This window comes from Streptomyces sp. NPDC014894, assembly GCF_043080985.1.
Lineage (GTDB): Bacteria > Actinomycetota > Actinomycetes > Streptomycetales > Streptomycetaceae > Streptomyces.
This window is the reverse complement of sequence record NZ_JBIBWD010000010.1, coordinates 170,769-226,825: the sequence shown is the minus strand read 5'-3', so window position 1 is coordinate 226,825 and position 56,057 is coordinate 170,769. Positions and strand designations below refer to the sequence as shown.

Here is a 56,057-nt window from a genome sequence, read left to right as displayed (position 1 = left end):
CGGCGGCGGACCGGCGGCGGACCGGGGGCGGCGGCCGGAGCGGCCCCCGTCGGCAGGCCGTGGACAAGTACCGTCGCGGGAGAGGGGGGTGGTACGGCATAGTGTGGGTTGCTGGTCGGAGCGCCCGGTCACCACGACCGGTCCCGCCGACCCTGCTGTCCCCCGTGGTGTAATCGGCAGCACAGTGGCTTTTGGTGCCATTTGTCCGGGTTCGAGTCCTGGCGGGGGAGCCTCTCGCCCCAGACGCCCGGCCTGCGCCGCACGGTCGCCGCCCCCCGGTCGCCGCCCCGGCCGCGGACCCTCGATCCCGGCCCCTCGATCACAGACCGGCGGCCGCGGCCCCGGTCACGGACCGGCGGTCCAGCCCGGATGCCCGGCCCGCCCTTTATTTCCCCCGGTAAACCCCCCGGTATCCTTCGGATGTCCACCACCCGAAGCCGAAGGGCATTCCCGTGAGCGCCAACCGCCCGGCAGCCGTCGTCGTTCTCGCAGCGGGTGAAGGCACCCGTATGAAGTCGAAGACCCCCAAGGTGCTGCACGACATCTGCGGGCGCTCGCTCGTCGGACATGTCGTCAGCGCCGCCCGCGAGCTGGAGCCCCGGCAGCTCGTCGTCGTCGTCGGCCACGCCAGCGAGCGGGTCGAGAGCCACCTCACCGAGGTGTACCCCGGCACCCGCACCGCCTTCCAGGCCGAGCAGAAGGGCACCGGGCACGCCGTCCGGACCGGCCTGGACCAGCTCGCGGAGGGCGTGGACGGCACCGTCGTCGTCGTCTGCGGAGACACCCCGCTGCTCTCCGGCGAGACCCTGACCGCCCTCGCCGCCACCCACGCCGCCGACGGCAACGCCGTCACCGTGCTGACCGCCGAGGTCCCCGACTCCACCGGCTACGGCCGGATCGTGCGCGACGGCGGCGGCGCGGTGACCGCGATCGTCGAGCACAAGGACGCCACCGCCGCCCAGCTCGCCATCCGGGAGATCAACTCCGGCGTCTTCGCCTTCGACGGACAGCTGCTCGCGGACGCCCTCGGCAAGGTGCGCACTGACAACAGCCAGGGCGAGGAGTACCTCACCGACGTCCTCGGCATACTGCGCGAGGCCGGACACCGGGTCGGCGCTTCCGTGGCGGGCGATCACCGTGAGATCCTGGGCATCAACAACCGCGTCCAGCTCGCGGAGGCCCGCGGGCTGCTCAATGAGCGGCTGCTGAAGCGGGCCATGCTCGCCGGGGTCACCATCGTCGACCCGGCGTCGGTCCTGATCGATGTCACCGTCACTTTCGAGCCGGATTCCATCGTCCACCCCGGCACCCAGCTCCTGGGCGCCACCCACCTCGGCGAAGGCGCCGAGGTCGGCCCCAACACCCGTCTGAGGAACACCACCGTGGGCAACGGCGCCCGGGTGGACAACTCCGTGGCCGAGTCCGCCGAGATCGGCGACGGCGCCCTGGTCGGCCCGTACGCCTATCTGCGCCCCGGCACCCGGCTCGGCAGCCGCGCCAAGGCGGGGACCTATGTCGAGATGAAGAACGCCTCGATCGGCGACGGCGCCAAGGTCCCCCATCTGTCGTACGTCGGCGACGCGACCATCGGCGACCACACCAACATCGGCGCGGCCAGCGTCTTCGTGAACTACGACGGAGAGGCCAAACACCACACGACGATCGGATCGCACTGCCGCACCGGCTCGGACAACATGTTTGTGGCGCCCGTCACGGTCGGGGACGGCGCGTACACCGCGGCCGGCTCCGTCATCACCAAGGACGTCCCGGCGGGTTCGCTCGCCGTGGCCCGGGGCCAGCAGCGGAATATCGAGGGCTGGGTCGCGAGGAAGCGGCCCGGCAGCGCCGCCGCGCAGGCCGCCGAGGCGGCATCGGAACGGGCCACCGGCGAGAACTGACCGGAAACAGGTATGCCGAACTCGGCGTACCGTGATACATGCACACAAATTCGGCTGGCGCGCGTTCCCCCCATCGGCGCGGCCAGAGAACACCCTCTGAGGAGACAGTGCTGTGACCGGGATCAAGACGACCGGCGAGAAGAAGCTGATGCTCTTCTCCGGCCGCGCCCACCCCGAGCTGGCCGAGGAAGTCGCACATCAACTGGGCGTCACCCTGGTGCCGACGAAGGCCTTCGACTTCGCGAACGGCGAGATCTACGTCCGCTTCCAGGAGTCCGCCCGCGGCGCCGACTGCTTCCTGATGCAGAGCCACACGGCCCCCATCAATAAGTGGATCATGGAACAGCTGATCATGATCGATGCGCTGAAGCGGGCCTCCGCCCGCAGCATCACCGTGATCGTGCCGTTCTACGGATACGCCCGCCAGGACAAGAAGCACCGCGGACGCGAGCCCATCTCCGCCCGTCTCGTCGCCGATCTGATGAAGACGGCCGGCGCGGACCGCATCCTCACCGTCGATCTGCACACCGACCAGATCCAGGGCTTCTTCGACGGCCCGGTCGACCACCTCTTCGCGCTGCCGATCCTCGCGGACTACGTCGCCGCCAAGGTCGACCCGACCAAGCTCACCGTCGTCTCCCCCGACGCCGGCCGGGTGCGCGTCGCCGACCGCTGGTGCGACCGCCTGGGCGCGCCGCTGGCCATCGTCCACAAGCGCCGGGACAAGGACGTCGCCAACCAGGTGACCGTCCACGAGGTCGTCGGCAATGTCGAGGGCCGGGTCTGCGTCCTGGTCGACGACATGATCGACACCGGCGGCACGATCTGCGCCGCCGCCGACGCCCTCTTCGCCAACGGCGCGGAGGACGTGATCGTCACGGCGACCCACGGTGTGCTCTCCGGCCCGGCCGCCGACCGGCTGAAGAACTCGAAGGTCAGCGAGTTCGTGCTGACCAACACCCTGCCGACCCCCAGCGAGCTGGAGCTCGACAAGATCACGGTGCTGTCGATGGCGCCGACGATCGCCCGCGCGGTGCGCGAGGTCTTCGAGGACGGCTCGGTGACCAGCCTCTTCGACGAGCAGTTCTGAGCGGAGCGCCCCTCGGGGCGTAGCGCGTGACGGAGGGCCGTACCCCGCCCGGGGCACGGCCCTCCCGTCCGTCGCGGGGCGGCCCCCTCGTACGGCTCCAAGCGGTCTCCCGGTCCGCCGCCGGGCGGCCTTTCGTACGCCTCCGGGTGATCTCCCGTACGCCTCCGGGTGATCGATTGGGTGCCCGGGGCGGGCCCCAGTAGACTGTCCGAGTTGCTCGGCGAGGGAGGTCGCACTTCAGGTGCGGCGGTCCGTTATCGACGCGCTCTTCGCAGCAGGCGTAGCAGGCCATTCGTGGCCGGGTGACCACCAGATCCGTCTGTTCTACGAGGAGTGCACATGTCCGAGGTAAAGCTTGCCGCAGAGGTCCGCAGCGATTTCGGCAAGGGCGCGTCCCGCCGGGTCCGCCGTGACAACAAGGTCCCCGGCGTTCTCTACGGCCACGGCGGCGCCCCGGTCCACGTGGTCCTCCCGGGCCACGAGCTGCTGCTCGCGCTCCGTACCCCCAACGTGCTGATCGCCCTGGACGTCGAGGGTCGCACCGAGCTGGCCATCCCGAAGGCCGTCCAGCGCAACCCGATCAAGGGCAGCCTGGTCCACGTCGACCTGCTCGTGGTCAAGCGCGGCGAGAAGGTCACCGTCGAGATCCCCGTCCACACCGAGGGCGAGCTGGCCCCGGGCAGCTACCTGCTCGAGCACGTGCTGAACACCCTGCCGGTCGAGGCCGAGGCCACCCACATCCCCGAGGCCGTCACGGTCTCCATCGCGGGCCTGGAGGCCGGCGCCTCCATCCTCGCGAAGGACATCCCGCTGCCCTCCGGCTCGACCCTGGCCATCGACGAGGACGCCGTCGTCCTCCAGGTCCTGGCCGCGCAGGCCGAGGAGCCGGCCGCCGAGTCCGAGGGCGCCGAGACCGCCGAGGCCTGATCCTCGCCCTCAGCCACAGCCTTTTCGGCCGCCGCCCGACACCGCACGGTGTCGGGCGGCGGTCGAATGTCCGGATGGAGACGCTCCGATGACGACGACCGACGCGAACGCCCCCTGGCTGATCGTGGGGCTCGGCAACCCCGGCCCCGGATACGCCGCCAACCGGCACAATGTCGGCTTCATGGTCGCCGATCTGCTCGCCGAGCGCGTCCGCGGCGCCTTCAAGCGCGCCCCGAAGGCCCAGGCCCAGGTGGTGGAGGCGCGGATCGGCCCGCCCGGACCCGGCAGCCGCCGGGTGGTGCTGGCGAAGCCCCTGTCGTACATGAACCTCTCCGGCGGTCCGGTCACCGCGCTGCGGGACTTCTACAAGATCCCCACCGCGAACATCGTGGCGGTCCACGACGAGCTGGACATCGACTACGGCGCGCTGCGGCTGAAGTTCGGCGGCGGGGACAACGGGCACAACGGACTGAAGTCGATGACCAAGTCGATGGGCCCCGACTACCACCGGGTGCGCTTCGGCATCGGCCGCCCGCCCGGCCGGATGCAGGTCGCGGACTTCGTCCTCAAGGACTTCTCCCCGACCGAGCGCAAAGAGCTGGACTACTTCGTGGACCGGGCCGCCGACGCGGTGGAGTCCCTGGTCACCGAGGGTCTGGAGCGGGCCCAGGGGGCGTACAACTCCTGACGGGTCGTGGCAAGTCGCCGCACCGGGTTGACCGGGCGCACTCCCATGCCCAAGGATCGCGCCCCATGAGTCGCATGCTCCTCTACAGCCGCCGCGCGGCCATGGGTCTGGTCGCGCTGCTGCTCCTGGTGGCGGGCGTCTGGTCGTCATGGGGCACGGCCCAGCACGTCATGCTCGCGAAGGGCCGGGAACACGGCACCATCACGGTCTCCGGATGCGGCGCGGAGACCTGCTCGGGGCGATTCGCCCCGGACAACGCGTCCGCCTCCCGGCCCGGGATGACGATCGACCGGTCGGTCGCCGTGAAGAAGGGCGCGAAGCTCTCCGTCGTGGTGAAGCCCGGCACCTCCGAGGTGGTCCGGCGCGGCCCCGGCGGGATCTTCCAGGCCTGGCTGCCGCTGGGCGGGGCGCTGCTGCTCGCGGCGCTGGTCATCGGCGGCGGGATCGGGCTGCCCAGGGTCGCGTGGACGAGCGCCGCGGTGGGCGGCGTACTCCTGGTGGGCACCTTCGTCACCCTCTGAGCCGCGGATACGGCCGCCGGACGCGCCGCTGCCCGGCGTCCGCGGAGGGACGCCGGGCAGCGGCGGTGGTGCGGAGAGCGGATCAGCCGGTGTTGCGGAGCCCGGCCGCCACGCCGTTCACCGTCAGCAGCAGCGCCCTCGCCAGCAGCGGGTCCGCGGACTCGCCCCGGGAGGCCGCCCCGCGCTGGCGGGCCAGCAGCGAGACCTGGAGATAGGAGATCGGGTCCAGATAGGCGTCACGGATCGCGAACGTCTGCTGGAGCGCCGGATTGGAGTCCAGCAGCGTCCGGCCGCCGGTGACCTTGAGGACCTCGGCGACGGTGAGCGCGTGCTCGGCCTCGATCCCGGCGAACACATGCTTCAGCTCGTCCGGCACGAGCGTGTCCACATAGTGCCGGGCGATCCGCAGATCCGTCTTCGCCAGCGTCATCTCGACATTGGCGATGAAGTTGCGGAAGAAGTGCCAGTGCTCGTGCATCTCGTCGAGGACCGTGTCGAGCCCGGCCTCCCGCAGCGCCTTGAGCCCCGAGCCGACCCCGTACCACCCCGGCACGATCTGCCGGGACTGGGTCCAGCCGAACACCCACGGGATGGCCCGCAGACCGTCCAGGCCCGCACCGCTGTCCGGGCGGCGCGAGGGGCGCGAGCCGAGGTGCAGATCGGCGAGCTGGTCCACCGGGGTGGAGGCGAAGAAGTACGCGGGCAGATCCGGGTCGTCGACCAGTCCGCGATACGCGGCGTGGGCCGCGTCCGAGACGGTGTCCATCGCCGCGTCCCAGCGGGAGAGCGCCTCCACCGACTGGCGGGGCGCGGTGTGCAGCGCCGACGCCTGGAGGGTGGCCGCGACCGTCAGCTCCAGATTCTCCCTGGCCAGGGAGGGGATCAGATACTTGTCGGAGATGACCTCGCCCTGCTCGGTCACCTTGATCTCGCCCTCCAGCGTGCCCCACGGCTGCGCCAGGATGGCATCGTGCGAGGGGCCGCCGCCGCGGCCGACGGTGCCGCCCCGGCCGTGGAAGAGCCGCAGCCGCACCCCGTGGCGGTGGGCCACGTCGCGCAGCCGGCGCTGCGCCCGGTGGATCTCCCACTGCGAGGTGGTGATGCCGCCGAACTTGGAGGAGTCCGAGTAGCCGAGCATGACCTCCTGGACGTCCCCGCGGAGCGAGACCAGCCGCCGGTACGAGGGGTCGGCGAGCATCCCGTCGAGGATGACGTCGGCCGCGCGCAGCTCGTCGGTGGTCTCCAGGAGCGGCACGATGCCGATCTTGGCCCAGCCCGCGTGGAGGTCGATCAGCCCGGCCTCGCGGGCGAGCACGGCCGCCGCGAAGACGTCGTCCGCGCCCTGGCACATCGAGATGATGTACGACTCGATGACCTCGGGCCCGAACCGCTCGAAGGCCTCCTTGACGGTGAGGAAGACCCCGAGGGTCTTCTCGCCGGCGGCGTCCAGCGGCGCGGGGGACGGGGCGAGCGGCCGGCGGGAGCGCAGCTCCTTGGCGAGGAGCTTCTGCCGGTACTCGCGCGGCATGTCGGAGTAGCGCCAGGACTCCTCGCCGAGCCGGTCGAAGAGCTGTCCCAGCGCGTGGTGGTGGGCGTCCGCGTGCTCGCGCACGTCCATGGTGGCGAGCTGGAGGCCGAAGGCGGCGAGGGTGCGGATGGTGCGGTCCATGCGTCCGTCGGCGAGAAGGCCGCCGCGGTGCTCGCGCAGGGAGGTCTGGATCAGGGTGAGGTCGGTGAGCAGCTCGGCGGTGCCGAGGTAGTCGCGGCCGGGCTCGTGCGGGGTGTTGCGGGCGAGCCGTTCGCGGGTGTTGACCAGCTTCTGCTGGATGCAGGTGGCCTTGAGCCGGTAGGGCTCCTCGGCGTTGAGCCGCTTGTAGCGGGGGCTGATCTCCGGGAGCCGTTCCAGATCGGTCTGGAGCGAGGTGAGCAGCTCTTCGGTGGCTCCGGTGTAGCGGATGGAGTTGGAGAGCTGTCCGCGCAGGGAGTCGATCTGTTCGAGGGCGTCGGTGATGCCGTGCTCGTGCTGGAGGATCAGCACCTCGCGGGTGACGGCGGGGGTGACGTTCGGATTGCCGTCGCGGTCGCCGCCGATCCAGGTGCCGAAGGTCAGCGGGCGGGTGCCGGCGGGCAGTTCGACGCCGACGCGCTCCAGTTCGGCGGCGAGGTCCTCCAGGACGTCGCCGACCGCGCCGGCGTGCAGCTCGTCCAGGTAGTAGATCGCGTTGCGCGCCTCGTCGGCCGGCTCGGGCCGGACCACGCGCAGCTCGTCGGTCTGCCAGATGAGGTCGATGTTCTCGGCGAGCCGCAGATCGCAGCGCCTGCGGTCGGCCGGGCTGCCCGGCTCGTCCAGCAGGGCGGCGATCCGGCGCAGCTTGTTGAGCACCGAGCGGCGGGCGGCCTCGGTGGGGTGGGCGGTGAAGACGGGCCGTACGTTGAGATTCCGCACGGTCTCGCGCAGATGCTCGGGGTCGGCGTCCTTGAGGCGGTCGGCGGTGCGGGCCAGCAGGCTGCCCTCGGCGGCCCGGCGCTCGCGCATCTCATGGCCTCGGTGCACCTGCTCGGTGACGTTGGCGAGGTGGAAGTAGGTGGAGAACGCGCGGACGAGCTTGGCGGCGGTCTCCAGGTCGGTGTCGCCCAGCAGCTGGGCCGCTGCCTCGCCGTCGCTGCGGGTCAGGGCGCGGACGCGCTCGACGAGGTCGAGCAGTTCGGGGCCTTCCTGGCGGACGATGGTCTCGCCCAGGAGATCGCCCAGTCGGCGGATGTCTGCCCGGAGTTCGGCGCTGGCCGTCGGGGTCTGGTCGGCACTGCTCACAGGTGCGGCTCCTTGCAGTGTTTGAGCACGTCTGGAGGGGTACTGGAGGCTGCGGACCGCGCTGTCCGACGAGACCCAGGATAGGGGCCCGGCTCTCCCACGTTATCCACAGGGCCCTTGCCGTGCGGCCGCACGCTGACATACTTACGTCGCCGTAGGTTACGCATGCGTAGCCTGGCGCGATCATCTCCTCTCTCACCCCCCAGGGGACCCCACTATGACAACAAGCCCCGAGCTGATGGACGACGTCCCGGAATCGAGTGTGGCCGAGCTGCCCTCGGCGACGCTCGGCGGGGACAGCAAGCGGTCGGTCGAGCAGATCGCCCTGCTGCTGTTCATCGCGGTGCCCTTTCTCGCCCTGCTCGCGGCGGTGCCGCTGGCCTGGGGCTGGGGGGTGAGCTGGCTCGACCTCGGCCTGCTGGTGGCGATGTACTACCTCGGCTGCCACGGCATCACGATCGGCTTCCACCGCTATTTCACGCACGGCTCCTTCAAGGCGAAGCGCCCGCTGCGGATCGCGCTCGCGATCGCGGGGTCGATGGCGGTGGAGGGCCCGCTGGTGCGCTGGGTGGCCGATCACCGCAAGCACCACAAGTTCTCGGACGCGGAGGGCGACCCGCACTCGCCGTGGCGGTTCGGCGAGACGGTGCCGGCGCTGATGAAGGGGCTGTGGTGGGCCCACATTGGCTGGATGTTCGACGAGGAACAGACACCGCAGCAGAAGTACGCGCCGGACCTGATCAAGGACCCGGCGATCCGGCGGATCTCGCGTGACTTCATCTGGTGGACGATCCTGTCGCTGGCGATCCCGCCGCTGGTCGGCGGGCTGGTGACGATGTCGTGGTGGGGTGCGTTCACGGCGTTCTTCTGGGGCTCGCTGGTGCGGGTGGCGCTGCTGCACCATGTGACCTGGTCGATCAATTCGATCTGTCACGCGGTCGGCAAGCGCCCGTTCAAGTCGCGGGACCGCTCGGGCAATGTCTGGTGGCTGGCCGTGCTGTCCTGCGGCGAGTCCTGGCACAACCTGCACCACGCGGACCCGACCAGCGCCCGGCACGGGGTGCTGCGCGGCCAGCTGGACTCCAGCGCCCGGCTGATCCGCTGGTTCGAGCAGCTGGGCTGGGCCTCCGACGTGCGCTGGCCGAGCGCTTCGCGGATCGACGCCCGCCGCAGTACCACACCCGCCGACACGGCATGATGGAAGACGTGGCGACCGACGGCAGCAGCAGCAGTACGGAGAAGAACCGGCCGAGCCGGCGTGCCCGCCGGGTGCGGATGACGGGCGCCGAGCGCCGGGAACAGCTGCTGGACATCGGTCGGACGCTCTTCGCCGACAAGGGGTTCGAGGGCACCTCGGTGGAGGAGATCGCCGCGAAGGCGGGGGTGTCCAAGCCGGTGGTGTACGAGCACTTCGGCGGCAAGGAGGGGCTGTACGCGGTGGTGGTCGACCGCGAGATGCGCCAGCTCCTCGAAGGGGTGACGGGCGCGCTCACCGCGGGTCATCCCCGGGAGCTGCTGGAGCAGGCGGCCTTCGCGCTGCTGGACTACATCGAGCGGTACACGGACGGCTTCCGGATTCTGGTCCGGGACTCCCCGGTGGCCCAGTCGACGGGCACTTTCGCCTCGCTGATCAGCGATATCGCCACCCAGGTCGAGGACATCCTCGGCATGGAGTTCAAGAACCGCGGCTTCGACCAGAAGCTGGCCCCGCTGTACGCGCAGGCGCTGGTGGGGATGGTGGCGCTGACCGGTCAGTGGTGGCTGGACGCCCGGCAGCCGAAGAAGGCCGAGGTGGCCGCGCATCTGGTGAATCTGGCCTGGCACGGGCTGGACGGGCTGGAGCCCAAGCCCCGGCTGATAGGCCACCGCAAGAACTGAGCGGGACGGCGACGCCGCCGGAAAGGGCCCGTACCGCGAGACGCGGGGCGGGCCCTTCCCTTGTGCGGCCTGCTCTGTACGGGCCCCTCCCGTGCGCGGGCCCTTCCCCGTACGCCCCGGGGCCGCCGGTGCGGCTCAGGCCGGGCGGCGGGCCACGGCGAAGATCCGGCGGAAGGGGAAGACCGTGCCGTGCGGGCCCGGCGGATACGCCTCGCGCAGCAGCGCCCGGTACTCCCCGAGGAAGCTCTCCAGCGCGGCCGGATCCCCCTCCAGCGCGGTGAGCACCGGCCGCAGGGTGGTCCCCTTGATCCAGTCCAGGACGGGGTCCTCGCCGGTGAGCAGCTGGAGGTAGGTGGTCTCCCAGACATCGGTCTCGCAGCCCAGCCCGGTGAGCCGGTCCAGATAGTCGGCCGGCTCCCTGGTGTACGAGCGCCCCTGGTCGCCGCCGAGCCGCTCGCGCCAGCGCGGGGATTCGCACAGGCCGGTCAGCAGGGTGTGGCTGGGGGCGGCGAAGTTCCCGGGGACCTGGAAGGCGAGGGTCCCGCCCGGGGTCAGCCCGCCGATCCAGCGGGCGAAGGAGTCGGCGTGTCCGGGCACCCAGTGGAGGAGGGCGTTGGAGACGATGAGGTCGTAGGGCTCGTCCGGGGTCCAGTGGACCGCGTCCGCCGTCTGGAAGCCGAGGCTGCCGCCGCCCGGGGTGGGGCCCGCGTGGTCCTCGCCGGCGCGGGCGAGCATCTCCAGGGAGTTGTCGAAGCCGGTGATCCGGGCCGTGGGCCAGCGCTCGGCGAGGAGCGCGGTGACATTGCCCGCGCCGCAGCCGAGGTCGGCGATCCGGGGGCCGCTTCCCTTCCCCGGGGGAAGTCCGGGGATCCGGGCGAGGAGATCGAGGAAGGGGCGGGTGCGATGCCCGGCGTGGCGCAGATACTGCTGGGGGTCCCAGCTGGGTGCGGAGAGCATGCCGTACATCGTGAGGGAAAAGATATCTTGACGTCAAGAGACTTCATGTCGACAGACCCTCTACACTGATCGTCATGGAGGACGAGGTCGATCGACTGGTCGCAGCTTGGCGCCGCGAGCGCCCGGACCTCGACGTGGAACCGCTCGAGGTGCTCAGCCGGGTCTCCCGGCTCGCCCGTCATCTCGACCGCGCCCGGCGGCTCGCCTTCTCCGAGCATCAGCTCGAACCGTGGGAGTTCGATGTGCTGACCTCGCTGCGGCGCGCGGGCGACCCGTATCAGCTCTCCCCCGGCCAGCTGCTCACCCAGACGCTGGTCACCTCGGGCACCATGACCAATCGGATCGACCGGCTCGCCAAGAAGGGCCTGGTCGAGCGGCTGCCCGACCCCAGCGACCGGCGCGGGGTGCTGGTGCGGCTGACGGCCGAGGGCCGGGACCGGGCGGATCAGGCCCTGGCGGGTCTGCTCGATCAGGAGCGGGCGATCCTCTCCGAGCTGTCCCGGGCTCAGCGGGCCGAGCTGGCCGCGCTGCTACGCCAGCTGACCGCCCCGTTCGACAACATTCCCGGTTAGGTCGACCGGGCCGACGCCCGCCCGTCTCGCGAGGGCGACCGCCGCGAGGGTGGAGTGCACTCCGAGCTTGCCCAGCACGTTCTGCATATGGGTGCGGACGGTGTGCGGGGAGAGGAAGAGGCGCTCGGCGACGGCCTTGCGCCCCAGTCCCGCGACCATGCACCGCAGCACCTCCCGCTCGCGCGGGGTGAGCGACTCCACCAGCCGTTCGCTCTCGGTGCGGTGCTTGCGCGCGGCGGTCAGCTCCCGCAGTACGCCGGTGAGCAGCGCGGGCGGCAGATGGGTCTCGTCCCGGAGCACGCCCCGGATGACGGCGAGCAGCCGTTGCAGCGAGCAGTCCTTGGCGACCCAGCCGGAGGCCCCGGCCTGGAGCGCGAGGGCGGCCCGGCGGGGGTCGTCCTTCTCGGCGAGTACGACGGTGTGGACGCCGGGCTGGCTGATGCGGACCCCGGAGACCAGGGAGATCCCGTCGACCAGACCGTCGTCGCCGTCGTCGGGGACGGCACGGGCGACGGACGCGCGAGCGCTCTGCTGCCCCGCGTTGCCGCCGAGGTCGGCGTCGACGAGCATCACGTCGAAGACGCGCCCCTCGGCCACCCCCCGCTCCAGACATCGCAGCGCGGCGGGGCCGCTGCCGGCCGCCGCGACCTCGACGTCGGGCTCGGCCGCGAGAGCGGCGGCGAGCGACTCGGCGAAGATTCGGTGGTCATCCACCACCAGGACCCGGATACGGACCACAGACACCCCCAGGCTCGGAGAGCTGACCGACGCGGGCACGCCGCCCGGCGGAGGGAATCCGCCCCCGCCCGGCCGCCGCCGCGCTGTGACTGACATCCCGCACCGGGCGTCGTACCCGACGGGTCTCGCCCCCTGATCAACACCGGCCCCCACCGGTGCTGAGCATCAGCGTACGGGCGGGGCGCGGGAGGGGAAGCCTATTTGCAGAACTGATGGCTCACGGTGTTCATGGAGTGCCGAAAGTGTCACAGTGAGACGGAAATCGACAGAGAGCAACGGCTCCGCGCAGCGGGAACGGGCCCCGGTCAGGAGAGCCGGCGCGCTCCGGCGGCCGGGGTCACGGCGAAGATCTCCGGTTCGCCGAGGCTCGCCTCCGCAAACGCCCGCGCCACGGCGGCGCCCGTCCGCTCGCGGTCCCGCTCCTCGGTGAGCACGATCGCCGAGCCGCCGAAGCCGCCGCCGGTCATCCGCGCGCCGAGCGCGCCGGCGGCGAGGGCGGCGGAGACGGCGAGGTCCAGCTCGGGGCAGGAGACGGCGAAGTCGTCGCGGAGCGAGGCGTGGCCCTCGGTGAGGATCGGTCCGACGGCTCGCGGATCGCCCGCCGCCAGCGCCTCCCGGACCCGCTCCACCCGGCGGTTCTCCGTCACCACATGGCGGGTCAGGGCGCGGGGGCCGGGGGCGGCGGACGGACGGGCGGTACGGGCGGGGCCGGCGGACTCCGGGCCGGGAGCGGCGGGCGGGCGGTCGGTGGTCGCGGACGGGCGGTCGGTGGTCGTGGGCAGCCGGTCGAGGGCGGCGGGCAGCTCCTCGTACCCGATGTCCCGCAGGGCGGCGACGCCCAGCGCCGCCGCGGCCGACTCGCAGCCCGCACGGCGCTCCCCGTACGCGCCGTCGCTGTGGGCGTGCTTCACCCGGGTGTCGACCAGCAGCAGGGCGAGCCCGTGGGCCGCCGGGTCGAAGGGGATCTGCGCGCGGGAGAGGTCGCGGGTGTCGAGGAGGAGGGCGTGGCCCTCGGCGCAGCAGGCGGAGGCCGTCTGGTCCATGATCCCGGTGGGCGCTCCGGCGTAGGCGTTCTCGGCGCGGCGGCAGATCACGGCGAGTTCCTGGCGGGTCGGCTCCACGTCGTACAGCTCGGTGACGGCGAGCGCGGTGACGACCTCCAGCGCGGCGGAGGAGGAGAGGCCCGCGCCCGCCGGGAGGGTGGACTCGTAGTGGAGTTCCGCGCCGCGCACCGGGTGGCCCGATTCGCGCAGCGCCCAGACGACGCCCGCGGCGTAGTCGGTCCAGCCGCGCGGGCCGTGGCCGGGGGCGAGGTCGGCGACGCGCAGTTCGACCGGGCCGCCGGGGGCGTCGGCGGAGCTGAGCCGGAGCACTCCGTCGTCGCGCCGGGCGGCGGTGGCCACCACGGTCCGGGAGAGCGCGAAGGGCATGACGAGCCCGTCGTTGTAGTCGGTGTGCTCCCCGATGAGATTGACCCGGCCGGGGGCGGCCCACACTCCCCCGCTCATCGGGTCCCGCCGAGGGCGAACTCCCAGGCGTCGGCGACGATCCCGGTCAGCTCGGGCCGCCGGGGCCGCCAGCCGAGCCGTTCGCGGGCGGTGTCGGCGGCGGCGACCAGCACCGCGGGGTCGCCGGGGCGGCGGGGGGCGAGCGTCTGCGGGACGGGACGGCCGGTGACCTCGCGGACGGTGTCGATGACCTGGCGCACCGAGAAGCCCTGGCCGTTGCCGAGGTTGCAGATCAGATGCTCGCCGGGGGCGGCGGCGGCCAGGGCGAGCAGATGGGCCTCGGCGAGATCGGCGACATGGATGTAGTCGCGTACGCAGGTGCCGTCGGGGGTGGGGTAGTCCTCGCCGTACACCGAGATCGCGTCGCGGCGGCCGAGGGCGACCTCGAAGAGGAGCGGGATGAGATGGGACTCGGGGTCGTGGCGCTCGCCCCGGCCGCCGTAGGCCCCGGCGACGTTGAAGTACCGCAGGGAGACCGCGGCCAGTCCGTGGGCGGCCGCCGCGCCGGTGATCATATGGTCGACCGCGAGTTTGGTCGCTCCGTACGGGCTGGTCGGGGCGGTCGGGTCGGACTCGGTGACGGGGGTGCGGGCCGGCTCTCCGTAGGTCGCGGCGGTGGAGGAGAAGACCAGGGCGGGGACGCCCGCGTCGCGCATCGCGGCGAGGAGCGCCATGCTGCCGCCGACATTGTTCTCCCAGTACTTCTCCGGGTGGGCGACGGACTCGCCGACCTGCGAGAAGGCGGCGAAGTGCAGTACCGCTTCATGGCTCGCGTCGAGCCATTTCGCGGCGTCCCGGACATCGCCCTCGATGAATTCGGCGCCCGCCGGGACCGCGTCGCGGAAGCCGGTGGAGAGATCGTCGAGGACGGTGACCTCGTGTCCCGCCTCCAGCAGATGGAGCGCCACCACGCTGCCGATGTATCCGGCCCCGCCGGTCACCAGGTATTTGCTCATTCGCTCGCCGCCTCCCGCAGTCGGCACGCCGCGGCCTCCGGCGGCACATCGTTGATGAACACGTTCATGCCGGACTCGGAACCCGCGAGAAACTTCAGCTTGCCGGGAGCCCGGCGAATGGTGAAGAGCTGGAGGTGGAGTCCGAACTCCTCGCGTCCGGCGGCCCGGAACGGGGCCTGGTGCCAGGCGGAGACGTACGGGGTCGGGGGGCCGCCCGCGCCGAAGAGCCGGTCAAACCGCCGCAGCAGCTCCAGATAGACCCCGGGGAACTCCGCGCGCGCGGCCGGGTCGAGCGCGCGCAGGTCGGGCACGCGCCGGCGGGGGTGGAGGTGGACCTCGTACGGCCAGTGCGCGGCGTACGGCACGAAGGCGATCCAGTGGTCGGCGGCGAGGACCACCCGCTCGCCCTCGGCGCGTTCGCGTGCGACGACGTCGTCGAAGAGGCCGCGGCCGGTGCGTGCGCGGTGGGCGGCGGCGGAGCGGAGCATCAGCTCGGTGCGCGGGGCGACGAAGGGGTACGCGTAGATCTGGCCGTGCGGGTGGCCGAGGGTGACGCCGATCTCGGCTCCCCGGTTCTCGAAGCAGAAGACCTGTTCGACCTGGGGCAGCGCGGCGAGTTCGGCGGTGCGGTCGGTCCAGGCGGCGAGGACGAGGGCGGCCCGTTCCTCGCCGAGATCGGCGAAGGAGGCGTGGTGGTCGGAGGTGAAGCAGACGACCTCGCAGCGGCCGGAGTCCCCGGCGAGGGAGGGGAAGCGGTTCTCGAAGACGACCACGTCGTAGTCGGCGTCCGGGATCTCGCTGAGGCGGCCGTCCCGGGAGGGGCAGAGCGGGCATTCGCCGGGCGGCGGCCGGTAGGTGCGGTCCTGGCGGTGCGCGGCGACGGCGACGGTGTCGCCGAGCAGGGGGTCGTGGCGGAGTTCGGGTCTGGTGGCGACCGGTGGGAGGGAGCGGAGGTCGGCGGCGTCGCGCACGGTGTCGTCGCGGGAGTCGTAGTAGAGCAGCTCACGGCCGTCGGCGAGCCGGGTCGACGTCTTCTTCACGGTGGAGCCCCCTCACCATCCCCAACATAATTCAACACAACAAATCATGAGCCAACAGCACCGTCAATGGGAGCGCTCCACACGGCCTCTGCACACATTCACCTGCATATCTACCGGAAGCGGTCGGGTGGGTGGGGGCGGCGCGGCGCGCCGGGGGGGGTGCGGCTTGGGCGCCGGGCGGGGCAGAGGGTGCTTGTGCCTGGGGGCCGAGGTGAGGCTCGGGCACTTGTCGGGGGCGCTGCCCCCGAAGCCCCCGCGCCTCAAACGCCGGCGAGGCTGAAAATGCGGCGCAGGTGCCGGGCGGAGGCGGGATGGCGGCGCAGGCACCGGGCGGGGGGCTTGTCCCTGGGGGCCGAGGCAGGGCTCGGGCTCCTGTCGGGGGCGCTGCCCCCGAAACCCCCGCGCCTCAAACGCCGGCGAGGCTGAAAATGCGGCTCCGGCACCGGGCGGAGGCAGGATGACGGCACCAGGCACCGGGCGGAGGAGGGATGACGGCACCAGGCACCGGGCGGGGCAGGGGTGGCGGTGGCGGGCGGGGGGAGGGGACTACCCTCTGGAGGCGGCCAGGGTTGCGCGGTCGAGGAGGCCGGTGCGGGCGGCGAGGGCGGCGGCTTCGAGGCGGGAGCCGACGGAGAGCTTCATCAGCACGCGCTGGACGTGCGTCCGGGCCGTGCTCGGCGCGATGCCCATGCCCGCGGCGATCAGCCGGGTGTCCTCCCCCTCGGCGACGCGGACCAGCACCTCGATCTCGCGCGGGGTGAGGAGGTGCAGCAGCCGCTGCCCCTCGTCGTCCGGCTGGGCGACCGGATTGAGCAGTTCCGCGAACGCGCCCTGGAGCAGCGCGGGGGCCACCACCGCCTCCCCCGCCCGGGCCTTCATCATGGCGCGCTCGACGCCCTCGATGCGCTCGTCGTGGCGGACGTATCCGGAGGCGCCCGCGGCGAAGGCCGCCGCGATCCCCCGGGGGCTGGGCACCGGGCCCAGGACCACCACCGCGACCTGCGGCCGCTCCCGCTTGATCTTGACCACGGGATCGAAGACACCCGGCTCGGCCGGGCTCGCCGTCCCCAGCAGACACACCTCGGGCGCTCTGCTGACGACCAGATCGGCCGCGCCCGCGGCCGGCGCCGCCGCGGCGAGCACCCGATGCCCCCGCAGCTTCAAGGCCGAGGCGAGTGCCTCGGCGAGCAGTCGGTGGTCGTCGACCACCATGAGCCGCACGCCCATCGAGAAACCCCCATCCCCAGCTGCGCTGAACCCCGGCCCTGCCCCGGCAAGTTACACGCTTGTTCGACTGCGCGCGTCACTATCCCGGCAGAAGTCCCCCAGAGTGCCGAATTCTTCGCCAAAGAGGGCTCCTTATGACTCGACCATGACCAACACATGACCATGGCCCGGCATTTCGGTCTGCCGAAATGCCGGGCCATGGCCGATACCGCTATGGATCAACCGGTCGCGTAGGCGACCACCAGCTGCCGTTCCGAGTAGCTGTCCTCGCTGACCAGCCCCGCACTCAGGAAGAGCCGTCCGCCGTCGTAGCGCATGTCGTCCCCGTCGGCGGTGAAGCTCCGCTCCACCGTGCTGGATTTCTTGTCCCCGGGGTTCTTCATCAGCACCGTCTGCTCGAATGTCCCGCCGTCAATACTGATCACCTGTCCGCCAGTGTCATATGCGGCTGTCCTGTAGGCGATGAGATTGCCGCCGTCCATGCGCAGCGGCAGCAGCAAGTGCCGCGCGCCGGCCTCCGTACGGTCGCTCGTCGGCTTTCCGGTGGCCAGATCGAAGGACACGATCTCATTGGTGTCCTTGAACCCCGAGGAGCTCTCCCGCGCGGAAGTCGGCAGATAGACGCGGCCGTTGCCGACCGCGATCTTCCTGCAGTTCTCGACCTCCGTGGTCCGGCACTTGGCCTCGTAGAGGTCGCCGGTGGCCGGAATCCGGGCCCGCAGCGCGCCCTTGTCGTCCAGCGAGAAGAGGTCGGAGAATCCGGCCACCCCCGCGGTGTCGCCGACATCCGCGGCGACGACCAGCGGCTTCGCGGAGACGATGCTCGCGTACTCCACCGTCTCCGGCATCTTGTACGAGAACAGCGGCCGCCCGTCCTTGGTGTCGAGCGCCTGGATGACGATGTGCGGGCTGGAGATCGAGCCGCACCGGCGGACCGCGACCAGCGCCGCCCCGCCGCCGTAGCCCCGGTCGGTGCAGGTGTCGGCGGAGTTGGGCTTCCAGCGGACCTTGCCGCTGTCGAGGTCGAAGGCCGCGCCGCCCTCCAGACCGCCCGCGGCGACCACATCGCCGCTCTGGGTGACCTCGGCGAACTTGATCTTCCCGTCGCCGCCGGTCCCGCCGGTGACGGACTCGCTCCAGAGCAGCTTCCCGCTGGTCAGGTCGACGACGCCGACCTCGGTGCACGGCTGGTAGAAGCGCGGCCCGGTGCGCTTGGCGGCCTCGAAGACGATCGCGGCCTTGCCGTCGTCGGACTGGTGCCGGGAGGAGGCGCAGACCTGGCCCGGGAGCTTCAGCGTCCAGGAGGTCGCGCCGCTCTCCGCGTCGAAGCCGACCACCGAGTTCAGGCCGGGCTTGACGAAGGTCTTCCCGGAGACCCAGGAGCCCCGCAGGAAGGTGATGTCCTCGACCTTGGGCTCGGGGTGCTGGAACGCGGTCCGGGCGGTGGGGTCGGCCGGGGCCTTCTCCTTGCCGGGCCCGTCGGCGGCCGGTTCGCCCTTCCCCGCGCCGTCGCCGCCCTTGGACTTGTCGCCGCCGTCCCCGCCCTGCTCGCCGCCGCCCGTGCTCTGCCCGGCGCTGCTCCCGGCCTTGTCGTCGTCGCCGGTGGTGGCGGCGTACCAGACACCGCCGCCGACGATCAGCGCGACGGCGCAGACCGCCGCGATCACGATCCGCGTCGTGGCGGACTTCTTGCCGCCGCCGGGACCCTTCTGCCCCGGCCCGGCCTGCATGGGCTGGGTCGGGGGCTGCCCGTAACCGCCGTATCCGTACGGCTGCTGGGGCGCGCCGTATCCGGGCTGAGCGCCCTGCGGGTGCCCGTAGCCGGGCGGCGGGCCCTGCGGTTGGCCGTACCCGGGCTGAGCGCCCTGGGGGTATCCGTAGCCGGGCGGCGGGCCCTGCTGCGGATAGCCGTACCCGGGCTGTCCGCCCTGCGGCGAAGGCGCCGGGGCCCCGAATCCGCCGGGACCGGCGGGGCCCTCGGGACCGGCCGGGCCCTCGGGCGGCTGGGGTGCGCCGAAGCCGCCCTGACCGGGCGGGGGATCCTGCGGCGCGCCGAACCCCGGCGGAGGCTGGTTCGGAGGCTGGTTCGGCGGGGGCGGGGGCGGTGGCGGCTGTGTCATGGCGTGCGTACCTCGGGGGAGCTGGGAACGGGAGGGGACGGGGGCGCGGACTCCGCCGATATCACTTGGTGAAGGCCATCATGGTCCGCGTCTTCAGCTCCTCCGCGTCATTGCGGGCGCTGACCCGGCCGCTGCCGATGAAGAACCGGCCGCCGTCGTAGACCATGCGCGAGGAGTAGAAGGTGTTCTCGGCCTGCGCGGTGGCGTCCTGGAACTTCAGCAGCGTCTTCGGCGCACCGCCCGAGGGCGCGATCGTGGTGAGCGCGCCGCCCTTGTCCCAGGTCGGCTCCCGGTACGCGAGGACGTCGCCGCCCTCCATCCGCAGCGGCACGATGGTGCTCTCGCCGCCCGACGGGGAGCGCCACTTGGCCTTGCCGTTGTCGAGGTCGAAGGCGACGACCTCGTTGGCTCCGCCGGGGCGGGCCGACTGGGTGGCCATGTAGAAGGTGTCCGCGTCGGCGGCGACGCCGACACAGCCCTCCAGGTTCTCGCCCATGATCACGAACGAGCCGCCGCAGCGGGGCTGGAACTTGTCCTTGCCGCCCTCGATCCGGGAGCGCTCGGTGCCGTTCGCGTTGAGCGCGACGACACCCCACTTCTTCTCCTTGGACTGCTTGAGCGAGATGACGATCGGATCGACCGAGAAGACCTTCTCGACCTCCCAGCCCTCCGGGGCCTTGTAGGTCCACTTGGCCTTGCCGGTGGCGGGGTCGACCTCCTGGAGCTGGTGCTTGGGCTTGTTCCAGTCGGTGGTGGGGCACTGGCCGGCGGCGAGCAGCTTGGGTCCGCCCGCGAAGGCGAAGGGCTTGCAGCCGCTGGTCGGGCCCCTGAACAGCTCCTCGCCGTCCTTCATCGAGAGGCCGATCGAGTTGCCGAGCCCGGCCGCGCCGAGGGTGTCGCCGCTGATGGTGAGGGTGAAGTCGGTCAGCGAGTTGAAGCCCGAGCCGGTCTTGAGGGTCTTCTTCCAGCCCACCTTGCCGGTCTTCAGGTCGATCATCTGGACGTCGAGGCACTCGGCGCGTTCGCCGTGGCCGTCCTTCACGCCGACGACGATCTTCCCGTCGGCGGAGGGCTCCAGCGTCGCGGAGCACACCTCGGTGGCGACGGGGACGGTCCACTTCTTCTTGCCGTCGGCGGCGGAGTAGCCGACGACCTGCTTGTACATGGCGCGTACGACGGTGTCCCCGACGGCCCAGGGGCCGAAGGCGTCGACGCCGTTGCGCGGCAGGTCGACGTCGTTGGTGGTGACGAAGGCGATCTTCGCCTCGCCGTCCTGGCGTTCGGCGTTCAGGTCGCCGTTCGCGTCGCCGTTCTTCTCGGAGTCGGGGCCGGCGTCGGCGTCGCGATCGGTGTCCGCGTCGGCGTCCGTGCCGTCGGCGGAGGGGGAGCCGGCGGGTCCGGGGGCCTCGCTCTTGCTGACGTTCTTCTTCTTGTCGTCCTTGCCTCCGCCGTCGCTGACGACGAAGTAGGTCCCGCCCGCGATCACCAGCAGCGCGGCGGCGGCCGCGCCGATCACCAGCCCCGGCTTCCGCTTGAGGAACCCGCCGCCGCCCGGGCCGCCGCCGCCGGGCGGGGGGCCGTACGGGGGCCGGCCCTGCGGCGGGTAACCGCCGTACGGGGCCTGCTGCTGACCGTACTGCTGCTGGTACGCGGCCGGGGGCTGCTGGCCGTACGGGGCCGGCGGCTGCTGCGGCTGCCCGTACGGGCCGGGAGCGCCGTACGGGCCCGGGGCCTGCTGCTCGCCGTACGGGCCGGGTGCGCCGTACGGGCCCGGCGACGGCGGGGAGGGCGGCTGCTGCGGGTATCCGTACCCGGGTTGGGGGCCTGAAGGTCCGGAAGGTCCCGGATATCCGGACGGTCCGGGCTGTGCGTGCTGTCCCGGAGGCCCGGGCGGGGCCGGGGGCGTCTGCGGAGCGTGGCCGGGCTGCTGGGGTATCCCCTGCGGGGGTATGCCCTGGCGGGGATCGGCCGACGGGTCCGGAGCCTGGGCGGCGGCCCACGGGTCCTGCCGGGGATCCGGCTGCCGGTCCTGGGGAGGACCGAAGCCCTCCGGCTGCTGGCTGGGCGGCTGAGACATCAGCGCGGCCCCTTTCCTACGGTCCCCCGTCCGAACCGGCCTCCCCCGCATTCCCGGTGGGCACTTCTGAGCGGGTGCCACGGCCCGGGAAGGAGCGTTTTCGGACAGGTTCCCGCGTATTCGCGACACTGAGCGGGGCTTCTTTCTATCACCCGAGTCAGTTACCGACCGGTCCGGTCCACGGCTGTGCCCAAGGGAGGACCGGCCCGTCATCCCCTTGTTACGAGACCCGCACAGGACCGCCACGGCCCCGGCCCACGCTCCGGCACGGGACCCGGCCGCGCTTCAGCCGAGCGTCCAACGGGGGCCGGTCTCCGCGTCGACGGCCCAGGCGTACTGGCGGTCGGGGGTGACGGTGAGCCCGTGGTCGAAGCGGCTGGGCGAGCCGGTCTCCGTCCAGGCCGCCCAGGCGCGGTCGAGTTCGTCCGCGAGCCGGCGGGGGCCGCCCTGCTGGGCGACGGCGGAACGGCCGTCCGGCGCGGCGAGCACGGCCCAGGACGAGACTCCGTCGTGGACCCGGGCGCTGAGGCCGTCGGCGTCGACGGTGAAACGGAGTTCGGGCAGGGCGACCCGGAGGGCGAAGACGAGGTCCCAGTCGTCCCGGAGCGGAGCGAGGTCCCGCGTCCAGGGCCGCTCGCTCTCCCGGGGGACGCCCGCCCGGACCGCGCCGAAGCCGGTCTGTCCGGTCTGATCGGCCTGTCCGGTCGTGGCCCCGGCGGCGCGGGCGGGCATGAACTGGGCGAGGCCCTGAATCCATCCGCTCGCCGAGCGCCCGTCGTCGGCGACGGTCAGGGCCACATGTCCGAGCCGCCCCCACGGGGTGACGATCCGCCCGCCCGGCGCGGTCTGCGCGACCCAGGCCCAGGGGACGCGGTCCACCGCGTAGGCGGCGACGACCCGGTCGTAGGGAGCGTGCCCCGGTAGGCCGTGCGCCCCGTCGCCGACCAGGACCCGGACACCGGGCGCGCGGTCCGCCAGCCGGGCGCGGGCGGCGGCGGCCAGCGAGGCGTCCACCTCCACCGAGGTGACGGTGTCCGCGCCCGTGCGGAGGGAGACGAGGGCCGCGTTCCAGCCGGTGCCGGCCCCGAGTTCCAGCACACGGTGTCCGGGCTCCGGCCGGAGGGAGTCGAGCATGTCCACCACGACGGCCTGGCAGGAGAGGCTGGAGGTGGCGAACCCGTCGGTGACCTGGGTGACGGCGGCGGCGTCGGGATCGGCGTACAGCTCGTCCGCCCAGGCCCCCGGGTCCGCCGCCCGGTCGACGGGCGCGTACGCCTCCCCGTCCCAGCGCCACAGCCGGTCCGGCGCGAACAGGTCACGCGGCAGCCGCCCCACGGCCTCCCGGATCCACGGCGACCGCTCCGGCCAGTCCCCCCGCGCCTCCATCACCGCGTCGAGCCGCGCCCGCCGGGCCGTCAGGGAGTCCACCTACTTCTTTCGCTTTCCATCCGAAGGCGGCGGGGGAGGCACCTGCCCGTCCGAGTTTCCCGGAGGCGGCTTCCCCTTGGACGGGTCGGCGGGCGGCTTCTCGTGCTTACCCATGAAAGGGCCTCCTTCGCTGGTCGCTGCACCGGCCATGATGAGGCGAAGAAGGCGGCCCGACCAGGCGCTTCGGCAGCGACCGTGGCCAAATCTCGTCGCGTAAATGGGTACAGGTGTCCATTTCCGCCCGCCATCGGCCCCTCCATGGCTGAGCAAATCGGCCGAAGCCGAGCGCATGGGCCCGGCCGGAGGGTTGAGAGGCTCAGGAGTCCTCGGCCAGCTCCATCCAGCGCGTTTCGAGGTCTTCGCGCTCGGTGGCCAGGGCGCGGAGGTCCGCGTCGAGCTTGGCGACCTTGGCGAAGTCGGTGGCGTGCTCGGCGATCTGATCGTGGAGCCTCGTCTCCTTGTCGGAGATCTTGTCGAGCTGGCGCTCGATCCGGGACAGCTCCTTCTGCGCCGCGCGGGCCTCCCCCGCCGACTTCGCCCGCACCGTCGGCTCGGCGGGCTTCGCCGGGGCCGGGACGGCGGAGTCGATCATGGCGCGGCGGCGCTCCAGGTACTCGTCGATGCCGCGCGGAAGCATCCGCAGCGTCGCGTCTCCCAGCAGCGCGAACGTCCGGTCCGTGGTGCGCTCGATGAAGAACCGGTCGTGGGAGATCACGACCATCGACCCCGGCCAGCCGTCGAGCAGATCCTCCAGCTGCGTCAGCGTCTCGATGTCCAGGTCGTTCGTGGGCTCGTCCAGGAACAGCACATTGGGCTCGTCCATCAGCAGCCGCAGGATCTGGAGCCGGCGGCGCTCACCGCCCGACAGGTCGGAGAGCGGCGTCCACTGCTTCTCCTTGCCGAAGCCGAACTGCTCGCAGAGCTGCCCCGCCGTCATCTCCCGACCCTTGCCCAGATCCACCCGGTCCCGGATCTGCTGCACCGCCTCCAGCACCCGCAGCGATCCCGGCAGCTCGGTCACGTCCTGCGAGAGATACGCCAGCCTGACCGTCTTGCCGACCGTGATCCGCCCGCCCGCCGGCTGCGTCTCGCCGCCGCTGCGGGCCGCCTCCGCCAGCGCCTTCAGCAGCGAGGTCTTGCCCGCGCCGTTCACCCCGACCAGACCGATCCGGTCACCGGGCCCGAGCTGCCAGGTCAGATGCTTCAGCAGCACCTTCGGCCCGGCCTGCACGGTCACGTCCTCCATGTCGAACACCGTCTTGCCCAGCCGCGCGTTCGCGAACTTCATCAGCTCGCTGGTGTCACGCGGCGGCGGCACGTCCGCGATCAGCTCGTTCGCCGCCTCGATGCGGTAACGGGGCTTGGAGGTACGGGCCGGCGCGCCGCGCCGCAGCCACGCCAGCTCCTTGCGCATCAGGTTCTGGCGCTTGGCCTCCTCCGTCGCCGCGATGCGCTCCCGCTCGGCCCGCGCGAACACGTAGTCGCTGTAGCCGCCCTCGTACTCGTACACCGAACCCCGCTGCACATCCCACATCCGGGTGCAGACCTGGTCCAGGAACCACCGGTCGTGGGTCACGCAGACGAGCGCGGAACGGCGGGCCCGCAGATGCTCCGCGAGCCAGGCGATGCCCTCGACGTCCAGATGGTTGGTGGGCTCGTCCAGGACGATCAGGTCCTGGTCCGCGATGAGCAGCTTCGCCAGCGCGATCCTGCGGCGCTCGCCGCCCGAGAGCGGGGCGATCACCGTGTCCAGCCCCTGCGGGAACCCGGGCAGGTCCAGTCCGCCGAAGAGCCCCGTCAGCACATCCCGGATCTTCGCGTTCCCCGCCCACTCGTGGTCGGCGAGATCACCGATCACCTCGTGACGCACGGTCGCCTCGGGATCGAGCGAATCGTGCTGCGTCAGCACGCCCAGGTGCAGCCCGCTGTTCTGCGTGACCCGGCCCGTGTCCGGCTCCTCCAGCTTCGCCAGCATCCGGATCAGCGTGGTCTTGCCGTCGCCGTTACGGCCGACCACGCCGATGCGGTCCCCCTCGGAGACGCCGAGGGATACGCCGTCGAGCAGTGCACGGGTCCCGTACACCTTGCTGACAGCCTCGACATTGACCAGATTGACGGCCATTTTTCTCCTGCTCCGGGGGTTCGCGGTCCGGAGGCCAGCGTACGGCGGTCACGCGGCCCATGACTCCGGCGGCCGAACGGGCCCGGCGGGGCCCCGCGTACGCGTACGGTCCGGCAGCGTACGCGTACGCAGGGTGGACGCGCCTGTAGTCGCTCGGCCACTCTGGGTGACCCCAACGCAGGGTGATCCAGCACGCACCAGGAGGTGGCCGCACATGGCCGAGGCGGAGGACTGGGACGACGAGCCCCAAGTGGACGACGGGCCCGAGGAGCCCGAGTCCGAGGACTCCGGGCCCGAGGAGGGCTCCTCGGGCGGCGGCTCCGGGGGCTCCGGAGGGTCCGGAGGTTCCGGGGGAAATCCCGCCCCCTCCGACAGCATGAGAACGTTCGGCGCGTTCGTCCAGGGCATGCGCGAGCACAAGAAGATCTCCCGGGAGCAGTTCGCGCGCCTGGTGCAGTTCTCCCAGCACACCGTCGCCTCGATCGAACTCGGCCGCCGGATGCCCGACAAGGCGTTCGTGGAGCTGGCCGAGCAGGCCCTCGACAACACAGGGGCGTTGAGGAAGGCGTTCCAGTACCTGAACCGGAACCCGGGCCTGGCGGCGTGGTTCAAGGAGTGGGCGAGGCGTGAGAAGACGGCCGTGAGTCTGAGTACGTACGAGTGCCGTACCGTGCCGGGGCTGTTGCAGTCAGAGCCCTACGCACGAGCCCTGTTCCAGAACGCGGTTCCACCCCTCTCGGACGATCAGCTGCAAATCCAGATCAGCGCCCGGCTGGAGCGACGGGACCTGTTGCGGGACCGCCCCAACGTCCCATTCAGCTTCATCGTCTCCGAGTACGTCTTTCAACAACGGATCGGTGGCACAGAGGTGACGCGGGGCATGCTCGACCATGTCCTGGCTGGTGCCGAGATGCGAAACGTGACGCTCCACGTCATGCCGACTGATTGTGAGTTGCACGCCTGCCTCGAAGGTCCACTCGCACTGCTGGAGGGGCCGGACGGGAAGCGGTTCGCCTACTCCGAGGGGCAGAAGAACGGGCGTCTGATTAGTGACCTGAAGGAGGTGATCCCACTCCAGCAGCGTTATGACACACTGCGCTCGCAGGCCCTCACCCCCGGTGAGTCCCGGGTCCTGCTGGAGCGAATCCGAGGAGCGCTATGAGCACCGCTGAACTCACCTGGTTCAAGTCCAGTCACAGCAGCGACCAAGGCGACAGCTGCGTCGAGATCGCCCTGTCCTGGCACAAGTCCAGCTACAGCAGCTCACAAGGCGACAACTGCGTCGAGGTCGCCACCTGCCCCGACACCGTCCACATCCGTGACTCCAAAGTCCAGGACGGCCCCCACCTCACCCTCCCGGCCACCGCCTGGACCGCCTTCCTCACCGGCGTCTGAGCGAACCCCGCCCCTCCCTCGCCGCCCGGCAGTCACCTACCGGGCGGCGAACGCGTTCCCGGCCCGACAGCGCTGTGGCACACTGCGCTCGCAGGCCCTCACCCCCGGTGAGTCCCGGGGTCTGCTGGAACGAATCCGAGGAGCGCTATGAGCACTGAACTCGCTTGGTTCAAGTCCAGTTACAGCGGCACGGAGGGCGACAGCTGTGTCGAGGTCGCCCTGTCCTGGCACAAGTCCAGCTACAGCGGCACCCAGGGCGACGACTGCGTCGAGGTCGCCACCTGCCCCGACACCGTCCACATCCGTGACTCCAAAGTCCAGGACGGCCCCCACCTCACCCTCCCGGCCACCGCCTGGACCGCCTTCCTCACCGGCGTCTGAGCGAACCCCCGCCCCTCCCTCGCCGCCCGGCAGTCACCTACCGGGCGGCGAACGCGTTCCCGGCCCGTTCCACGAGAACCCATCCGGTCAACGCCGTCCCCACCGCCGCGGGAGCCGTCACCGGGACGGCTATGAGCATCGCGGAGTGGCCTTCGAGGAGGCCGCCGAGGCCCGTCATCGAGAGGGCGAGGACGCCCAGGAGGCAGAGGGTGATGCCGAGCGCCGCGAGCGGGGCCGATCCGTCGGGGCGGGTCGGGTCGGGGGGCGAGGGGTGTTCGAAGCGGCGGAAGAGGGTGACGAGGAGGGCGGTGAGAAGGGCGGCGGCGAGGAGGCGCGGCGGGGTCTGGGACCACCAGGCGGCGGAGGCGGGCTCGGGGAGGGGGACGTCCAGGGCGAGGAGGGCCCCGTACACGCCGAGCATGGCGGTGAGGTGCCAGAGGAAGGCGGTCATGGCGATCCCGTTGGCGGCGATGACTCCGCGCCACACCTGGGGGCGCTGGACGAGCCGGGCGCCGGGAGCCCTGAGGAGTTCGACCGCGCCGACGAGCCAGAGGCCGTGGCAGAGGAGGGCGAGGGTCGGCGGGGCCATGTTGGAGACCTTCTCGCCGGGCATGCCGACCATGGAGAGCGGATACGGGCCGTACGCGACGAGGGCCGCGGCGCTCAGCAGACCGCCGGCGGCGAGCGCGGCGGGGAGGCGGATACGGCCGTCGGCGCGGAGGAAGCCGAGCTGGTGCACGGCGAGCCAGACGAAGGCGAAGTTGAGGAACTCCACGTACGGGACGCCCAGGGCGAACCGGGCGACGTCGACCGCGACGGCCCCGGCGGCCAGCAGCGCGAACGCGCCCCACCCGTACCGCTCGTGGAGCTTCAGCAGCGGCGGGGTGAAGGCGACCATCGCGAGGTAGATCCCGATGAACCAGAGCGGCTGGGTGACCAGCCGCAGCGCCGCCCCGGTGAGCCCGCCGTCGGCCCCGTACAGCTGGATCAGCAGCGCGAGCAGACCCCAGACCACGATGAAGACCATCGTCGGCCTCAGCAGCCGCTGGAGACGGGCGCGCAGGAAGGCGGGGTAGAGGGTGGTCGCGCCGGGGCGGGCGCGGCTCAGGGAGCGGTAGGAGAGGGCGTGCGAGAAGCCGCCGACGAAGAAGAACACCGGCATGATCTGGAAGACCCAGGTGAGCAGCTGGAGTTCGGGCACGACGGCGAGGAGATTGCCGATCCGTTCGTCGTCGCCGACGGCGGCCATCAGCCAGTGCCCCAGGACCACGGTCGCGAGCGACGCGACACGAAGCAGGTCGATGTAGCGGTCCCGGGTCCCGGGGGTGGCCGAGGCCAGCTCTCGAACGGTCGATCTCATGGACTCATGTTCGCGAGCCGCGCCGCCGTGCGGTCAGGGTCCGGGTACTCAGATCACGGGTTGAGTACCCGGACCTCCCGCTCAGCCCCGGTCGAGCTGGAGCGGGGGCTTCGGCGCCGGGACGACCGTCTGCTGGGAGCCCCGCTTGCCCGCGGCGGCCTTGCAGGTGACGTCCTTGGCGGGCAGCTTGCCGGTGTTCAGATAGGCGTTGGCGACCTTGTCGGCGCAGGCGTTCTTCCCGTACAGGTAGACGCCGTGGCCCTCGCCCTCGTCCACGGTGACGAGCTTGGAGCCCTTCATGGCCCGGTGCATTCCGCGCGCGGTGGAGAGCGGGGTCTGCGAGTCCCACTCGTTCTGGACGATCAGCGCGCCGGCCTTGTTGTCGACCTTGGTCCTCGGCTCGGCGGTCCTGCCCCAGAAGGCGCAGGGCGTGATGTTGCCGGAGTGGTCGCCGAAGAGCGGGTAGCGGGCCGCGTCCCGGGCGGCCTCCTTGCGGTAGGTCTCGGCGGAGCTGTTCCACCGGGTGTCGCCGCAGAGGACCGCCCACTGGGCCGATATGTGGTTGTCCGGTATCGGGCCGAAGTCCGGCTGCTCCGGCACCGGCTTCCCGGCGGCGGCGTCGCGCAGGATCACGGTCGACTCGGCCGCGACGCGGACGCTGAAGAACGCGGAGCGCATCACGTACCGCAGCATGTCGCCGTCGTAGGCGGTCTTGCCGATGACGATGGGCTTGCGGTCCGCGTGGGCGACCAGGTCCCAGAAGGTCTTGGCGACCTTCTCGGGGGTGTCGCCGAGCTGATACTCCGCCGAGCGCCCGGCGGTCCACTCCGTCCAGCGGTCGAACGCCGGCTCGACCTCGGGGCCCCAGATGCGGAAGGTCTCCCGCCATGCCTTCTCGGGGTCGACCGCGCTGTCGAGGACGAAGCGGTCGGCGCGCTTCGGGAACATCTGGGTGTACACGGACCCGAGGTAGGTGCCGTAGGAGTAGCCCAGGTAGTTCAGCTTCTTCTCGCCGAGGGCGGCGCGGATCACGTCCATGTCGCGGGCGGTGTTGCGGGTGGTGATGTGCTTGAGGGTGTCGCCGACCTTGGCGCGGCACTTGTCGGCGACGGACTTGGCCCAGGAGACGTCCTGGGCGTAGGTGTCGGCCTTGTAGGGCCGGGGCCACGACTTCTGGCTGTCGGCGAGGCCGCAGCGGACGGGCGTGCTGCGGCCGATGCCGCGCGGGTCGAAGCCGATCAGGTCGTAGCGGGCCCTGACGGAGGCGGGCAACTCCCTCGACATGTCCAGCGACATGCCGAGGCCCTCGCCGCCGGGGCCGCCCGGGTTGAAGAGCAGCACGCCCCGGCGCTCCGACGGGCTCGTCGCCTTGATCCTGGAGATCTCGACGCCGATCTTCTTGCCGCCGGGCTTGGCGTAGTTGAGCGGTACGCGGATCGTCGCGCACTGGAAGGAGGCCGGCTCGTCGGCGGCGCATCTCTTCCAGACGGGCTTCTGCTGGGGGTACTGGGCCGCCGGGGTCGCGACGGGCGAGGCAGGGGCGGGGGGCGCCGCCGGGGCGGCGGTGGCGAGCCCCGGAGTCAGGGTGGCGAAGACGCTCACCGCGATCAGTGGCACTAACCGTCGACTGCGCACAGGGAAGATCCTTCCGATCGGCGTTCCTAGGCGCGATCAACTCTGTCGGCCGGAACTGTCGGAAGAATCAACCCATTGGATCAGAACCGAACATCTCAGGTATGAAATCGGAAGGTTGGACTGTACTGCGGTGGTTGCAGAGACCACCGGTCACCGGGGGTGGGGGGTGGGGCGGGGCCCGGGTCGGGCGTGGGGTGCGGGGACTTGTCGGGGGCGCTGCCCCCGAGGCCCCCGCGCCTCAATCGCCGGCGGGGCTTGATTTTGGCCGGCGTCGCCCGCCGGGGCCAGGCTGGGATTGGCGCTGGTGCCGACGGTCAGGCTGAGCCAGGACTGCGCCTCAATCGCCGGCGGGGCTGGAAGTGGGCGGCGGGGCTTGGTTTTGGCCGGCGCAGCCCGCCGGGGCCAGGCTGGGATTGGCGCTGGTGCCGACGGTCAGGCTGAGCCAGGACTGCGCCTCAATCGCCGGCGGGGCTGGAGGTGGGCGGCGGGGCCCGCCGGGGCCGGGCTGGAGGCGAAGCTTGGTTTTGGCCGGCGCAGCCCGCCGGGGCCAGGCTGGAAGTGGGCGGCGAAGCTTGGTTTTGGCCGGCGCAGCCCGCCGGGGCCGGGCTGGGATTGGTGCTGGTGCCGGCGGCCAGGCTGAGCCGGGACTGCGCCTCAATCGCCGGCGGGGCTTGGTTTGGGCCGGTGGTGGGCTGGTGGTCAGGGGAGTTGGTTGACGCGGATGAGGTTGCCCGTGGGGTCGCGGAAGGCGCAGTCGCGGACTCCGTAGTCCTGGTCGATCGGCTCTTGGACGACCTCGGCGCCCGCTGCCTGGAGGCGTTCGAAGAGCCCGTCGAGGTCGTCGGTGGCCAGGGTGACCGCGCCGTAGGAGCCCTTGGCGATCAGCTCCAGGACGGTGCGGCGCTCCTCGTCGGTGATGCCCGGGTCGGTGGCCGGCGGGTGCAGCACGATGGAGGTGCCGGGCTGGCCGGCCGGGCCGACGGTGATCCAGCGCATGTCCTCGTAGCCCACGTCGTTGCGGACCTCGAAGCCCAGGACGTCGCGGTAGAAGCCCAGCGCGGCCTCGGCGTCGGTGTGCGGGAGGAAGGCGTAGTGAATGCTGATGTTCATGTCTCTCACGGTAGGCAGGGCTACCGGGGGCGCGCTTCTTGATTCCTGACCGGTCTGGTCACCTGTTTGGCCAGACAGGGCGGGATGCCCGCCCCGGCCCGGGAGTGGTCGCGGCGGTAGACGCTCGGCGGCACGCCGACCAGCTCGGTGAATCTCGTGCTGAAGGTGCCCAGCGAGGAGGAGCCCACCTCGAAGCAGACCTCGGTGACGCTGAGGTCGCCCCGGCGCAGCAGCGTCATCGCCCGTTCGATGCGCCGGGTCATCAGATACGCGTACGGGGACTCGCCGTACACCCGGCGGAACTCCCGGCTCAGATGGCCGACCGACATGTGCGCGCCGCGGGCCAGCGCCTCGACGTTCAGCGGCTTGGCGTACTCGCGGTCGATCCGGTCGCGGACCCTGCGCATCGCGACGATGTCGCGCAGACGCCGCTCCTCCGCCTGTGCCGGGCCCATGAGCGCCATCGTGCCACGGGCGGCCGGTGCGCGGGCCGGCGGGCATCGATCACGAATGGAGAAGCGCCGGGGAGCGGGGCTGGCTAGCGTCGGAGTCGGCCCGCACCCCGGGACCCGGGCCACCGCACCCGATCACGGCCAGGAGAGTGACAGAGATGAGCGAGCAGAGCGCGGGCGGCTTCTCCGAGGAGGAGCGCGCGGCCATGAAGGCGCGCGCGGCCGAGCTGAGGAAGGAGGCGAGCGGCGGCCGCGGGAACAAGGCGGCCGCCGCCGAACTCGACGTGCTGTCGAAGATCGCCGAGATGGAGGCGCCGGACCGCGCGGTGGCCGAACGCGTCCACGCGATCGTCACCGCCGCCGCCCCCGAGCTGTCCCCCAAGCTCTGGTACGGCCAGCCGGCCTACGCCAGGAAGGGGAAGGTCGTGTGCTTCTTCCGCAGCGGACATGTCGACAAAGAGCGCTACTCGACCTTCGGCTTCACCCCGGAGGCGAACCTCGGGGATGTGGGCCTGTGGCCCACGTCGTACGCGGTGACCGAAGTGAGCGACCAGGCGGAGAGGGCGCTGACGGCGCTGGTGCGGAAGGCGGTGAGCTGAGCGGTCCGGCCGCGGGCAGGGGCTTTCCGGCCGGAGGCCGGGGCCTTCGGGCTGGGGGGGGCGCCGCCGGGCTTCCCGCCGGGGGGCGGGAAGCCCGGCCCGGGACCTCGGGCAGGGCTACGCGAGGATCGTCGCGCCCGGGGTCGGGGAGAGGGCCGTGCGGGCGGTGCGGCAGGTGGGGGAGGCGGTGAGGGCCTCGGCGACGGAGCGGGCCGATTCGGCGTCCTTGGCCAGGAAGGCGGTGGTCGGGCCCGAGCCCGAGACGAGTCCGGAGAGCGCGCCCGCGGCGAGCCCCGTCTCCAGGACGGCGGCCAGGGACGGCCGCAGCGAGAGGGCCGCGGGCTGGAGGTCGTTCGCGAGGGCCCCGGCCAGGGCGACGGGATCGCCGGAGCGCAGGGCGGCCAGCAGCACCGGGGACGCGACCGGGTCCGGGACCCGGACGCCCTCGGTGAGCCGGTCGAACTCGCCGTACACCGCCGGGGTGGAGAGTCCGCCGTCCGCGAGCGCGAACACCCAGTGGAACGAGCCGCCGACCTCCAGCGGGGTGAGCCGCTCGCCACGCCCGACGCCCAGCGCCGCGCCTCCGACGAGGCTGAAGGGCACATCGCTGCCGAGTTCGGCGCAGATCTCCAGCAGCTCCTCCCGCGAGGAGCCCAGCTCCCACAGGGCGTCGCAGGCCAGCAGCGCCGCCGCGCCGTCCGCGCTGCCGCCCGCCATGCCGCCCGCGACGGGGATGTCCTTGACGATGTGCAGATGGACGTCCGGCGCGATGCCGTGGCGCTCGGCCAGCAGGATCGCCGCCCGGGCCGCGAGATTGCTCGCGTCCAGCGGGACCAGGTCCGCGTCCGGGCCCTCGCAGGTGACGGTCAGGGAGGCGGCGGGGCGGGCCGTCACCTCGTCGAACAGATCGACCGCGAGAAAGACATTGGCCAGGTCGTGGAAGCCGTCAGCGCGCGCGCCGCCGACCGCGAGCTGCACATTGACCTTCGCCGGGACGCGTACGGTGACGCCGCTCATGCCGTGCTCTCCGTGTCCGTGGTCGCGGAATCCGTGTTCGCAGTGTCCGTGCCCGCCGTGTCCGTGGCGGCAGTGTCCGCGGCCGGGCCGCCCTTGCCCGTGCCGGCGCCCGTGTCCGTACCAGCGCCCCTACCGGCGCCCGTGTCCGCGGCCGCCTTCGCCTCCGCGATCCGGGCGAACTCCTCGACCGTGAGCGACTCCCCCCGGGCCTGCGGCGAGATCCCCGCCGCCACCAGCGCGGCCTCCGCCGCCGCCGGGGAGCCCGCCCAGCCGGACAGAGCCGCGCGCAGCGTCTTGCGGCGCTGTGCGAAGGCCGCGTCCACCACCGCGAAGACCTGCGCCTTGGTGGCGGTGGTCCGCGGCGGCTCCCGGCGGACCAGGGAGACCAGACCGGAGTCGACATTGGGCGCGGGCCAGAACACATTCCGGCCGATCGACCCGGCGCGCTTGACCTCCGCGTACCAGTTCGCCTTCACCGACGGCACTCCGTACACCTTGTTGCCCGGCGCGGCGGCCAGCCGGTCCGCGACCTCGGCCTGCACCATCACCAGCGTGCGCTCGATCGTGGGGAAACGGTCCAGCATGTGCAGCAGCACGGGCACGGCGACGTTGTACGGGAGGTTCGCGACCAGCGCGGTCGGCTCCTCGGGCAGCTCCTGGACCTGCATGGCGTCCGAGTGCACCAGCGAGAAGCGCGTCACGCGCTCCGGCATCCGGGCCAGGATCGTGGCGGGCAGCGCGGCGGCCAGCACATCGTCGATCTCGACGGCGACGACGCTCCGGGCCGCCTCCAGCAGCGCCAGCGTCAGGGAGCCGAGCCCGGGGCCGACCTCCACGACCGTGTCGTCCTCGCGGACCCCGGCGGTGCGGACGATCCGGCGGACGGTGTTGGCGTCGATGACGAAGTTCTGTCCGCGCTGCTTGGTGGGGCGGACGCCCAGCGCCGAGGCGAGTTCGCGGATGTCGGCGGGGCCGAGGAGGTTGTCGGAGGGCTCAGTGGTGCTCACCGATACAGCGTACGGGTCACCGGTACAGGCTTCGGCCGCAGTGCGGCCAGGGAGTCGCGCCCCGCTGGATGTACAGCTTCTTCGCCCGGAAGGTCTGCTCGGCCGCCGCCGCGTCCTGGGGGCGGCCCCGGCCGCCCAGCGCCTGCCAGGTCCCGGCGTCGAACTGATAGAGCCCGCCGTGCAGCCCGGCGGCGTCCACGGCGGCCGCCCGACCGCCGGACTCGCAGCGCGCCAGCGCCTCCCAGTTCAGCCCGTCCGCGCCGGGCACCGCCTCGGGCCGCCGCCGGGTGCCGACGTGGACGCGCTGGGCGACCGGCTCCCGCACCACCTCGTCGGAGATCTTCCGGGGGCGCTGGCGGACCCCGTTGACCGTGCGCAGCTCATGGGTGAGCCGGCGGGCCCCGGGCCGGCCCTGCCGGACGACGATCTCGGTGCCCTCGAAGAGGGTCGCGTCCTCGACCCTGACCACGTCGTACGGGATGGGCTCCTCGCGCACCTCCCGGGTGCCGGTGATCCGCATGACGGTGACGGTCTGGCCGTCGCGCGGGAAGCCGGCGGCCGGCACGGAGGTGGTGTCCTGCGCGCCGAGGGTGATCCCGGCCTGGGCCAGCGCCTCGCCGACGGTCGCCGCGTTGGTGCGGATGACGCGCTCGTGGCCGTCGGCCATGAAGGTGACGGTCCGCTCGGTGCGGACGTCGAGGGCGAGCCCGGCGCGGGAGATCGCCGCCGAGGGGGAGGCCGAGAGATACGCGCCCTGGGCCCGCACCCCCAGTTCGCGCAGCGCGCCGCCGACGGTCCGGGCGGTGGTCCACATCCGGCGGCGCTCGCCGTCGAGGGTGAGGGCGACGGGCCGGCCGTACCGGACGACGACATCGTCGCCGCTGGTCAGCTCCTCGCCGGGGGCGGGGGACACCACATCGTGGACGCCGGTGTCGACGCCGGTGTCCGCCAGCAGCTCCCGGACGTCGTCGGCGAAGGTGTGGAGGGTGCGCGGCTCGCCGTCGACGGTGAGCCGGACCGCCTTGTCCCCGGCGACGAAGGCGGAGGTGCCGCCCGCCAGGAAGACGACCACCAGGGCCCGCGGGACGAGCCTGCGCAGCCCGCCGTCGGCCGGGTCGGTCCCCCGGCGCCGCCGCCCGCCGCCTCCGCCGCCGGTCCGGGGGACGGGGTCGTACACGGGGCGCCCGGCGCGGGGATCCACGTACGAGTCGGCGTACGGATCGGCGTACGGATCGGCGTACAGGCCGGCGTACGGATCGGCGGGCGCGTGGGCGGGGCGCTCGTCGGCGGGCCCGGGGTACGGGGCGGCGGGCGCGTACGCGGGGTGCGGCTCGGCGGCGTAACCCGCGTAACCCTCGTAGCCCTCGTAGCCCTCGTCATCGGAGCGCCCGGCGTATCCGGTGTATCCGGCGTACCCGACGGGCCCCGCGTACGGATTGACCGCGGTGTACGCGGGCCGGGGCTCGGCGGGGGCCGCGTAGACGGGGTGCTGGTCGGGGGCGGTGCGGGCGCCCGGGAAGACCGCGGGGCCGCCCTGGCGCCGGAGCACGAAGGTGTCGTCCGACGTCCAGGGGTGGGCCTGGCGGTCGTGGGGCCCGGCGGCGGCGTGGACGTCGTAGGCGGCGTAGGAGTCGTCGGCGTGTCCCCGACGGCCGGGATGGCTGAGATGGCTCACGGCGCTCCGTAAGGTCCGGGCCGGCCCGGACGGCCCGGAGATCCGGTCCGGCCCGCCGGCGGTGGCCCTGCGGCACCGACGCTATCGGCAGTCGCGGTGACTCTCCAAAGCCGTTCGCCCACCCGGTGTCACCTTCGGGGACCCGCACATCCGCGCCCCGCACACCCGCGCGGTCGGCGCGGGCCCGGCCCGGTCAGTAGTCGAACGCCGCGGCGGTGTTCGCCGCCACCGCCGCCGCGAGGGTGTCCTCGTCCAGGCCCTTCACCTCGGCCATCGCGCGCAGCGTGAGCGGGATCAGATAGGGCGCGTTCGGCCGTCCCCGGTACGGCATCGGGGTGAGGAAGGGCGCGTCCGTCTCGACCAGGACGAGTTCCCTGGGCGCGACCGCGAGCGCGTCCCGCAGCGGCCGCGCGTTCTTGAAGGTCACATTTCCCGCGAACGACATGTAATAGCCCGCGCCCGCGCACACCCGCGCCATTTCCGCGTCGCCGGAAAAGCAGTGGAACACCGTGCGCTCCGGCGCGCCTTCCTCCGCGAGTATCCGCAGAACGTCCGCGTGCGCGTCCCGGTCGTGAATGACGAGCGCTTTGTCATGACGTTTGGCGATCTCGATATGGGCGCGGAAAGATCGCTCCTGGGCGGCTACGCCCTCCGGGCCCGTACGGAAATAGTCCAGCCCGGTCTCGCCGACCCCGCGGACCTGCGCCAGCGCGGCCAGCGCGTCGATCTCGGCGAGGGCCTCGTCGAGCGCGCCCTCGCCGCCCGGCTCGCGCACCCCCTGGCGGGCGGCGCCCTCCGGGTCGCCGAAGACGATCCGGGGGGCCTCGTTGGGGTGCAGGGCGACCGCCGCGTGCACTCCGGCGTGCTCGGCGGCCGTCCGGGCGGCCCAGCGGGAGCCCTCGATGTCGCAGCCGACCTGGACGACGGTGGTCACGCCGACGGCGGCGGCCCGGGCGAGCGCCTCCTCCACGGTCCCCTGCTGCATGTCCAGATGGGTGTGGGAATCGGCGACCGGGACCCGGAGCGGTTCGGGCAGCGGCGGCGGGTCGGACTTCGAGGTCATGGGCGCGATCCTACGAGGCCCGCGCCCATCGCCTCGTCACCGGTGGCGGGCCTACCTGCGCTGGAAGGGGTGGAGCAGGTCCGAGAGATGCCAGTGGTGGGCCGGCTTCGCGGCCGGCGGCTCCTCCCCGGCGGCGCCGGCCGACTCGCTCCCCGCACTCGCACCCGCACCCGCCAGGGGCGTCTTCCCGGCCGTATCCCGGGTCGGATGGGCGATCCGGGCCGGGGAGGCGGTCCGGGCCATCAGATCCAGTACGGAGGAGACCTGCCCGGCCCGCATGATCCGTACGACGTGCCCCCCGCAGTTCATGCAGCTGGGGCTCGACAGCGGGGACGGGACCCGCTCCCCGTTCGCCCGGTAGACGACGTACTCGTGACCGGCGGGGTCACGGTGGTGCTCGATGTCGTACGACTGCTCCCAGCCGTGCCCGCAGCGCATACAGGCGAAGGCGTATGCCTCGTGGACCTTGGCGGTGCCTGTGATCTCACTCATGCCTGCTCCTCTCCACTGACCCAGTGGACGCCCATTCCGGCGGGAGCGCATCAGCGCTGTCGAATAATGGAGTGCTCTTTGGCCTTCCCATGCCCAAAGGGCCCCGGACCCGGTCTGCGCTTTGCCTTCAACGGTATCCCTTTACCGTCTCAGGGGATCGGCGGAGCCGAATTCTTTGCCGCCACGACCGCATCGAACACCTCGCGCTTGGGCACGCCCGCCTCCACGGCGACGGCCGCGATGGCCTCCTTGCGCCGCTCCCCCGCCTCCTCGCGCACCCGCACCCTGCGCACCAGCTCATCGGCGTCGAGATCGCCGGGAGCGGGCGCGGGGGCGCCCTCGACGACGACGGTGATCTCGCCGCGCACCCCCTCGGCGGCCCAGGCGGCCAGCTCGCCGAGACCGCCGCGCCTGACCTCCTCGTACGTCTTGGTCAGCTCGCGGCAGACGGCGGCCCGGCGGTCCGCGCCGAACACCTCGGCCATTGCGGTGAGGGTGTCGTCCAGTCGGTGGGGGGCCTCGAAGTAGACGAGGGTGCGGCGCTCCGACTCGTTCTCCCGGAGCCGGGTCAGCCGCTCGCCCGCCTTGCGCGGCAGGAAGCCCTCGAAGCAGAAGCGGTCCACGGGGAGCCCGGAGAGCGCCAGCGCGGTGAGCACTGCGGAGGGGCCGGGGACGGCGGTGACCCGGACGTCCTTCTCCACGGCGGCGGCGACCAGCCGGTAACCGGGGTCGGAGACGGAGGGCATCCCGGCGTCGGTGACGAGCAGCACCCGCGCGCCGCCGGTGAGCGCCTCGACCAGCTCCGGCGTACGGGAGGACTCATTGCCCTCGAAGTAGGAGACGACCCTCCCGGTGGTCTGGACGCCGAGCGCCTGGGTGAGCCGCCGCAGCCGGCGGGTGTCCTCGGCGGCGACGACGTCGGCGGAGGCCAGCTCGGCGGCGAGGCGGGGCGGGGCGTCGGCGACGTCGCCGATCGGGGTCCCGGCGAGGATCAGCAGACCGGAGCGGTCGGCTGAGGTCAGGGGGCCGGGGGGCGTGTCGCGGGTCGGCTCAGTGGTCACACCGGCCATTGTCCCGTACCGGCGGGCGGGGCCCGGTTCGAGCCGTCGCGGGCCTGGGCCGGGGGCCGCCGGGGGCCGTCGCGGGCGACGCCCGGGGGCCGTCGTGGGGCCGGAGGCACACCTCGCATACATACGTTCCCTACGATGGCGCGGTGACCAGTACCGCGCCACAGACCCTAGAGGGCAGGGACGCAGAGCAGCAGCCCCCCGGCTGGCAGCAGCGGCTGCGCAGATTCGGCTATGCGCCCCCGTCCGTGATCGGGCTGCGCGAACGCCTGGTCCCGCCCTACACCCGCCCCTCCGAACGGCTGTGGCCCGTGTTCGGCATCGCCCCCTCGGCGGTGGGTCCGCTGCTGCGGGCCTCCGCCTGGCTGGGGCCGCTGCTGGTGGCGCTGATCGCGGGACTGCTCCGATTCTGGAACCTGGGCAAGCCGGACCAGGTGATATTCGACGAGACGTACTACGCGAAGGACGCGTGGGCGCTGATCAACCAGGGGTACGAGGGCAGCTGGCCCAAGGACATCGACAAGTCGATCCTCAAGGACCCGTCCGCCGTCGCCGTCCCCACCGACCCCGGCTATGTGGTCCATCCGCCCGTCGGCAAGTGGATCATCGGTCTGGGCGAGAAGCTCTTCGACTTCACGCCCTTCGGCTGGCGGTTCATGGTCGCGGTGCTCGGCACGCTCTCGGTGCTCATGCTCTGCCGGATCGGCCGGAGGCTGTTCCGCTCCACCTTCCTGGGGTGTCTGGCCGGTCTGCTGCTCGCCGTCGACGGGCTGCACTTCGTGATGAGCCGGGCCGCCCTGCTCGATCTGGTGCTGATGTTCTTCGTGCTGGCCGCCTTCGGATGTCTGGTGGCGGACCGGGACTGGGCGCGGCGGAGACTGGCGGCGGCGCTGCCCGAGGACGAGGGCGGGGTGCTGCGGCCGGACGCGCACATCGCCCGGACCCTGCGGCTCGGGTGGCGGCCCTGGCGGATCGCCGCCGGGGTGATGCTCGGCCTCGCGGCCGGCACCAAGTGGAACGGCCTCTATGTGATGGCCGCGTTCTGTCTGATGGCGGTGCTCTGGGACGTCGGCGCGCGGCGCACGGCGGGCGCGGTGCGGCCGTACCGGGCGGTGCTGCGCAAGGATCTGACGCCCGCGTTCCTCGCCACGGTGCCGGTGGCGCTCGCCGCCTACATGGTCTCGTGGGCGGGCTGGTTCGCCACCGGCAAGGGCTTCTACCGGGACTGGGCGAAGGGCCGTGAGGGGCTCTCCCCCGACAGTGTGACGCTGCCGCTGCTGGGGCAGATCGATCTGCCGCAGTTCTCGATGACCTGGGTCCCGGAGGCGCTGCGCGCCTTCTGGCACTACGAGACCGAGGTCTACAACTTCCACGTCAATCTGAAGTCCGGCCACACCTACGAGTCCAACCCCTGGAGCTGGATCGTCCTGGGCCGGCCGGTCTCGTACTACTACGAGGACCCGGCCGCGGGACAGGACGGCTGTCCCGCCGACGCGGCGGACAAGTGCGCGAGCGAGGTGCTGGCGCTGGGCACGCCGCTGCTGTGGTGGGCGGCGTGTTTCGCGGTCTGTTACGTGCTGTGGCGCTGGGCCTTCCGCCGGGACTGGCGGGCGGGCGCGATCGCCTGCGGGATCGCGGCGGGCTGGGCGCCCTGGTTCCTGTACCAGGAGCGCACGATCTTCCTGTTCTACGCGGTGGTGTTCGTGCCGTTCCTGTGTCTGGCGGTCGCGATGATGATCGGGGCGATGCTGGGTCCGGCGGGGTCGGACGAACGGCGGCGGGCGATCGGCGCGATCGGCGCCGGGGTGCTGGTGCTGCTGATCGTCTGGAACTTCATCTACTTCCATCCGCTGTACACGGGGACGCCGATCCCGGTGGAGGAGTGGCGCGACCGGATGTGGCTGGACACCTGGGTCTGACGCGGTTCACCGGGCCGGGGCGGCCCTGGTCCGGCGCGGTCCGCCGGGCCGGAGCGGGCACCTGGTCCGGCGCCGTTCGCCGGCCCGGCGCGGGCCCCGGATCGGGCCGGGCCGGTGAACGGCGGGCCGGGGATCAGTCGGTGAGCCCGGCGACCGCGACGGCCTTGGCGACCCTGACCCGTACGGTGATCGACCCCGGGCCGCTGTTGCGCTCGCCGACCGCCCCGGCCACGTCCTCGCCCAGATAGCGGGCCGCGATCCGGGTGGCCCAGTGCCGGGCCTGTTCCTGATCCTCACTCACCTCCGCCTGCCCCTGGAGCGTCACGAAGGCGAACGGCGGAGTCTCGTCGTCCACACAGATGGCGACCCTGCCGTCCCTGATCAGACTGCGGCCCTTGACCGTCTCCTTGTCGGTGTTGAAGACCAGCTCGTCCCCGTCGAGAAGGAACCACACCGGCGCGATGTGCGGGCTGCCGTCGGCCCGTACGGTCGAGATCTTCGCGGTGCGGGTGCCCTCGGAGACGAACGTGTGCCACTCGCCCTTCGTCATTGTTTTCGCCATTCGGCCATATTCCGACAGTTGCGGGATGACGGGCGGTCAGGCACGCCGAACACGGGCCGCCGCATACGTCCCGGTCCCGTAACAAGCTTGTCCCGGGGCCGCCCCCGTCCCGTAGGGTTCTCTGCGATTGCCTTCTTGAACGTGTTCAAGAAGGGTGGGCCGCGGAGGAGGAGCTGCGAACGATGCGCAGTGGAGCGAAGGTCGCCATCATCGGCGGCGTCTTTCTGGTCGTCGCCGGCGGAGTCGGCTACGGCGGCTACACCGTGCTGAGCGAGGGGAAGACCGAGGACCGCCCGAAGGCCGAGAAGATCAGGACCGGGCCGCCGACGGCCGAGGAGATATCGAGGACGAGCGCGAACTTCCTCGCCGCCTGGGCCGAGGGCCGCGCGCCCGAGGCCGCCCAGCTCACCAACAAGCCGGTGGACGCCGAGCCCCGGCTGACCGACTACCGGGCGAAGGCGAAGGTCTCCCGGTCGGTCATCACCCCGGGAACGCCGGTCGGCGCGAAGGTGCCGTTCACGGTCGAGGCGACCGTGAAGCACGCCGAGGGCGAGAAGCCCTGGTCGTACTCCTCCGAGCTGACCGTGGTGCGCGGCACGACCACCGGCCGGCCGGTGGTCGACTGGAAGCCCTCCGTGCTCCACCCCAAGCTGACCGCGACCACCACGCTCCTGGCGGACGAGACCGCCGCCCCGCCGATGAAGGCCGTCGACCACCGGAACCGGCCGCTCACCAAGGAGAAGCACCCCTCGCTCGGCCCCGTCCTGGACGCCCTGCGCCAGCGGTACGGCAAGGAGGCCGGCGGCACGCCCGCCTCCGAGCTGGTGCTCTCCTCCACCCGGGAGGGCGTGGCCGACCAGACCCTGCTGACCCTCGGCAAGGGCACCGAGGGCACCTTGCGGACCACCCTGGACGCGGACGTCCAGGCGGCGGCCGAGCGGGCGGTGAAGCGGCACAAGCAGGCGTCCGCGGTGGCGGTCCGGCCCAGCACCGGGGAGATCCGCGCCATCGCCAACAGCCCGGCGGGCGGCTACAACACCGCCATGCTGGGCGCCCAGGCCCCCGGCTCCACCATGAAGATCGTCACGGCGGCGATGATGCTCGACAAGGGCGTCGTCAAGGGCCCGGACGCGAAGGTGGAGTGTCCGGCGACCGTCGGATGGGCGGGTGCGAACTTCCAGAACCTCGACAAGTTCGACATCCCGAAGGCCACCTTCCGGCAGGCGTTCCTCAAGTCCTGCAACACCACCTTCATCAAGGCGGTCACCCCGCTCGGCAGCGGGGAGCGGGACACCGCGCTGGGCGAGACCGCGAGGAAGTACTTCGGCATCGGCCTCGAATGGAAGACCGGCGTCGCGAGCTTCGACGGCAGCGTGCCCGCGTCGACGGGGACCGAGACGGCCGCCTCGTACATCGGCCAGGGAAAGATCACGATGAACGCGCTCACCATGGCGTCCGTCAGCGCGACCGCGAAGAGCGGCTCCTTCAAGCAGCCGGTCCTCGTCCCCGCCTCCCTCGACGACCGTGAACTCGCCCGCGCCGAGCCCCTCCCCGGCCGGGTGGCCGCGGGCCTGCGGGACCTGATGGGCGCGACCGCCGAGGGCGCGGGCACCGGCCGGAAGGCGATGGCGACGGTGCGCGGCGACAAGGGCGCGAAGACCGGGTCCGCCGAGGTCGACGGCCAGGGCAAGTCCAACAGCTGGTTCACCGGCTACGCCGACGACCTCGCCGCGGCGGCCGTCGTCCAGTCCGGCGGCTCGGGCGGCGACGCGGCGGGCCCGGTGGTGGCCCAGGTCCTCAACGCGCGCTGAGCCCGTACGCGACAAGACCCGGCGGGGCCGGGCCCGCGACAGACCCCGCACGCCGACACGCGTTCGGCCGGGTCGCCCGATGGGGCGAACCCGGCGGGGGACGGCCGTACAGCCGCACGGTGGACGCGAGCGCGGATCCGGGCAGGCCCCGGGGGCGCGGGCGGGCGGGGCCCGGCGCGGCGGCGCACGGAATCCTTCTCGCGCGCGGCGCGGGGCTGCCACTAGCGTGACAAGGCATGAGCGCTCAACACACCGAAGCACACCCCCGATTCGCCGAGGCCCTGCGCGAGCTGGGGCTCGATGTGCCCGTACGGAAGTTCCCGGACGCGACCCGCACCGCCGCCGAGGCCGCCGCCGCGATCGGCTGCGACGTCAGCGAGATCGTGAAATCGCTGATCTTCGCGGTGGACGGCGATCCGGTGCTGGTGCTGCTGGACGGCTCCTCCCGGGTGGATCTGGAGCGGGTGCGCGAGGAACTCGGCGCGGACACGGTCAAGCGCGCCAACGCCGATCTGGTGCGGCGGACCACCGGCTACGCGATCGGCGGCGTACCGCCCTTCGGGCACCTCACCCGGACCAGGGTGCTGGCCGACCGGGCCCTGCTGGACCACCCGGTGGTGTGGGCGGCGGCCGGGACCCCGCACACGGTGTTCCCGCTCGACCCGAAGACGCTGATCGAGTACGCGCGCGGCACGCTCGTGGACGTACGGGAGAGCACCGCGTGAGCGGCTGGGAGCTGCCCCGGACCTTCGCCGGCTCCTCGGGCGAGGTGCGCTGGCAGCGGCTGGGCGACCCGGCGGCCCCGCCGGTGGTCCTGCTGCACGGCACCCCCTTCTCCTCCTACGTCTGGCGGGGCGTCGCCCGCGCGCTCACGGAGCGCTTCCAGGTGTACGTCTGGGACATGCCGGGCTACGGCGCGTCCGCGATGGCCGAGGGCCAGGACGTCTCGCTGGCGGCCCAGGGCCGGGTCTTCCACGAGCTGCTCGCCCACTGGGGGCTGTCCGATCCACTGGTCGTGGCGCACGACTTCGGGGGCGCGGTCGCCCTGCGCGCCCATCTGCTGCACGGCGCGCGCTACCGGCGGCTGGTCCTGGTGGACCCGGTGGCGCTGGCCCCCTGGGGTTCGCCGTTCTTCCGGCTGGTCGGCGGGCACGCGGAGGTGTTCGAGCAGCTGCCGCCCGCGCTGCACCGGGCGCTGGTGCGGGAGTACATCTCCTCGGCGAGCGGCCCCGGGCTGCGCCCGGAGACGCTGGACCGGCTGACGGCTCCCTGGCTCGGCGAGCCGGGCCAGGGGGCCTTCTACCGGCAGATCGCCCAGGCCGATCAGCGGTACACCGACGAGATCGAGGGGCGTTACGGGGAGATCGAGCCGCCCGTGCTGGTGTGCTGGGGCGAGGCGGACTCCTGGATCCCGGTGGCGAAGGGGCATGAGCTGGCCGCCCGTATCCCCGGGGCCCGGCTCCGGCTGCTGCCGGGCGCGGGGCATCTCGTCCAGGAGGACGCGCCGGCCGAGCTGACGGCGGCGGTGCTGGAGTTCTTCGGCTGAGGGCGGGCCCGTCCGCCGGGGTGCGCGGGGGCGGGCGCGCGGGGGCGGGCGCCAGGGTGCGCGGGGGCGAAAGATTCTTCCCCCAACTCGTACAACCATTCACATGAGTCGCTTGTCTGTACGGGAGGAGTCAGCAGACTCATGGATCTCAGGGTTCCCGGACATCTCATTCGTCCCAGGGACCCCCCTCAGAACGGGGAAGTACATGCGCTTTCGTGTATCCGCCGCCGTGGTGACCGGAGCCGTCGCGCTCACCGGGTTCGCCGCTCCCTCCGCGCAGGCCGACGAGAAGCCGTTCGGCGCGTCGGCGTTCAAGGCGGCGGCGGGCGCGTTCGACATCTCGTACGGCAACACCAAGATCTCGGACGTCTCGCTGAGCACCGGCAAGACGGTGCTGGTCGGCACCACCCAGCTGAAGAAGGTCACCGCGACCTTCAAGGCGATCGACCCCTCCGGCATCGACCTCGCCGCCGCCCACCTGTGGCGCGGCGACAACATCGACACGGCCACCGCCGGCATCCTCGCCGACCAGGAGGAGGTCAAGTGCAGCGGCAGCGGCAAGACCTCCAAGGCCACCTGCAAGGTGAGCTTCACCATCGACCCGCGCAGCGAACTGATCAACTCCTACGCGGGCGGCGGCTGGAAGGTCGCCGTGGTGGCGGTGGCCAAGGACGGCGACGTCCGCCTCATCGAGAAGGCGCAGACCTTCAATCTGAAGCGCGGTTCGCAGATCTCCGTCAACGCCGCTCCCGAGCCGGTGAAGAAGGGCGCGAACATCACCGTCACCGGCACGCTGACCCGCGCCGACTGGGAGGCCGGCAAGTACGTGGGCTACACCAAGCAGCCGGTGCAGCTCCAGTTCCGCAAGAAGGGCGCGAAGACCTTCACCACCGTCAAGACGGTGAAGACCAGCAGCACCAGCCGTGACCTGAAGACCACCGTCAAGGCCACGGTCGACGGCACCTACCGCTACAGCTTCGCGGGCACCTCCACGACCGCCCCGGTCACCAACGGCGGCGACTTCGTCGACGTCCGCTGAGGCGGCGGCTCAGCCGTACACCGCAGTTCCGCTTCGGATGCCCGCGCCCGCCAGGCGCGGGCATCCGCCGTATCCGTACAACCTTTCGACCGGCTCCCCGGTCTGGATCATTGAGTCGGCAGACTCAACGACCACAGGGCCCCCGGGCGACACAGAATCCCCGGGAGCCACTTCTGAACGGGGAAGTACATGCGCTTACGGATATCCGCCGTCGTCGTGACCGGCGCGGTCGCCCTCACCGGGTTCGCCGCTCCCGCCGTCCAGGCCGACGAGAAGCCGTCCGGCGCGTCGGCGTTCAAGGCGGCGGGCGGCTCCTCGGCGTTCGCGGCGGCGGGCGCGAGGAAGCCGTCGGACGACATCACGGAGGGCGACACCAAGATCTCGAACGTCGTCTTCAACGCGGGCAAGCCGGTCGTGATCGGGGCCGCCAAGAGCAGGAGGGCGACGGTCGCCTTCACCGCCGCCGACCCGTCCGGCATCAAGTCCGGGGTCGCCGGCCTCTGGCGGGGCACGGACATCGGGAACCCCACGTCGACGTTCGACACCGACGAGGGCGAGGTCCCGTGCGGTGCGGGGGTCAGGGTGACGTGCAAGCTCACCTTCGCCTTCGACCCGGACATGCGACTGCGGAACTCCATGGCCGGGGCGTGGAAGCTCGCGGTCGGCGCGGACGCCAAGGACCAGGACTTCGCGCTGAAGACCAAGGCGAAGACCATCAGCCTCCAGCGCGAGGCGAGGATCTCCGTCAACGCGGCCCCGGAGCCGGTGAAGAAGGGCAAGAAGCTCACCGTCACCGGATCGCTGAAGCGGGCCGACTGGGAGACCGGCGCATACACCGGCTACACCAAGCAGCCCGTCAAGCTCCAGTTCCGCAAGAAGGGCGCCAAGACCTTCACCACGGTCAAAACCGTCAGGACCGACGCCAAGGGCGCCCTGAGGACCACCGTCAAGGCCACCGCCGACGGCACCTACCGCTACAACTTCGCGGGCACCTCCACCACCGCCCCGGTCACCAACGGCGGCGACTACGTCGACGTCCGTTAGCGCCGGGAGGATCCGGGTCGGCGGGTGTGACGCCCACCGGCCCGGTCCTCGCTACGCGCCGTCGCCGGCCGACGCCAGCACCTCGCGGAACGCCATGTTCACAGCCGTGAGACCGCCGTCCACCCGCAGGGTGGCGCCCGTGATCCAGGAGGCGTCGGAGGAGGCCAGGAAGGCGACCGCCGCCGCGACGTCCTCCGGTTCGCCGACCCGGCCGAGGGGGTAGAGCCGCCGCCCCACGGCCTCCAGGCCCTGGTCGTTGCCCTCCCAGGCGCGGGTGCGCACGGTCCCGGGGTTGATCTGGTTGACGCGTACCCCGCGCGGTCCGACATCGCCCGCGAGCGTACGGGTGAACGAGGCCAGACCCGCCTTCGCGGCGCTGTAGGAGTGGCCGCCGAAGTCCATCTCCGCGTTGACGGAACCGATGCTCACGATCGCGCCCCGGCCCGACGCCTCCAGATGCGGCATCGCGGCCCGCACACAGCGGAACGCGCCGGTCAGACAGACGTCGAGATCGCGCTGCCAGGTGTCGTCCGGCTGGTCCTCGATCAGCGGGGTGTCCTCGGCCGCCGAGAAGGCGTTGTTGACGAGGACGTCCAGCCGGCCGAAGCGTTCGACGGCGTACGCCACCGCCGCCTCCACCTGCGCCGGGTCGGCGACGTCGCAGCCGACGGACTCCGCGCCGGGGATCGTCGCGGCGGTCTTCGCCGCCTCGTCCGCGTCCCGGTCGCTCACCAGCACCCGGGCCCCTTCGGCGGCGAGCCGGCGCGCGGTGGCCGCGCCGATCCCCCGGGCCGCGCCCGTGACCAGTACCGCATGTCCCTCGAAACGTTTCAGCGAATCAGTCATAGCGCCGAACGTACAGCGCGGATCAAGGCCTGAGCACGCGGATCAGCGGTAACTCCCTTGCGAAGGCCATTGGTTACATACCCCAGCGCGACGCCCGATTCGGGGTCGGCGAAGCCGAGGGAGCCGCCCCGGCCGGGGTGGCCGAAGGAGCCCGGGCCCAGCAGCGGGGCGGCCGCGCCGTGCAGCATGAAGCCCAGCCCGAGGCGGGTGGGCACGATGAGGACCCGGTCGGGGCCCGTCGACTCCTCGGTACGGGCCAGGGTCAGCGTCGCCGGGGCGAAGAGCCGCCGTCCGCCGTCGACCGGGCCGATCGTCGCCGCGTAGAAGCGGGCGAGGGCGCGGGCGGTGGAGATGCCGCCGGAGGCGGGGAGTTCGGCGGCGCGGTAGTCCGGGTCGTTCTCGTCCGGGAGCGGGTCGATCGCGCCGAAGGCGCGGCGGGTGAGCGAGTCCCGGTTCCGATAGGCGTCGGAGACGGCCCGCTTGGGGCGCAGGGTGAGCCCGGGGGCGGTCGGGGGCTCCTCGACGGGCCCCAGCCGGCCGACCCGGTGGGCCTCCTCGGGCGGCAGTCCGATCCAGAAGTCCAGCCCGAGCGGGCGGGCGATCTCCTCGGCGACCCAGCGGCCGATGGTGCGGCCGGTGACCCGGCGGACCAGTTCGGCGGTGAGCCAGCTGTAGGTCTGCGCGTGATAGCCGTGGTCGGTCCCGGGCTCCCACGCGGGGCGCTGCGCGGCGAGCGCGGCCGGGCCGCTGACGGTGTCGATCGCCTCGGCGGGGGTGAGCGGCCGGTCCAGCGCGGGCAGCCCGGCGCGGTGCGACAGGATGTGGCGTACGAGGACGCGCTCCTTGCCGGCCGCCTTGAACTCCGGCCAGTACGTGCCCACCGGGGCGTCCAGGTCGATCTGGCCGCGCTGGTGGAGCAGCAGGACCACGGCCGCCGCGACGCCCTTGGTGACCGAGCGGACGACCTGCGCGGTGTCCACCGCCCAGGGCTCCTCCCCGTCGACGTCCCGGGCGCCGGCCCACAGATCGGCCACCTTGCTGCCGTGCCGGTAGACGGCGACGGCCGCCCCGCGTTCGCCGCGCTCCTCGAAGTTGCGGACGAACGCGTCGCGTACCGCCTCAAAGCCCTCCGCCACCGTGCCCTGGACGTCCACTGTGTGCACTCTCCCGCTTCCGTCGACCTCCCCCATGGTGCAACGACGGGGATCGGCGCTCTCTTCCGGGGCGGGAAGCGGCGGTCCGGAAATGCGTTTGAGCGGGCAAGATCGCCCGTGCTACTACTTCCGGGCTGCTGTCGGAACGGGTTCGCGGGGGAAGATCATGATGCGGGGAGAGCTGGTGGGGCTGCGCGCCCTGGAGCCGTCGGACGCCGAGGCGCTGTGGCGGTGGAACCACGACCCCGAGGTCATGCGCTGGATGGACGACGGCCACCCCCAGTCCCTGGCCCGGACCCGCGCGTCCCTGGAGGAAAGGCCCCGCAACGCCTACGGCGACGTCCTCCTCGGCATCGAGGCGACCGAGGACGCCCGGCTCATCGGCCTGATCCGGCTGCGCGACGCCGAGCCGGAGACCGGCTGCGCCGATCTGGACGTCTACCTCGGCGAGAAGGAGTACTGGGGGCGCGGCTTCGCCACCGACGCGATGCGCCGCGCCTGCCGTTACGGCTTCGAGGACATGCGTCTGCACAAGATCTCCCTCACCGTCGTCACCGAGAACCACGCGGCACGCCGGGTCTACGAGAAGGTCGGCTTCGTGGAAGAGGGCCGGCTGCGCTCGGTCTTCCGCCGCGACGGCCGCTGGTACGACCAGTTCGCCATGGGTCTGCTGGAGGGCGAGCTGCGCTAGGGTCTTTCTTTTGGATCAGGCCGGATCAGGTCCGACGGCCCGGGGCGGCCGGGACCGAGCCCGGGTCGAAGCCGTAGGGGAGTTCGAGGCGGTGGGCGCGGAGGAGGCGGGTGTCGGAGAGGAGCGCGGCGGTGGGGCCGTCGGCGGCGATGACTCCTTCGCCGAGGACGACGGACCGGGGGCACAGCTCCAGGGCGTAGGGCAGGTCGTGGGTGACCATCAGCAGGGTGACGTCCAGTTCCCGGACCAGGTCGGCGAGTTCGCGGCGGGCGGCCGGGTCGAGGTTGGAGGAGGGCTCGTCGAGGACGAGGATCTCCGGGTCCATGACGAGGACGGTGGCGACGGCGACCCGGCGGCGCTGGCCGAAGGAGAGGTGGTGCGGCGGCCGTTCGGCGTACTCGGCCATGCCGACGCGTTCGAGGGCGCGGTCCACCCGGGAGCGGAGGGCCGCCCCGCGCACCCCGGCGGCGGCGGGGCCGAAGGCGACGTCCTCGCGGACGGTGGGCATGAAGAGCTGGTCGTCCGGGTCCTGGAAGACGATGCCGACGGCGCGTCTGATCTCCGCGAGGTTCTCCTCGGCGACCGGGAGGCCCGCGACGGCGACGGTCCCGGCCCCGCCGGTCAGGATGCCGTTGAGATGGAGGACGAGGGTGGTCTTGCCCGCGCCGTTGGGGCCGAGCAGGGCGACGCGTTCGCCCCGGGCGACGGTCAGATCGACCCCGAAGAGGGCCTGGTGGCCGTCGGGATAGGCGTAGGCGAGGCCCCGGACCTCCAGCGACGGGGCCGTCCGTCCCCCGCCCGGGGGCCCCGGGGAGAGCGGCGCGCGGGCGGTCACAGCGTCCACCCCAGCAGACAGACGGTGAGCGCGGCGGTCGGCAGGGCGGCCGCCGCCGCCCACTGGGCGCGGGTCGCGCCCGAGTCGTCGATCAGCGGGAGGACGCCGGTGTATCCCCGGCTCACCATGGCGAGATGGACCCGCTCCCCGCGTTCGTAGGAGCGGATGAAGAGCGCGCCCGCCGACTTGGCGAGGACGCCCCACTGCCGTATCCCCCGGGCCCCGAACCCGCGTGATCTGCGGGCGATCGACATCCGGCGCAGCTCCCCGGCGACCACATCGCCGTAACGGATCATGAAGGAGGCGATCTGCACCATGGGCTGGGGCAGTCGCAGCCGCTGGAGGCCGAGGAGCAGGGCGCGCAGATCGGTGGTGGCGGCGAGGAGGAGGGAGGCGGCGACGCCGAGGGTGCCCTTGGCCAGGACGTTCCAGGCCCCCCAGAGCCCGGGGAGGCTGAGGGAGAGCCCGAGGACGGCGGTCCGTTCGCCGGGGACGACGAACGGCAGGAGCAGCGCGAAGGCGACGAAGGGGATCTCGATGAGGAGCCGCCGCAGCAGAAAGCCGGCCGGGATCCGGGCCAGGGCGGCGACGGCGGCGAGCAGCAGCGCGTACAGGCCGAAGGCCCAGACCGCGGTGCGCGGGGTGGCGGCGACGACGAGAGCGAAGCAGAGGACGGCGAGAAGTTTGCAGTGCGCGGGCAGGGTGTGGACCGGCGAGTCGCCGGGCCGGTGCAGGACGGGGTGGCCGCCGCCCATGTCAGGAGGCGTTCGGCGCGCGGCCGGCGCCGGCGTGTCGGCCCCGGCGGCGTCGGCGGACGGTGAGGTGGAAGAGCCCGGTGCCCACGGCGACGGTCGCGCCGACGCCGGCGACGCCCGCGAGGCCGACGGAGAGCCGGGCGTCGGCGAGGTCCCCGAAGCCGTAGTCGGCGAGCGGCGAGTCGGCGGCGGCGTGATCGCGGACCCGTTCGTCCATGCCCTGGTCGGCGGCGACCTTCTCCAGGCCGTCGGGGCTGGCGGAGGCGTAGAAGGAGACGCCTCCGGCGAGGACGAGCGCGGCGGCCAGGCCCGCGAGCCAGATCCGGCGCGGGGAGCGGGGTGTCTGGGGCGCGGGTGACGGCTCGGCGGGCGGGGCCGGAGGCGGCGGGGAGGCGGGCGGCGGATCGGCGGGCGGGGGCGGCGGGGCGTCGATCAGGCGGCCGTCGACACGGAGTTTGAGCGCGGGCGCGAGCCCCCGGGCCCCGTGCACGAGGTCGGGGCGCACCGCGAGCACCGCGCCGACGGTGAGCATGGTGATCACCGCCTCCCCCACGCCGATGAGCACATGGACGCCGACCATCGCGGCGAGGACGGTGCGGAACGGCACCTCGGTGGTGCCGCCGACGGCGTGGAGCAGGGTGAAGGCGGCGGCGGACGCCGGTACGGAGACCAGGGCGGCGGCGAAGGCGGCGGCGGTCACCGAGCGCCGGGCGCGCGGCAGCACGGCGAGCAGCGCGCGGAAGACGGCGTACGCGGTCACGACGGTGACCACGCCCATGATCACGACATTGACGCCGAGGGCGGTGAGACCGCCGTCGGCGAAGAGCAGTCCCTGGACGAGCAGGACGACGGAGACGCAGAGCACCCCGGCGAAGGGTCCGACGAGGATCGCGGCGAGCGCGCCGCCCAGCAGATGTCCGCTGGTGCCCGCGGCGACGGGGAAGTTCAGCATCTGTACGGCGAAGACGAACGCGGCGACGAGTCCGGCGAGCGGGGCGGTGCGCTCGGCGGCCCGGCCGATGACGCCGGGGGCCGGGCCCAGTTCGCGGCGGGCGCCCTTGAGGCTGATCGCGACGGCCGCGGCGGCCACGGCCCCGGCCGCGAGGGACACGGGTGCGTCGATGAATCCGTCAGGCACATGCATGGCACGCTCCGTATCGGACAGACGACCACTGTTCGACTGTTGGCCGCCCGACGATAGTGGGCCTGTTGCACATCGCTCGCAAGAGCGGACCGGTCACAGAAAGGGGTCATGCGCGATATGGAATCGATCCCTCCCATGAAATATGGGACATTAGAGGACAAATAAGACGAGTGTGAGGAGCGTCCGATGTCCGCCGCCGCCGTCGAAGATCTTGCCTGGGGCCGGATAGTCACCGACGCTCCCCAGGAGCGTCCCGTACGCGTCGCACTCAGCTACGAACCGGCCGAGGATCCCCGCTCGGTGCGGTTCTCCTTCCCCGGCGGGCAGGACGTGCCCCGCGAGTGGACCTTCCCCCGCGAGGTGCTGGAGACGGGGCTGCGCGCCCCGGTCCGCAGCGGGAATGTGGAGGTCTGGCCGTGCGGCCGGGTACAGGCCGTGGTCGAGTACCACACGGCCGACGGGGTCTCGGTGGTGCAGTTCGACGCCAAGGCGCTCAGCCGGTTCCTGCGCCACACCTACGCGGCGGCCGCGACCGCCCCGGCGCCGGCGGCCCCCGCCGCCCCCGCCGCACCGGCGGCCCCCGCGGGCTGAGAAGAGCGCGCCGAACGGCCGGTGGCCGCACCCCCGGGCAGGGAGTGCGGCCACCGGCCGTGCGCGCCGGGTCAGCGCCCGGGCGGTCTCCCGCCCCGGGCGCGCACCCGTTCGGCGCAATCAGACACGGGCGAGCTGACGGTCGCCGTCCGGGTCCTCGGGCGCGTGGGCCAGCTGCTTCTGGAGCTGCTCACCCTCCACGTCCACATTGGGCAGCGCCCGGTCCAGCCAGCGCGGCAGCCACCAGGCCTTGTGCCCGAGGAGCGCCAGCACCGCGGGCACGATGGCCATCCGGACCACGAAGGCGTCGAAGATCACCGCGATCGCCAGACCGAAGCCGATCATCGTGACCATCTGCTCCCCGGAGCCGATGAAGCCCGCGAAGACGCCCACCATGATCACCGCGGCGGCGGTGACGACCCGCGCGCCGTGCTTGAAGCCGGTCACGACGGCCTCGCCCGGCCGCTCGCCGTGGACATACGCCTCGCGCATCCGGGTGACGAGGAAGACCTCGTAGTCCATCGCCAGACCGAAGACCACGCCCACCATGAAGATCGGCATCATCGACATGATCGGACCGGGCTGCTCCACATTGAACAGCTCGCCGAGCCAGCCCCACTGGAAGACCGCGACGACCGCGCCCAGCGCCGCGAGGACGGAGAGCAGGAAGCCGAGGGCCGCCTTCAGCGGCACCAGGATGGAGCGGAAGACCAGCACCAGCAGCAGGAAGGCGAGGCCGACGACCAGCGCCAGATAGGGCACCAGCGCGTCGTTCATCTTCTGCGAGAAGTCGATGTTCAGCGCCGTGGTGCCGGTGACCAGCACCTTCGCACCGGTGTCGGAGGCGATGTCCTTGCCGGAGTCACGGATGTCATGGACCAGGTTCTCGGTCTTCACCGAGGAGGGGCGGTCCTTGGGGACCACGGTGACGATGCCGGTGTTGCGGGCCTCGTTCAGCGGGGCGGGCACGACCACGGCCACGCCGTCCAGCTCGCCGATCCGCTCGGCGACCTCGTCGACGGCGGCCTGGGGGTTCTTGCTCTCCTTGGCGTCGACCACCAGGGTCAGCGGACCGTTGAAGCCGGGGCCGAAACCGTCGGACAGCAGGTCGTACGCCTTGCGCGGGCTGGAGGACGGGGCCGAGGAGCCCTCGTCGGGCAGACCCAGCTGGAGCGAGCCCACCGGGATCGCGGCGACGCCGAGACCGACCACGCCGACGAGCAGCACGGCGATCGGACGGCGCAGGATGAAGCGGGCCCAGCGGGTGCCCATGTTGACCTTCGCCGGCTCCTGGGCGTGGCCCTCGGCGCCGGACGCCTTCGCGGCCTTGCGCGCCTTGCGGCCGAGCACCTTGTCGCCCGCGAAGCCGAGCAGCGCCGGGATGAGGGTGATCGCGATGATGACGGCGATCACGACCGTGCCCGCCGCGGCGAAGCCCATCTTGCTGAGCATCGGGATGTTGACGACGGCCAGGCCGACCAGGGCGATGACCACGGTCAGACCGGCGAAGACCACCGCGGAGCCCGCGGTGCCGGTCGCCCGGCCCGCCGCCTCCTCGCGGCTGTGACCCTCGGCCAGCTCCGCCCGGTAGCGGGAGACGATGAAGAGCGCGTAGTCGATGCCGACCGCGAGGCCGATCATCATCGCCAGGGTGCCGGTGGTGGTGCCCAGATCGAAGACATTGGCCAGCGCGGTGATCGAGGAGATGCCGATGCCGACGCCGATGATGGCGGTGAGCAGCGGGAGTCCGGCGGCGATCAGCGAGCCGAAGGTGATGGCCAGCACGATCGCCGCGATGGCGATGCCGATCATCTCGGAGGAGGACGGGTCCACCTCCGCCATGGCGGCGTCACCGCCGATCTCGACGGTCAGCCCCCCGTCGCGGGCCTTCTCGCCGCTCTTGGTCAGCGCCTCACGGGTGTCGTCGGTCAGCTCCATGGTGCTGACCTTGTAGGTCACCGAGATGTACGCGGTGAGCTCGTCCTTGGAGACGGCCTTGGCGCTGTACGGGTCGACGACGGAGGCGACCTGGTCGGAGCCGCCCGTCAGCTCGGCGACGGTCTTGTTGACCCGGTCCTTGTTGGCGGGGTCGGTCATCTTCTGGCCGTCGGGGGCCTTGAAGACGATCCTGGCGGTGGCGCCGTCGGCGCTCGCGCCCGGGAATCGCTCTTCCAGGACGTCGAAGGCCTGCTGGGACTCGGTGCCCGGGAGGGCGAAGCCCGGGTCCTTGGGGGTGGACGCGCTGGACGCGCCGACACCGGCGAGGACCAGCAGCGCCACCCATATCAGGGCGACGAGCCGGCGGCGCCGGAAGGCGAGCCGGCCGAGCTTGTAGAGGAACGTGGCCACGAGGGCGTACTCCCGTTATTGAAAGACGAACAGGACATGGGGAGTCGGCCCGACGGACGAGAGCGGCGCGCGTCAGGTGCGGGGGCGGTGCTGAGCGGGGTGGGGAGGAGGCTCGTGGGGAGAGCCGGGGTTCGAAAAGGGCTCGGGGGAAGCCGCGGGCCCGCTGGGGAAGGGGCCCTGAAGTCTCAGGCGGGTCGGAAGGCGGGTCGGAAGGTCGGTCAGCGGGTCACGGACGGCTCAGGTGCGCGGCAGGGCCGACAGTGCGGGCAGCCGCCCACGCCTCGACGGCCGGGTGTACGCGTACGCATCAGGCCTCCAGCGCCGGAAGGACGACGGCGTCCACGTACTGGCGGAGGAACTCGACGTCGGGAGGCCGGATGTCGACCACCTCCCGGGCGAAGAACACACCGAGCAGCATGTGCGGAAGAAACTCCTTCGCGGGGTTGTCCTCACGGATCTCCCCCCGCTCGACCGCACGCCGCACCACGGTCTGCAACTCACCCGAATCGGGCTCGACCAGCTGCTCCCGCAGCGCGCGGTGGAGATCCGGATGGGTGTGGATGGCCTGGAACAGCCCGCGCAGCAACGCGGTGTCCCGCGCCATCTCGGCGTCGTCGCCCCGGCACACCATCGCGTGGAAGTCACCGCGCAGCGAGCCCGTGTCGATCTCACCGTCGCCGTGCGGCGACATGTGGCGCAGCGCCCTCGCCACCAGCTCGGGCTTGCCGCCCCACTGACGGTAGAGGGTGGCCTTGCTGGAGCGGGTGCGGGTGGCGACCGCGTCCATCGTGAGGGCGTCGTACCCCACTTCGCGCAGCAGATCGAGGACGGCGCTGAAAAGCTCGTCCTCGCGCTCCGGCGTCAGCCTGCTGCGTGCCGGACTGCGTGTCATGACGGGCCTCCCTCCACCGATCGGCGACCAACCGAACGAAACGGTTTCGTACACTTAGGAATTTACTGCACCACTCATCGAAACGACAACGTTTCGCTTGTGTCCTCGGTCACGCCGGACGGCCGTACGGGGGAAGAGGCGGGGAAGGGGCGGGGGGAGAGGCGGGGAAGCGGGACCGCGGCGTCGTCCGCCGCAGAAGTTGCCGCGTCCCCGGAGCGCGGAAAGCATTGGGGGGTGAGCGACGACGTGGCCTATCTCCGCTTCCCGCATCTCCACGGCGATCTGCTGTGCTTCGCCGCCGAGGACGATCTCTGGGTCGCGCCCCTGGTCCCGGCGGGGCGCCGGCCGGGCCGGGCCTGGCGGCTGACCGTCGACCGGACCCGCGTCGGACACCCCCGCTTCTCCCCCGACGGCCGCCGGATCGCGTACACGAACTGGCGCAGTCTGGATCCCGAGATCCATCTCGTGCCGACGGCGGGCGGGCCGGCCCACCGGCTGAGCCACTGGGGCTCGTCCGACACCCGGGTCTGCGGCTGGACCCCGGACGGCCAGGTGCTCGCCGTCTCCTCGCACGGCCAGCCCTTCTCGTACTTCTCCTGGGCGTACAGCGTCCCCACCGACGGCTCCCCCGGCGGACAGCTGCCCTGGGGCCCGGTCTCGGACATCGCGGTCACCGACGCGGGCGAGGAGCGGCGCACCCTGCTGCTCAGCGGGAAGCCGCCGCACGAGCCCGCCTCCTGGAAGCGGTACCGGGGCGGGGCGACCGGGCGGCTCTGGCTGCACGGGCGGCGGCTGCTGCCCGATCTGAACGGGCATCTGGACTGCCCGATGTTCGTCGCGGGCCGGATCGCCTTCCTCTCCGACCACGAGGGCGTCGGCAATCTGTACTCGTGTCTGCCGGACGGGACCGATCTGAGACGTCATACCGACCATGACGCGTTCTACGCCCGTCATGCCTCCACCGACGGACTGCGGGTCGTGTACCAGTGCGCGGGCGAGCTGTGGGCCGCCGAGGATCTGACCGACCCAAACGCGCGTCCGCGCAGGCTGGAGGTGCGGCTCGGCGG

General features: G+C 72.2%; 50 protein-coding genes and 1 tRNA gene (1 of these 51 only partly in view). 22 read left to right on the top strand and 29 right to left on the bottom strand.

Features of this window, described 5'->3' with window-relative positions; all coding sequences use genetic code 11:
• Positions 1-158 precede the first annotated feature (158 nt).
• The 6 genes from ACF089_RS24635 (at position 159) to ACF089_RS24610 (ending at position 5,124) form a co-directional block, all read left to right on the top strand.
• A tRNA-Gln gene (locus ACF089_RS24635) sits at positions 159-230 on the top strand.
• A 222-nt stretch (positions 231-452) separates the two neighbouring features.
• Positions 453-1,898 (top strand): bifunctional UDP-N-acetylglucosamine diphosphorylase/glucosamine-1-phosphate N-acetyltransferase GlmU, encoded by a 1,446-nt coding sequence (gene glmU / locus ACF089_RS24630; protein WP_392030281.1) that lies wholly within the window; start codon positions 453-455, stop codon positions 1,896-1,898.
• A gap of 112 nt (positions 1,899-2,010) precedes the next feature.
• Positions 2,011-2,988, top strand: coding sequence for a ribose-phosphate diphosphokinase (locus ACF089_RS24625; protein ID WP_392030278.1), 978 nt, complete (start codon positions 2,011-2,013; stop codon positions 2,986-2,988).
• Between the two features lie 339 nt (positions 2,989-3,327).
• Complete coding sequence (locus ACF089_RS24620) at positions 3,328-3,915, top strand: 50S ribosomal protein L25/general stress protein Ctc (RefSeq protein WP_392030275.1); 588 nt, start codon at positions 3,328-3,330, stop codon at positions 3,913-3,915.
• Between the two features lie 88 nt (positions 3,916-4,003).
• Positions 4,004-4,603 (top strand): aminoacyl-tRNA hydrolase, encoded by a 600-nt coding sequence (pth, locus tag ACF089_RS24615; protein ID WP_392030272.1) that lies wholly within the window; start codon positions 4,004-4,006, stop codon positions 4,601-4,603.
• 65 nt (positions 4,604-4,668) lie between these two features.
• The gene (locus tag ACF089_RS24610; protein ID WP_392030269.1) at positions 4,669-5,124 is read left to right on the top strand and encodes a hypothetical protein; all 456 of its coding nucleotides are present in this window, start codon (positions 4,669-4,671) and stop codon (positions 5,122-5,124) included.
• A gap of 82 nt (positions 5,125-5,206) precedes the next feature.
• Here ACF089_RS24610 and ppc read toward each other — a convergent pair whose 3' ends face one another.
• Entirely contained in the window at positions 5,207-7,936 is a 2,730-nt protein-coding gene (gene ppc, locus ACF089_RS24605) for a phosphoenolpyruvate carboxylase (RefSeq protein WP_392030266.1), read from the bottom strand.
• Between the two features lie 217 nt (positions 7,937-8,153).
• Between ppc and ACF089_RS24600 the strand changes: the two genes are divergently transcribed.
• Together ACF089_RS24600 and ACF089_RS24595 are read left to right on the top strand one after the other, a co-directional pair.
• Positions 8,154-9,134 (top strand): acyl-CoA desaturase, encoded by a 981-nt coding sequence (locus ACF089_RS24600; RefSeq protein WP_392030263.1) that lies wholly within the window; start codon positions 8,154-8,156, stop codon positions 9,132-9,134.
• Complete coding sequence (locus tag ACF089_RS24595) at positions 9,134-9,814, top strand: TetR family transcriptional regulator (protein WP_392030597.1); 681 nt, start codon at positions 9,134-9,136, stop codon at positions 9,812-9,814. The genes ACF089_RS24600 and ACF089_RS24595 overlap by 1 nt, the downstream gene beginning before the upstream one ends.
• 135 nt (positions 9,815-9,949) lie before the next feature.
• Here ACF089_RS24595 and ACF089_RS24590 read toward each other — a convergent pair whose 3' ends face one another.
• Positions 9,950-10,771, bottom strand: coding sequence for a trans-aconitate 2-methyltransferase (locus ACF089_RS24590; RefSeq protein ID WP_392030260.1), 822 nt, complete (start codon positions 10,769-10,771; stop codon positions 9,950-9,952).
• A 74-nt stretch (positions 10,772-10,845) separates the two neighbouring features.
• Between ACF089_RS24590 and tamR the strand changes: the two genes are divergently transcribed.
• The gene (gene tamR, locus ACF089_RS24585; protein ID WP_153487368.1) at positions 10,846-11,343 is read left to right on the top strand and encodes a MarR family transcriptional regulator TamR; all 498 of its coding nucleotides are present in this window, start codon (positions 10,846-10,848) and stop codon (positions 11,341-11,343) included.
• On the opposite strand, the gene ACF089_RS24580 is transcribed toward tamR, so the two are convergent.
• The 9 genes from ACF089_RS24580 to ACF089_RS24540 form a co-directional block, all read right to left on the bottom strand.
• A complete protein-coding gene (locus tag ACF089_RS24580) occupies positions 11,302-12,081 on the bottom strand; it encodes a LuxR C-terminal-related transcriptional regulator (RefSeq protein ID WP_392030594.1) in 780 nt (259 codons plus the stop codon). The genes tamR and ACF089_RS24580 overlap by 42 nt on opposite strands.
• A 305-nt stretch (positions 12,082-12,386) precedes the next feature.
• Positions 12,387-13,589, bottom strand: coding sequence for a galactokinase (galK, locus tag ACF089_RS24575; protein ID WP_392030256.1), 1,203 nt, complete (start codon positions 13,587-13,589; stop codon positions 12,387-12,389).
• The gene (galE, locus tag ACF089_RS24570; protein WP_392030253.1) at positions 13,586-14,545 is read right to left on the bottom strand and encodes a UDP-glucose 4-epimerase GalE; all 960 of its coding nucleotides are present in this window, start codon (positions 14,543-14,545) and stop codon (positions 13,586-13,588) included. Before galE ends, galK begins: the two co-directional genes overlap by 4 nt.
• Positions 14,542-15,585: a galactose-1-phosphate uridylyltransferase gene (galT, locus tag ACF089_RS24565; RefSeq protein ID WP_392030250.1), complete on the bottom strand. Its 1,044-nt coding sequence runs from the start codon at positions 15,583-15,585 to the stop codon at positions 14,542-14,544. Before galT ends, galE begins: the two co-directional genes overlap by 4 nt.
• A 546-nt stretch (positions 15,586-16,131) precedes the next feature.
• Positions 16,132-16,812 carry a LuxR C-terminal-related transcriptional regulator gene (locus ACF089_RS24560; protein WP_392030247.1) on the bottom strand — a complete coding sequence of 227 codons (681 nt, stop codon included), beginning with the start codon at positions 16,810-16,812 and terminating at the stop codon, positions 16,132-16,134.
• Between the two features lie 218 nt (positions 16,813-17,030).
• Positions 17,031-18,932, bottom strand: coding sequence for a PQQ-binding-like beta-propeller repeat protein (locus ACF089_RS24555; protein ID WP_392030244.1), 1,902 nt, complete (start codon positions 18,930-18,932; stop codon positions 17,031-17,033).
• Between the two features lie 61 nt (positions 18,933-18,993).
• Entirely contained in the window at positions 18,994-21,009 is a 2,016-nt protein-coding gene (locus ACF089_RS24550; protein ID WP_392030241.1) for a PQQ-binding-like beta-propeller repeat protein, read from the bottom strand.
• A 285-nt stretch (positions 21,010-21,294) separates the two neighbouring features.
• Positions 21,295-22,437 carry a methyltransferase domain-containing protein gene (locus tag ACF089_RS24545; protein WP_392030238.1) on the bottom strand — a complete coding sequence of 381 codons (1,143 nt, stop codon included), beginning with the start codon at positions 22,435-22,437 and terminating at the stop codon, positions 21,295-21,297.
• Positions 22,438-22,753: 316 nt separating this feature from the next.
• Positions 22,754-24,559 (bottom strand): ABC-F family ATP-binding cassette domain-containing protein, encoded by a 1,806-nt coding sequence (locus tag ACF089_RS24540; RefSeq protein WP_392030235.1) that lies wholly within the window; start codon positions 24,557-24,559, stop codon positions 22,754-22,756.
• A 376-nt stretch (positions 24,560-24,935) separates the two neighbouring features.
• Between ACF089_RS24540 and ACF089_RS24535 the strand changes: the two genes are divergently transcribed.
• From ACF089_RS24535 to ACF089_RS24525, 3 genes are all read left to right on the top strand, one after another.
• Positions 24,936-25,721: a Scr1 family TA system antitoxin-like transcriptional regulator gene (locus tag ACF089_RS24535; RefSeq protein WP_392030592.1), complete on the top strand. Its 786-nt coding sequence runs from the start codon at positions 24,936-24,938 to the stop codon at positions 25,719-25,721.
• Positions 25,718-25,954, top strand: coding sequence for a DUF397 domain-containing protein (locus ACF089_RS24530; protein ID WP_392030232.1), 237 nt, complete (start codon positions 25,718-25,720; stop codon positions 25,952-25,954). The genes ACF089_RS24535 and ACF089_RS24530 overlap by 4 nt, the downstream gene beginning before the upstream one ends.
• 147 nt (positions 25,955-26,101) lie before the next feature.
• Positions 26,102-26,335, top strand: a complete 234-nt coding sequence (locus ACF089_RS24525) for a DUF397 domain-containing protein (RefSeq protein WP_392030229.1) — start codon at positions 26,102-26,104, stop codon at positions 26,333-26,335.
• A gap of 37 nt (positions 26,336-26,372) precedes the next feature.
• On the opposite strand, the gene ACF089_RS24520 is transcribed toward ACF089_RS24525, so the two are convergent.
• The 4 genes from ACF089_RS24520 to ACF089_RS24505 form a co-directional block, all read right to left on the bottom strand.
• A complete protein-coding gene (locus ACF089_RS24520; protein ID WP_392030227.1) occupies positions 26,373-27,695 on the bottom strand; it encodes an acyltransferase in 1,323 nt (440 codons plus the stop codon).
• 81 nt (positions 27,696-27,776) lie between these two features.
• Positions 27,777-29,330 carry an alpha/beta hydrolase gene (locus ACF089_RS24515; RefSeq protein WP_392030224.1) on the bottom strand — a complete coding sequence of 518 codons (1,554 nt, stop codon included), beginning with the start codon at positions 29,328-29,330 and terminating at the stop codon, positions 27,777-27,779.
• A gap of 699 nt (positions 29,331-30,029) precedes the next feature.
• A complete protein-coding gene (locus tag ACF089_RS24510) occupies positions 30,030-30,440 on the bottom strand; it encodes a VOC family protein (RefSeq protein WP_392030220.1) in 411 nt (136 codons plus the stop codon).
• 20 nt (positions 30,441-30,460) lie between these two features.
• Positions 30,461-30,895, bottom strand: a complete 435-nt coding sequence (locus ACF089_RS24505; protein ID WP_392030217.1) for a helix-turn-helix transcriptional regulator — start codon at positions 30,893-30,895, stop codon at positions 30,461-30,463.
• Positions 30,896-31,050: 155 nt separating this feature from the next.
• Here ACF089_RS24505 and ACF089_RS24500 point away from each other — a divergent pair, with 155 nt between their 5' ends.
• Positions 31,051-31,491 carry a DUF1801 domain-containing protein gene (locus ACF089_RS24500; RefSeq protein ID WP_392030214.1) on the top strand — a complete coding sequence of 147 codons (441 nt, stop codon included), beginning with the start codon at positions 31,051-31,053 and terminating at the stop codon, positions 31,489-31,491.
• A 117-nt stretch (positions 31,492-31,608) separates the two neighbouring features.
• On the opposite strand, the gene ACF089_RS24495 is transcribed toward ACF089_RS24500, so the two are convergent.
• The 6 genes from ACF089_RS24495 to rsmI form a co-directional block, all read right to left on the bottom strand.
• A complete protein-coding gene (locus ACF089_RS24495) occupies positions 31,609-32,508 on the bottom strand; it encodes a 4-(cytidine 5'-diphospho)-2-C-methyl-D-erythritol kinase (RefSeq protein ID WP_392030211.1) in 900 nt (299 codons plus the stop codon).
• Complete coding sequence (rsmA, locus tag ACF089_RS24490) at positions 32,505-33,515, bottom strand: 16S rRNA (adenine(1518)-N(6)/adenine(1519)-N(6))-dimethyltransferase RsmA (RefSeq protein ID WP_392030209.1); 1,011 nt, start codon at positions 33,513-33,515, stop codon at positions 32,505-32,507. Before rsmA ends, ACF089_RS24495 begins: the two co-directional genes overlap by 4 nt.
• A gap of 16 nt (positions 33,516-33,531) precedes the next feature.
• The gene (locus tag ACF089_RS24485; RefSeq protein ID WP_392030589.1) at positions 33,532-35,064 is read right to left on the bottom strand and encodes a ubiquitin-like domain-containing protein; all 1,533 of its coding nucleotides are present in this window, start codon (positions 35,062-35,064) and stop codon (positions 33,532-33,534) included.
• A 319-nt stretch (positions 35,065-35,383) separates the two neighbouring features.
• A complete protein-coding gene (locus ACF089_RS24480) occupies positions 35,384-36,253 on the bottom strand; it encodes a TatD family hydrolase (RefSeq protein ID WP_392030206.1) in 870 nt (289 codons plus the stop codon).
• Positions 36,254-36,304: 51 nt separating this feature from the next.
• Positions 36,305-36,745 carry a hypothetical protein gene (locus ACF089_RS24475; RefSeq protein ID WP_392030203.1) on the bottom strand — a complete coding sequence of 147 codons (441 nt, stop codon included), beginning with the start codon at positions 36,743-36,745 and terminating at the stop codon, positions 36,305-36,307.
• A 149-nt stretch (positions 36,746-36,894) separates the two neighbouring features.
• Positions 36,895-37,767, bottom strand: a complete 873-nt coding sequence (gene rsmI, locus ACF089_RS24470) for a 16S rRNA (cytidine(1402)-2'-O)-methyltransferase (protein ID WP_392030586.1) — start codon at positions 37,765-37,767, stop codon at positions 36,895-36,897.
• 191 nt (positions 37,768-37,958) lie between these two features.
• Between rsmI and ACF089_RS24465 the strand changes: the two genes are divergently transcribed.
• Positions 37,959-39,731, top strand: a complete 1,773-nt coding sequence (locus ACF089_RS24465; RefSeq protein WP_392030200.1) for a dolichyl-phosphate-mannose--protein mannosyltransferase — start codon at positions 37,959-37,961, stop codon at positions 39,729-39,731.
• 133 nt (positions 39,732-39,864) lie between these two features.
• Here ACF089_RS24465 and ACF089_RS24460 read toward each other — a convergent pair whose 3' ends face one another.
• Positions 39,865-40,293: a PPOX class F420-dependent oxidoreductase gene (locus ACF089_RS24460; protein WP_392030197.1), complete on the bottom strand. Its 429-nt coding sequence runs from the start codon at positions 40,291-40,293 to the stop codon at positions 39,865-39,867.
• A 182-nt stretch (positions 40,294-40,475) separates the two neighbouring features.
• Between ACF089_RS24460 and ACF089_RS24455 the strand changes: the two genes are divergently transcribed.
• The 5 genes from ACF089_RS24455 (at position 40,476) to ACF089_RS24435 (ending at position 45,733) form a co-directional block, all read left to right on the top strand.
• On the top strand, positions 40,476-42,104 hold the full coding sequence (locus ACF089_RS24455) for a penicillin-binding transpeptidase domain-containing protein (protein ID WP_392030194.1): 1,629 nt from the start codon (positions 40,476-40,478) through the stop codon (positions 42,102-42,104).
• Positions 42,105-42,340: 236 nt separating this feature from the next.
• Positions 42,341-42,829: a YbaK/EbsC family protein gene (locus tag ACF089_RS24450; RefSeq protein WP_392030192.1), complete on the top strand. Its 489-nt coding sequence runs from the start codon at positions 42,341-42,343 to the stop codon at positions 42,827-42,829.
• Positions 42,826-43,650 (top strand): alpha/beta fold hydrolase, encoded by an 825-nt coding sequence (locus ACF089_RS24445; protein WP_392030189.1) that lies wholly within the window; start codon positions 42,826-42,828, stop codon positions 43,648-43,650. The genes ACF089_RS24450 and ACF089_RS24445 overlap by 4 nt, the downstream gene beginning before the upstream one ends.
• A gap of 205 nt (positions 43,651-43,855) precedes the next feature.
• A complete protein-coding gene (locus ACF089_RS24440) occupies positions 43,856-44,689 on the top strand; it encodes a hypothetical protein (protein ID WP_392030186.1) in 834 nt (277 codons plus the stop codon).
• Between the two features lie 189 nt (positions 44,690-44,878).
• On the top strand, positions 44,879-45,733 hold the full coding sequence (locus tag ACF089_RS24435) for a hypothetical protein (protein ID WP_392030184.1): 855 nt from the start codon (positions 44,879-44,881) through the stop codon (positions 45,731-45,733).
• Positions 45,734-45,784: 51 nt separating this feature from the next.
• On the opposite strand, the gene ACF089_RS24430 is transcribed toward ACF089_RS24435, so the two are convergent.
• A complete protein-coding gene (locus ACF089_RS24430; RefSeq protein ID WP_392030181.1) occupies positions 45,785-46,579 on the bottom strand; it encodes an SDR family NAD(P)-dependent oxidoreductase in 795 nt (264 codons plus the stop codon).
• Positions 46,576-47,733: a serine hydrolase domain-containing protein gene (locus ACF089_RS24425; RefSeq protein ID WP_392030583.1), complete on the bottom strand. Its 1,158-nt coding sequence runs from the start codon at positions 47,731-47,733 to the stop codon at positions 46,576-46,578. The genes ACF089_RS24430 and ACF089_RS24425 overlap by 4 nt, the downstream gene beginning before the upstream one ends.
• Positions 47,734-47,899: 166 nt before the next feature.
• Between ACF089_RS24425 and ACF089_RS24420 the strand changes: the two genes are divergently transcribed.
• A complete protein-coding gene (locus tag ACF089_RS24420; RefSeq protein WP_392030178.1) occupies positions 47,900-48,424 on the top strand; it encodes a GNAT family N-acetyltransferase in 525 nt (174 codons plus the stop codon).
• Positions 48,425-48,449: 25 nt separating this feature from the next.
• Here the strand turns inward: ACF089_RS24420 and ACF089_RS24415 are convergent, their stop codons facing one another.
• Genes ACF089_RS24415 through ACF089_RS24405 form a run of 3 tightly spaced genes read right to left on the bottom strand, consistent with a single transcriptional unit; the run spans position 48,450 to position 51,158 of the window.
• Positions 48,450-49,259, bottom strand: coding sequence for an energy-coupling factor ABC transporter ATP-binding protein (locus ACF089_RS24415; RefSeq protein WP_392030580.1), 810 nt, complete (start codon positions 49,257-49,259; stop codon positions 48,450-48,452).
• Positions 49,256-50,014 (bottom strand): cobalt ECF transporter T component CbiQ, encoded by a 759-nt coding sequence (cbiQ, locus tag ACF089_RS24410; protein ID WP_392030175.1) that lies wholly within the window; start codon positions 50,012-50,014, stop codon positions 49,256-49,258. The genes ACF089_RS24415 and cbiQ overlap by 4 nt, the downstream gene beginning before the upstream one ends.
• A gap of 1 nt (position 50,015) precedes the next feature.
• Positions 50,016-51,158 (bottom strand): energy-coupling factor ABC transporter permease, encoded by a 1,143-nt coding sequence (locus tag ACF089_RS24405; RefSeq protein ID WP_392030172.1) that lies wholly within the window; start codon positions 51,156-51,158, stop codon positions 50,016-50,018.
• Between the two features lie 186 nt (positions 51,159-51,344).
• Here ACF089_RS24405 and ACF089_RS24400 point away from each other — a divergent pair, with 186 nt between their 5' ends.
• Positions 51,345-51,749 (top strand): SsgA family sporulation/cell division regulator, encoded by a 405-nt coding sequence (locus ACF089_RS24400; protein WP_392030169.1) that lies wholly within the window; start codon positions 51,345-51,347, stop codon positions 51,747-51,749.
• Positions 51,750-51,869: 120 nt separating this feature from the next.
• On the opposite strand, the gene ACF089_RS24395 is transcribed toward ACF089_RS24400, so the two are convergent.
• Together ACF089_RS24395 and ACF089_RS24390 are read right to left on the bottom strand one after the other, a co-directional pair.
• Positions 51,870-54,098: an MMPL family transporter gene (locus ACF089_RS24395; RefSeq protein ID WP_392030166.1), complete on the bottom strand. Its 2,229-nt coding sequence runs from the start codon at positions 54,096-54,098 to the stop codon at positions 51,870-51,872.
• Between the two features lie 307 nt (positions 54,099-54,405).
• On the bottom strand, positions 54,406-54,990 hold the full coding sequence (locus ACF089_RS24390) for a TetR/AcrR family transcriptional regulator (RefSeq protein WP_392030163.1): 585 nt from the start codon (positions 54,988-54,990) through the stop codon (positions 54,406-54,408).
• A gap of 234 nt (positions 54,991-55,224) precedes the next feature.
• Here ACF089_RS24390 and ACF089_RS24385 point away from each other — a divergent pair, with 234 nt between their 5' ends.
• A protein-coding gene (locus ACF089_RS24385) for a S41 family peptidase (protein ID WP_392030160.1) crosses the window boundary here: on the top strand, positions 55,225-56,057 show its start. The gene runs 2,566 nt beyond the window's last position; the window shows 833 of its 3,399 coding nt (coding positions 1-833); its start codon is at positions 55,225-55,227; its stop codon lies off the right edge, out of view.

Bases quoted from the DNA above. Each gene is read 5' to 3' on its own strand.
- ACF089_RS24620 (WP_392030275.1), top strand. From the start codon at position 3,328: ATGTCCGAGGTAAAGCTTGCCGCAGAGGTCCGCAGCGATTTCGGCAAG.
- pth (WP_392030272.1), top strand. From the start codon at position 4,004: ATGACGACGACCGACGCGAACGCCCCCTGGCTGATCGTGGGGCTCGGC.
- ACF089_RS24610 (WP_392030269.1), top strand. From the start codon at position 4,669: ATGAGTCGCATGCTCCTCTACAGCCGCCGCGCGGCCATGGGTCTGGTC.
- ACF089_RS24600 (WP_392030263.1), top strand. From the start codon at position 8,154: ATGACAACAAGCCCCGAGCTGATGGACGACGTCCCGGAATCGAGTGTG.
- ACF089_RS24595 (WP_392030597.1), top strand. From the start codon at position 9,134: ATGGAAGACGTGGCGACCGACGGCAGCAGCAGCAGTACGGAGAAGAAC.
- ACF089_RS24590 (WP_392030260.1), bottom strand. From the start codon at position 10,771: ATGCTCTCCGCACCCAGCTGGGACCCCCAGCAGTATCTGCGCCACGCC.
- tamR (WP_153487368.1), top strand. From the start codon at position 10,846: ATGGAGGACGAGGTCGATCGACTGGTCGCAGCTTGGCGCCGCGAGCGC.
- galK (WP_392030256.1), bottom strand. From the start codon at position 13,589: ATGAGCGGGGGAGTGTGGGCCGCCCCCGGCCGGGTCAATCTCATCGGG.
- galE (WP_392030253.1), bottom strand. From the start codon at position 14,545: ATGAGCAAATACCTGGTGACCGGCGGGGCCGGATACATCGGCAGCGTG.
- ACF089_RS24560 (WP_392030247.1), bottom strand. From the start codon at position 16,812: ATGGGCGTGCGGCTCATGGTGGTCGACGACCACCGACTGCTCGCCGAG.
- ACF089_RS24555 (WP_392030244.1), bottom strand. From the start codon at position 18,932: ATGACACAGCCGCCACCGCCCCCGCCCCCGCCGAACCAGCCTCCGAAC.
- ACF089_RS24550 (WP_392030241.1), bottom strand. From the start codon at position 21,009: ATGTCTCAGCCGCCCAGCCAGCAGCCGGAGGGCTTCGGTCCTCCCCAG.
- ACF089_RS24540 (WP_392030235.1), bottom strand. From the start codon at position 24,559: ATGGCCGTCAATCTGGTCAATGTCGAGGCTGTCAGCAAGGTGTACGGG.
- ACF089_RS24535 (WP_392030592.1), top strand. From the start codon at position 24,936: ATGAGAACGTTCGGCGCGTTCGTCCAGGGCATGCGCGAGCACAAGAAG.
- ACF089_RS24530 (WP_392030232.1), top strand. From the start codon at position 25,718: ATGAGCACCGCTGAACTCACCTGGTTCAAGTCCAGTCACAGCAGCGAC.
- ACF089_RS24525 (WP_392030229.1), top strand. From the start codon at position 26,102: ATGAGCACTGAACTCGCTTGGTTCAAGTCCAGTTACAGCGGCACGGAG.
- ACF089_RS24520 (WP_392030227.1), bottom strand. From the start codon at position 27,695: ATGAGATCGACCGTTCGAGAGCTGGCCTCGGCCACCCCCGGGACCCGG.
- ACF089_RS24510 (WP_392030220.1), bottom strand. From the start codon at position 30,440: ATGAACATCAGCATTCACTACGCCTTCCTCCCGCACACCGACGCCGAG.
- ACF089_RS24505 (WP_392030217.1), bottom strand. From the start codon at position 30,895: ATGGGCCCGGCACAGGCGGAGGAGCGGCGTCTGCGCGACATCGTCGCG.
- ACF089_RS24500 (WP_392030214.1), top strand. From the start codon at position 31,051: ATGAGCGAGCAGAGCGCGGGCGGCTTCTCCGAGGAGGAGCGCGCGGCC.
- ACF089_RS24495 (WP_392030211.1), bottom strand. From the start codon at position 32,508: ATGAGCGGCGTCACCGTACGCGTCCCGGCGAAGGTCAATGTGCAGCTC.
- ACF089_RS24480 (WP_392030206.1), bottom strand. From the start codon at position 36,253: ATGACCTCGAAGTCCGACCCGCCGCCGCTGCCCGAACCGCTCCGGGTC.
- ACF089_RS24475 (WP_392030203.1), bottom strand. From the start codon at position 36,745: ATGAGTGAGATCACAGGCACCGCCAAGGTCCACGAGGCATACGCCTTC.
- ACF089_RS24460 (WP_392030197.1), bottom strand. From the start codon at position 40,293: ATGGCGAAAACAATGACGAAGGGCGAGTGGCACACGTTCGTCTCCGAG.
- ACF089_RS24455 (WP_392030194.1), top strand. From the start codon at position 40,476: ATGCGCAGTGGAGCGAAGGTCGCCATCATCGGCGGCGTCTTTCTGGTC.
- ACF089_RS24450 (WP_392030192.1), top strand. From the start codon at position 42,341: ATGAGCGCTCAACACACCGAAGCACACCCCCGATTCGCCGAGGCCCTG.
- ACF089_RS24440 (WP_392030186.1), top strand. From the start codon at position 43,856: ATGCGCTTTCGTGTATCCGCCGCCGTGGTGACCGGAGCCGTCGCGCTC.
- ACF089_RS24435 (WP_392030184.1), top strand. From the start codon at position 44,879: ATGCGCTTACGGATATCCGCCGTCGTCGTGACCGGCGCGGTCGCCCTC.
- ACF089_RS24430 (WP_392030181.1), bottom strand. From the start codon at position 46,579: ATGACTGATTCGCTGAAACGTTTCGAGGGACATGCGGTACTGGTCACG.
- ACF089_RS24420 (WP_392030178.1), top strand. From the start codon at position 47,900: ATGATGCGGGGAGAGCTGGTGGGGCTGCGCGCCCTGGAGCCGTCGGAC.
- cbiQ (WP_392030175.1), bottom strand. From the start codon at position 50,014: ATGGGCGGCGGCCACCCCGTCCTGCACCGGCCCGGCGACTCGCCGGTC.
- ACF089_RS24405 (WP_392030172.1), bottom strand. From the start codon at position 51,158: ATGCATGTGCCTGACGGATTCATCGACGCACCCGTGTCCCTCGCGGCC.
- ACF089_RS24400 (WP_392030169.1), top strand. From the start codon at position 51,345: ATGTCCGCCGCCGCCGTCGAAGATCTTGCCTGGGGCCGGATAGTCACC.
- ACF089_RS24390 (WP_392030163.1), bottom strand. From the start codon at position 54,990: ATGACACGCAGTCCGGCACGCAGCAGGCTGACGCCGGAGCGCGAGGAC.